Below are 55,654 nucleotides of genomic sequence, written 5' to 3' on the forward strand. Positions count from 1 at the left end.
GGGCATAGCTTCCAATCCTCCTATGAAGATCGGAACAAAACCTGGGGTAGTTCAGGTCGCTTGGGGGTCGGGGCCGGAACGGAAGGTATGTGTCGTCGCCAGCGCTTCCGGGGTCTTGGCCCGTGTCCTGATTGCGCATCCGTTCGAGGGCTCCGGCGTGGATGAGGGCCTGGTTGGATCGGCGTTCGTCGGTGATGGCTTGGGTGCGGTTCTGGGGGCGGGTCTGGGTGCGCCGCGGCATGGCCAGCCCACGGGCGGCCGGGTCGGTGGTGGCGGTCGAGGGCGTGACGGTGACCGGTGCGGTGGGTCGGCACAGGGTGGGGAACAGGATTCGACTACCGGGATAGGTGGTGTAGGTCTGGCCCTGCGGTGAGGTCCACTGCACGGTGCCGTCGGGGAACTGCTGGTCCTGCCAGTCCCAGAATGTTTTGAGCAGGTGGTGTTTTCGGCATAGGCATTTGAGGTTGGACGCCTGGGTCGGGCCGACCGGGTAGGCGATGGTGTGGTCGATGTCGCAGCCATAGGCGGGGTGATCACAGCCCGGGAAGCGGCACGTCATATCCCGACACCGCACAAAGGTGGCCAGCACCGCCGACGGGAGGTAGCGCGGCTCGGGGGGTTTGTTGCCGGGATGCACGATTGGGACGATCTTCGCCGAACCGGCGATCTTGGCCGCCAACACGGGGGCGGGCAGCATCCCGCGACCCATGATGGCGGCCGGTGGGGTATGGGCGATGACCTTGGGTTCGGGTGGGCGGGGGGCCAGCAGTTCTCGCCAGGTCATCTCCTGCCATGGCTTGCGATCGGGATCAACGGGTTCGTCGCCGTCCAACTGCACCGGGGTGTCATCAGTGAGTGAGTCTTCGTGGGCGATGACGTGCACGACGACCGCACTCGGTGTGGCGTTTCTGGCGTCGCAGTCGGGGTTGTCGCATCCACACACCAGCCGGTCAGCTTTGTGCCCCAACGCGCCCAGGGCCGCGGCGCGGCGTTGGTCCAGGGTGCGCGGATCGTTCTCGCACACGGTGCGCGCGATCGCGTCTAACCGTTGGTCGAGCGCTTCGGCGTCGGTGACGATGAGCCGGCCCTCGATGAACGCCACACCTGACCCGTCGTCGGGGTCGTGGATATCGACACCGCAGCCGCGCGCGGAGTATTCGGTGCGCCGCACCGCGGCGGGGTCATACCGGTCGACCCAGTAGTCGATCTGAGTGTCGGTCTTGTGCGCCGAGAGCGATCCCCAGTCTTGGACCTGGGCGGCGATCTCGGTGTCGACTTTGGCCATCGCATCCGGATCACAGATCAGGCGGGTGCGGGCCACGATCGCTGACACCAGCCGGTAGGTGATCGCCCCGGCGGCGAACACCTCACCCACCCGCGGAAGGCGCTGGCGCAGCGCGTCGGCGATCAGCAGTTGATGCGAGGCCACCCCCAGCGACACGTTCTGCGCGGCGGCGATCGACGCCGCGACCGCGCCCCAGTTGTCCAGACACCACTGCTCGCGATGGTCGGACCCGTCGGCGGCCAGCATCCGTTCGAGTTCATCAGCGCAGGCGAACAATCGGCGCGCGCAGGCGGCGTTCTCGACCCGGGCCCACGCCCCGACCGCCGCGACACCCCGGCTGCGGGTGGCTGCCTCGACGAGTTGATCGAACATGCATTCGACACTAACCGCGCCCACGCCCCCGAACCACCAGCACAACCCAACCTGGGGACAAAACCGCCATTGGGGATAACCCCGTCGGGCAGGTAGGGGACAACGTCAGGGCTCAGACCTCGATTCGGGAGCCGACGATGACCGTCCGACTCAGCGGCAGCCCGAAGTGCGCGGCCGCATCGGCGGTGATGTGCGACGTGGCGATGAACAGTCGCTTGCGCCACGCCGGCATCGTCGGCGCATCGCCCATGCACAGGTCGAGCTTCGACAGGAAGTACGAGGCGTTCTCCAGATCGAAGGGACCCTCGGTGTCGTCGGAACTCAGCAGCGCGAGCGCGCGCGGGACGATCGGCCGCTCCATGTATCCGAAACGCGCTGCCACGTGGACGATCCCGTCACTGGCATAGCCGAGGTCGTCGTGAGTCATCCGCTCGGAGTCGGGCAGTCGCGGCACATTCTCGGTCACGACCGACAGAACGATGACGTGCTCGGCCAGCACATGGTTGTGCTCGACAATGGCGCGCATCGCCAACGGCGCGGTCTCGCGGCCCCGATCGAGGAAGATCGCCGTGCCGGGAATGCGAACCAGCGGCGGATCCCGATGCACCAGGTCGTCGACGAACTCCCGTAACGACCCCTCGGCCTTTTCCCTTGCGCGCGTGACGATTCGGCGACCCGTCTGCCATGTCGTCATCACGGTGAACGCCACAACGGCGATGGTCAGCGGAAGCCATGCGCCGTGCACCAGCTTGGTGAGGTTGGCCGCGAAGAACATCAGATCGACCACGAGCAACAGGCCGCCGCCGACCAGTACGCTCCACAGCGGCCATCCCCAGCGGGTCCGCGCGTAGTAGAAGAACAGCGTGGTGGTGATCGTGATCGTTCCGGTCACCGCCATGCCGAACGCGTACGCCAACGCCGCCGAACTGCGGAACGCGAACACGAGGATCAACACCGCGACCATCAGTACGGCGTTGATCCACGGCACATAGATCTGGCCGATGGTCGACGCGGACGTGTGCTCGATACGCAGCCTTGGCAGGTAACCCAGCCGCGCGGCCTGCGACGCCACCGAGAACGCGCCGGTGATCACCGCCTGCGACGCGATCACCGTCGCCGCTGTTGCCAAGAGCACCATGGGAATTCGCGCCCACTCCGGCGTCAGCAGAAAGAACGGCGCGGCCACTGTGGACTCGTCGCCCAACACCAGCGCGCCCTGACCGAAGTAGTTCAGTGTGCATGCGGGCAGCACCAGACCCAGCCAGCCGTAGGTGATCGCGCGTCGGCCGAAATGACCCATGTCGGCGTACAACGCCTCGGCGCCGGTGACCGAGAGCACGATCGCGGCGAGTGCGAAGAACGCGATGTGGAAGTGGCCGGCCATGAACTCCAGCGCGTACGTCGGCGACAACGCCTTGAGAATCTCGGGATTGTCGACGATCCCGTGCACCCCGCAGGCGCCGATCGCCGTGAACCACAGGATCATCACCGGGCCGAAGAAGCGGCCGACCGTCGCGGTGCCCCGGCTCTGCACCGCGAACAGTCCCACGATGATCACGGCGGTGATCGGCACGACGAAGTCTCTGAATTCGGGATCGATCACCGCGATGCCCTCGACGGCCGACAGCACCGAGATCGCAGGCGTGATCATGCTGTCGCCGAAGAACAGCGCGGCGCCGAACAGCCCCGCCGCGGCAAGTACCGCCGAGGTGCGTCGGCTCCGGCTACCGGTCCAGCGCCGCAGCAGCGTGATCAGCGCCATGATGCCGCCCTCGCCGTTGTTGTCGGCGCGCATCACCAACGTGACGTAGGTGAGGGTGACGATGATCATCACCGACCAGAAGATGAGCGACACCACGCCGTAGACGTGGCTGTCGGCGACCGGAACGGGATGCGGGTCGTTCGGGTTGAACACCGTCTGGAGCGTGTAGATCGGGCTGGTGCCGATGTCGCCGAAGACCACACCCAGCGCGGCGATGATCACGCCCAGCCGCAGCGCCTGGGTGCCGGCTGGTCGGTCCACACCTGGGAGAATACGGTGGTGGGCGATATGGCCGACGGTGATCTCGCAGACCTGGACGCGCTGTATGCCGCGAAACTCCAGGACTTCACCGCGCTGCGCGCCAAGCTCGCCGCCGACGCGAAGAAGCGTGGCGACGCCGAAGCCGCCAAGCAGATCGCGGCGGCGCGCAAGCCCACCACCGCAGCTCACGTCGTCAACGTGCTCGTGCTCAACGATCCCGCGGTGAGGGGTCGGCTCACCGGCCTGGGGGAGAGACTGCGTGCCGCCCACGCCGGCATGGACGGCACTGTCATCCGGGAGCTGACCGCCGAGCAGCGTCGCCTCATCGACGAATTGGCGCGCGCCGCATTCGAGACATCCGAGCTCAACGCGACGGCCGCGCTGCGCGACGACGTCACCGCCACCCTGCAGGCATCGATCGCCGATCCCGAGGTCGCCGCGCGCCTCGGCCGCCTGACCAAAGCCGAGCAATGGTCGGGTTTCGGTGAGTTCGGCGACACCGCAATGGTTTTCAAGCCGACCCGCAAGAAAGAGTCCAAAGCCGAGCCGGCTCCACCTGCCGCTAAGAAGGGCGACGACAAGGGCGCCGAAGAACGCCGCAGGCGACAGCAGGCACGCGCCGAACTGGCCGCCGCCGAACGGGCCAAGGCCGAGGCCGACGACGCACTGAACGAACTGCAATCCGACCTGGCGACCGCCCGGCTACGCCGCGATGACGCACGCCGACGGCTGCAGGACGCCGAAAGTGCGCTCACCGCAGCCGAAGACGCCTACCAACAGGCGAAGCAGGCCAGCCGAGACGCCGCAAACGTCGTCAAAGAAGCGAAGAAAGCTACGCGCGGCAGCTGATCTCCATGCTGTCGGCGTCTCGCGCGGGAAAGGTCACGCTGACGTAGCCGTTCGCCGGCTCGCGCACGTACTCGAGATACGGTGCCAGCTCGGCCATCGAGGTGTTGTCCGCAACCACGAGCGTGCCCGGCGACAGTCGCGGTTCAAGAAGTTCGAGCACCGGCACGTAGAGCTCTTTCCAGCCATCGAGCAGTACGAAATCCACTGTCCCGTCCAGCTTCTCGAGCGTGGACAGCGCGTCGCCCTCCAACACCTCGATGAGGTCGTCGAGACCGACCTCGGCGAACGTCTTCTTCGCCACCGCCACCTTCGCGGCGCTGAGCTCGGTGGTGACGACGCGGCCGCTGCCGTTGTCGCGAACCGCAGACGCGAGGTGGATCGCCGAGATTCCGAGCGACATGCCGAACTCGACGACGGTCGTCGGCCGGGCCGCGCGCACCAGCGAATACAGCAGCCGGCCCGCATCCTGGGTGACCGGCAGGTAGTAGTCGCTGAACGCGTCCGCCCGCTCCTGGGGCGTGGCCGACGCCAGCCTCGAGAAGTCGGTGCTGCCGTCGCGCATCGCGGCGAACTGCGCGGCCGACTCGGCGAACATGCGATCGAGGGCGGCGGCGACTTTCGGGTTTGCAAGTGTGGTTGTCACACCCACGAACGTATCCATCCGATCTGAGCGGTTCCTGAGCGGCCGCGTGCCAGGATGAGAACGAGGGCCATGACCGGTATCGACAGGTCGACACAGCGCGTGATCGCGGTGATCGCGCTCATGATCGTTGCCGCCGTGGCGCTGCGCGGCTACATCCCCGGCGGCGGAGAACCGATCTCCGAGCGCGAACGGCCGCCGAGCAATCCGGCGGCGCTGATCGTGGTCATCGTGATGGTGTGTGCCGCGGTGGCGATCATCGGGTTCGCGATCATCGCCCGGCTGCGCGATCGCACGCCGCGGCCCGCGGCGCGGGGAGATCTGCCCCAGGCATCGCGTACCAGGGGGCTGCCCAGCCTGCGGTTCACCCTGATCGTGACGGGCCTGGTCCTCGGCTGGCTGCTGCTGGTGCTGTTGTTGACTCGGCTCGGCGGGCCTCCCGAACCCGCATCTGACGCGCCGACGGCCCAGGAGACCAGTACGCAGGCGCCGGACACCACCGCCAGACCGGCCCCCGCCGACGACGCAGCTGAACCGGACACCAACGTGATCGGGTACCTGATCCCGCCGATGCTGATCCTGATGGTGCTGGTGGTCGTCGGGACGGCGGTCGTGTCGAAGCGGCAACGAAGCAGCGCAGTGCAGTACCTGGGCGACGACGACATCCCCGCCGCCGCCGAGGCTCCGGCGGCGGGTGCTTCCCTCGTCCGCGCGGCGGAAGTCGGGCTTGCCGAGATCGGCGACCGCACCAGAGAACCGCGTGAGGCGATCATTGCCTGCTATGCCGCGATGGAACGCGAGCTGACCCGCGTACCGGGTGCGGTCCCACAGGACTGCGACACCCCCTCCGAGGTGCTGGCCCGTGCCGTGCATAACCGTGCCCTACGGGCCGACAGCGCGACCGAACTCGTCGAGTTGTTCGAGGAGGCGAGGTTCTCCCCGCATGTGATGACCGAAGAGCATCGTGACGCGGCCGTGAGCGTACTGGAGCGTGTGCTCGCCGAACTCCCGGATGGCGCCGCGAGGAGCAGCGCATGAAAAGGATTGTCGCAGCTGGAGTCCTGCTGGTGGCAGGCGCCGAGCTGCTGGCGCTCGCCGGACCCGATCGGGGGTTGATCCTCATCATGTCTGGCATCGCCGTCGCCTGCGCGCTGCTCGGCCTGCGCTGGTATCTGGTACGCGAAACCGCTCTCCATGGCGAGGAGCAGTACATCGATGATGCTGCAGAGTCGTTGCGCCGCTGGCTGTCTCGCACCGAGACGCTGATCGGTCAGTCGGACGCCACCAGAAGGGACTGGGACCGTCACCTGCGGCCGACGTTGGCCCGGCAATTCGAGATGGCCACCGGTCAGAAGCGGTCCAAGAACCGCGCCGCCTACAACGCCACCGGACTGATGTTGTTCGGCGCCGACCTCTGGGTGTGGGTCGATCCGGAGAACGTGGCACGAAGTGGCCTCGACGAACCAGGGCCCGGGCGAACGGCATTGGACGAAATACTGCAACGGCTGGAGCGGGTGTGACCGAACATGCTGGCAGGACCACCACGGCGAACTGCGAGTCGGTTCTCGACGAAATCGGCCGGGTGGTGGTCGGAAAGCGCGGTGCGCTCACCCTGATTCTCACCACCGTGCTGGCAGGCGGTCACGTGCTGATCGAGGATCTGCCCGGGCTCGGCAAGACGTTGATCGCACGGTCGTTCGCCGCCGCCCTGGGCCTGGATTTCAAACGGGTGCAGTTCACCCCGGACCTGTTGCCCGCCGACCTGCTGGGGTCGACGGTGTACGACATGCAGTCGGGCCGTTTCGAGTTCCGGTCCGGACCCATATTCACGAACCTGCTTCTCGCAGACGAAATCAACCGCACCCCGCCCAAAACCCAGGCGGCGCTGCTCGAGGCAATGGCCGAGGGGCAGGTCAGCATCGACGGCGTCACCCATCAGCTGCCCGCCCCGTTCATCGTGCTGGCCACGGACAACCCGATCGAGTACGAAGGCACCTATCCCTTGCCGGAGGCGCAGCTGGACCGGTTCACGATCCGGCTCGAACTGCGCTACCTCTCCGAGCAGGAGGAGGCCTCGATGCTGCGCAGGCGCATCGACCGGGGCGCTGCCGAACCCACCGTGCACCAGATCGTCGATGCCCACGAACTGCTCGCGATGCGGGAGTCGGTGGAAGAGGTCACCGTCCACGACGATGTACTCCGCTACGTGGTGTCCCTGGCCGCCGCGACGCGTCAGCATCCGCAGGTCGCGGTCGGCGCGAGCCCCCGGGCGGAACTGGACCTCGTCCAGCTCGCTCGTGCACGGGCATTGCTGCTCGGCCGCGACTACGTGATCCCCGAGGACGTCAAATCCCTCGCGGTACCGTCGATCGCGCACCGTATCAGCCTGCGTCCGGAGATGTGGGTGCGCCGGGTGCACGGCAGCGACGTGGTGGAGGAGCTGCTGCGGCGGCTTCCGGTGCCACGGACCAACGGATGATCGGCTGTGATCGAGACCCGTTCTACTGAGGCTCAATTACGTTGGCGCCCATCGTCACTCACACTCGCGATCCTCACCTGCGTCGCAGTGCTGCTGGCAGTGGCGGTGATCGCCTCGCTCTGGCAGCTCGTGGCGTTCGCTGCACCGCTGTTGGGGGTGGTGTGCTCGGTCGGCTGGCAGCGCCCTGTTCCCAGGGTCGTGGTGCATGCCGATCCGGGTGTGCACCGCTGCTTCGAATCAGAGACCGCACAGGTGCGGGTCTGGGCGACCGCCGATCCTGAGACCGATTACGACGCGCTTGCCCTCGCGGTCGAGGTCGTACCCGGGATGCGAATTGACGAGGCGGAAAACGGCTCTCGCGAATGCCACACCGTCTCCGCCGCGAGATGGGGCCGGTACCCGATCCTGGGTAGCGTGACGGTGCGTGCGAGAGGCGGGCTGCTGCGGGGCTCAGCCGTCGTGGATGCCGCCGACATCTACGTGTTCCCGATGGCGCCGCCGCAGCCGACATCGATTCCGCGCACCGACCTGCTCGACCGACTGGGTACCCACCTCACCCGGCACATCGGGCCCGGCGTGGAGTACGCGGACGTCCGCCGGTACGTGCCCGGTGATCACCTGCGGACGGTCAACTGGCAGGTGAGCGCACGCCGCGGCAGCCTGCACGTCACGCAGCGACTGACCGACCGCGCCGCCGACGTCGTGGTGCTGGTGGACAACTATCCGCAGCCCGCCGGGCCGGCCACCGAAGCCACCGACCGCACCGTGCGGGGTGCCGTTCAGGTCGTGCAGAGCGCGCTGCGCAGCGGTGACCGAGCCGGGGTCGTCGCGCTCGGGGACCGTCGGCCGCGCTGGCTCGGCGCCGACATCGGTCGGCGGCAGTTCTACCGGGTGCTCGACGCGGTGCTCGCCGTTGACGGTGGTTACGACACGACACCCGGCACGCTGGCGCCGCGCGCGGCGGTTCCGCCGGGGGCGATCGTCGTCGCGTTCTCGACGTTGCTCGACACCGAGTTCGCGTTGGCGCTGATCGACCTTCGCAGGCGCGGCCACACCGTGGTCGCCGTCGACGTCCTCGAAGGTGCACCGTTCGAGAAGGAATGCGACAGCGTCGTCGCCAGGATGTGGTCGCTGCAGCGGTCATTCATGTATCGCGACATGGGCACAGTCGGGGTCGACATCGTCACCTGGCGCGCCGTCGACACGCTCGACACGGTCATGCAGTTGGTACCCGATCACCGGCGTTCGGTGCGGGGACGGCGATGAACCGCGCGTTGTCGACGGCCTTCGGCTTGGTGATGGTCGCCGCAGCCGCGGTGCAAGCCGATGACGCGGCCTTGATTGCGGCGGCATTGTCCACGCTTGGGATATTGGTGGGCAACGTCTTTCGTCCGGCCGCCACCCTGGCGGTACTGCTGGCCGCCACCGCTCTGGTGCTCAACGAATCGCCGGCCATGCTTGCCTCGCTTTCGGGCCTCTGCGCGGCCTGCTACCTGGTGCTCCGGCACACCGCGGCCATCACCGCGCCGACCGTCATTGGTGCCGTGGGGTTTACGGCGGTGGGCCTGGCGGCGGTGACACTGCCGCTGGAGCTTGCGTGGGCTCCGCTGCTGGCGCCTCTGGTGATGGTCGCACTGGTGGCCCTGGTGACGCGACCGTTCTGGGCGCAGCGGCAGTCCTGATCGCGTTATCTTTGTCTGGCACAACCCCTGTGGGTTGGTAAGCGAAATGCTCAGCGGGACGCTTAAATTCGGGAGAAGTCACCATGCCGTCAGATGTCCGCAAGGCCGTCACCGGTGCATCGATCGGTAACGCCGTCGAATGGTTCGACTTCGCGATCTACGGATTTCTGGCGACCTTCATCGCGGCGAACTTCTTCCCGGCCGGCGACGAGACGGCGGCGCTGCTGAAAACGTTTGCGATCTTCGCGGCTGCCTTCTTCATGCGTCCGCTGGGCGGCTTCGTGTTCGGCCCCCTCGGCGATCGGATCGGGCGGCAGCGTGTGCTCGCCGTGGTCATCCTGCTGATGTCGGGCGCGACCGTGGCCATCGGCCTGCTTCCGACGTACGCCTCGATCGGTGTCGCGGCCCCGCTGCTGCTGTTCTTCCTGCGCTGTCTGCAAGGGTTCTCGGCCGGCGGCGAATACGGTGGCGGCGCTGTCTACCTGGCCGAGTTCGCGTCGGAGAAACGCCGGGGCGTGACGATCACGTTCATGGCGTGGTCGGGGGTCCTCGGGTTTCTCCTCGGATCCGTGACCGTGACGCTGCTGCAGGCACTGCTGCCCGCCGACGCGATGAACAGCTACGGCTGGCGGATTCCGTTCCTCATCGCGGGGCCGCTCGGCCTCATCGGCCTGTATATCCGGCTGCGCCTCGACGACACCCCACAGTTCGCTGAACTCAGCAAGACCAACCAGGTCGCCACGTCGCCGCTGCGTGAAGCGGTGACGACGTCGTGGCGGTCCATCCTGCAGGTGATCGGCCTGTTCATCGTGTTCAACGTCGGGTACTACGTGGTGTTCACATTCCTGCAGACCTACCTGATCGTGACGCTGAAGTTCTCCAAGACCGAGGCGTTCACGTCGATGACCCTGGCGACGTTCGTCGCGCTGGTGCTCATCCTTCCGCTCGCGGCGTTGTCCGACCGTATCGGTCGCAAGCCGCTCCTGATCGCCGGGTCGGTGGCCTTTGTGCTCCTGTCCTACCCGTTGTTCCTGCTGCTGAATTCCGGGTCGCTGGCCGCCGCGATCGCCGCCCATTGCCTGCTGGCGGCCATCGAGTCGATCTACGTGTCGACCGCGGTGTCCGCCGGTGTCGAGCTGTTCGCCACGAGCGTGCGCTACAGCGGGTTCTCGATCGGCTACAACATCTGCGTCGCAGGATTCGGCGGCACGACGCCGTATGTCGTCACCTGGCTCACGGTGCAAACCGGTGACAACACGGCACCGCCGATCTACCTGATCGCCGCGGCGGTCATCTCACTCGCAGCGGTTCTGACACTGCGAGAGACGGCCGCGCGGCCGCTTCCGCAGACCAGCGACCGCAGCCTCGCGACAGCGTTAGAGTGAGTATGTGCCGCAACAATCCGATCCTCCATCGCGGCCTCGACTGACTTCTCGAGGTGCCGCGACACGGAGCCGGATCGTCCTTGCGGCCGCCGAACTGATGCACGTTCAGGGCGTCGCGGCGACGACGATAGACGATGTCCTCGCGGCGAGCTCGACAAGCAAATCCCAGTTCTACCAACACTTTGAGGACAAGGGCGAGCTGGTCTACGAGGTCATCACGCAGCGGGCCGACGAAGTGTTGTCGTGGCAGCGGCTGCGTCTGGAGAAGGTGGACTCGTTCCGCGGGCTGTATCAGTGGCGCGACGCCATGGTGCAGCGGTGCGCCTTGCGCAGCGGCTTCTGGGGATGCGAACTCGGTTCTCTGGCTGCGGAATTAGCCGATTCCGACGATAAGGCCAGGGCCTCACTTTCCGAGCACTTCACGGAATGGCAGACGCTACTCAGAGAGGCTCTGGAGCGTATGCGTGACAGCGGCGTCTTGCGTGCGGAGGCGGAGACCGGTTCTCTTGCAACAGGTTTGCTCGCCGCCGTCGAAGGCGGCTACCTACTGTCGCAGACCGGCCGCGACCCGCGACTGATGCAGGCGGCGCTGGACATGGCGATAGGCCATGTGGCGTCGTTCGCGGCCGCCGCCGAAACAGTGCGCTGACGGCGACCGCGAACGTCGAAGGTGAAACCGCGGCTAGCGGTGCCGACCAGGGGTTGCCTCTGGCGCGGGAGGTGCGATCACCGACGGGGAGAAGGGGTTGGGGCCGCCGGGTTCCAGGCGCGGCGCCTTCTCCGTTGGTGAGGCCGGTGCCGTGGTGCTAGTGGTGGTTGTCGTCGTGGTGGTCTCGGGCGCCTGCTCTTCTTCTTGGGCGCACGATGCGGTGAGCACGACCATCGCGGTGACTGCGGCGCCACCGGCGACCGCCGCGATACGCCGGCCGAGAACTGACTTCATGGCTGATGTCCTATCTGTGAGGTAACTGAACTATATCGTCCAAAAAGCGCGCGGGCCTGACGGATGTCAGCTGCCCGTGCGGGGGTGCGTCGCTGTGGGCGCGGGCGGAGCGATCACCGTCGGGGAGAAGGGGTTGGGGCCGCCGGGTTCCAGGCGCGGCGCCTTCTCCGTTGGTGAGGCCGGTGCCGTGGTGCTAGTGGTGGTTGTCGTCGTGGTGGTCTCGGGCGCCTGCTCTTCTTCTTGGGCGCACGATGCGGTGAGCACGACCATCGCGGTGACCGCGGCGCCACCGGCGACCGCCGTCAAGCGCCGACCGAGAACTGACTGCATGGTTAAGTCCTATCTGTATGGTAACTGAACTATATCGTCCAAAAAAACGTGAAGTCAACGTCTCAAGCCTGGTCAGCAGGCATGAGCAGGTCATCCGGTAGACGACAAGGTCCAGTTAGTCCAAAATGTCGCTGGCTGCCTGTCAAGCGACGTCCCCGTTACTGTGGGGACATGAAGCTTCGGGTGTTGCCCTACGTCACGGTCGAGGTTGACGATCGGCTGCGGCGTCGGCTGAGGGCCAAGGGTGAGCGGGTGCGCCTCAACGTGCGCGCTTACCTGCTCAGTGCGGCCGATGACGTCGACGCGGCCAGCGACAAAGTCCGCGGATTGTGCGACCGGGCCGTGGACCGGGTCGATGCCGCGGTCGCAGGGGTCAACGACAGGATTGCGCCGTCAGCGGCACCGCACGATGGGCGGCCCGCTGCCGGACGCCCGCACCTGGTCGCCGTGCGCGAAGCCGGTTAGACGGTGCGGGTACTGCCCGCGCGCCCACCGACGAAGAAGCCTCCGGCGATCACCACCAGGCCGACGATCGCGACCGGAATGGCCCAGGTGCGCCGTTGCGACACCGCCGACGAGCACAGTGCCGCGTAATCCGTGTGCGGAATGACCTCGTTGAGGATCGGCAGATTCACCGGGTTGTTGTTGTCCGCCTCACGGGCGGCCGAGTCGTCGGCGGCGATGGCGTTGCCGCAGCCGATGCTCTGGCCCTCGGGTCCGGCCACCGAGACGGGCATGAGCAGACCGATGACACCGACGAGCAGCACGACCGCCCCTGCCAGCAAAACCAACCGTCGCAGATTCATGCTCGGTTTAATGCCCACTCGACCGGAGGCCAAACCTCGATGAAGTACAGGGCGGCGCGGTCGGCAAATGGGTACAACGCCCCATATGTTGTCCTTGTCGGATGTGCCGGCAGTGGTCCGTAACGTTTTAGAGGAGCTGATCCCCTTTGGTAGGCCATGGGCTGGCGGTGCTGTTCGCCTTCCTCGCAGCGCTGTTCCTCGCCGTCGGCATCGTGGTCCGGCAGCGAGCCACAATGGATGTCCCAGAGGACAAGGGCGTCAGCCCCACCATGGTCCTGACGCTGATCCGCCGTCCGCTGTGGTGGGCCGGGACCGCCGCGGCGGTCGCCGGCTTCGCGTTCCAGGCTGTCGCGCTGGCCTTCGGGTCACTTCTGCTGGTCCAGCCGATCCTCGTCTCGGCGCTGTTGTTCGCGCTCCCGCTGAGCGCGCGGCTGGCCAATCGCCGGGTCACGCGCGGTGAGTGGCTGTGGGCGCTGCTGCTCACCGCCTCCCTGGCAGTGTTCGTGTTGTTGGCCAAGACCAGTGCCGGTGACTACGAGGCCTCGGTACCGCTCACGTTGATCGTCGCCGTGGTGTGCGTCGTGGCGGTGTCGCTTTGTGTGTTCGTCGCGATCCGCAATCCCGGGTGGCGACGGGCGGTCCTGCTCGCGGTGGCGGTGGGTGTGCTCTTCGGCGTCGTCGCGATGCTCACCAAGCTCGTGATGTACATGCTGACCGAGGACGGGGCGCGGACCGTCTTCACCTCGCCGGGGGTCTATCTGCTCGTGGTGGTCGGCGTCATCGCGGTGTTGTTGCAGCAGTCGGCATTTCACGCGGGTTCTTTGCAGATGTCGGTGCCGACGATGCTGGTGCTCGAACCGCTCGTCGCCGTGGTGCTGGGCGCCGTGGTGCTCGGCGAGCACATGGACGTCAACGGCGTCAAAGCCGTCGCGATCACCGTCGCGCTACTCGCGATGCTGGCCGCGACCGTGGCACTCGGACGCGAAGAGGGTGCGCTGGAAGAAGAACTCGAGGCCGCTATCGCGAAGCGGGAGCACTGAGCATCCCCTCGGTTGTAGGCAGCCGGAACGACATCTGCACCGACGTCCCGTCGTCCGTTCCGACGACATCGACGTGATCGCTGACGGAGCTGATGAGCAGTAAGCCCCTGCCGCGGGTCCCGGGGTCGTCGGGCGGCGTCTTCCACGAACCCGAATCGACGACGCTGACGCGGACCTGGCCGTCGCGCACCTCGGCCTCCACGCGCATGCGCCCCGGATCCTGTCCCCGATACGCATGCTCGACGCAGTTGGTGCAGGCTTCGTTGACCACCAGGATGATGTCGTCCGCGAGCGGTGACTCGACATGGTTGGTGCGCAACCATTCCGCCAACCGGTGCCGGACGTCGCTCAACTGCCTCGGCGCCGCGTCGTCGTCGATCAGTAAGGCCGACGGCGGGCATCGGTACACGACGATCGCGACGTCGTCGTCGTAGCCCCGTTCCGGAGCGAGCCGGCGCAGTATCTCGTCGGCCACCGCTTCGACCGGCAGGTCAGCGGTCTCGGACACCACCTCGGCGGCGCGGTCGATCTGGTCGTCGATCGCTTCGTCACGCCGCTCGACAAGGCCGTCGGTGTACAGCAGCAGGGTCGAACCGGCCGCCAACGAGCGCGAGGCCTGCGGGCGGGACTCGTCCCGATGCACCGCGAGCGGCACCGAGTGACCATCGGTGAGCAGTTCCGGGCGCTCCGCACCGCTGTCGAACACCGGCGGTACGTGGCCGGCACTGCTATAGCGCAACGTATGGGAGTCCAGGTCGGCGACAGCGACGAACACCGTGGCGCAGAACGCATCTGGGATCAACTCGGCCACCGAGTCGAGCTGTTCGAGCACCCTGGCGGGTTCAGCGCCGGTGAGCAGCAGGGCGCGCGTCGACGCGCGCAACTGGCCCATGACCGCCGCGGCGGCCAGACCGCGGCCCACACAGTCGCCGACGATGATGCCGATACGGTTTTCGCCGACCGGAAGCACGTCGTAGAAGTCGCCGCCGATCTCCAACGGAGGAACCGCGGGCTCGTACCGCACGGCGCAGCCGACGGGCAGCGTGGTTGCGGGCAGCAGCGAACGCTGGAGGGTCAGCGAGGTTTCACGCGCGATCTCGAACTGTCGCACATGCTGCATGGCCAGACTGATGTGGCCGAACAACGCCATGACGAGCTGACGGTCCTCATCGCTGACCCGGCGCGGAACGCGGTGCTCGAGGCATACGACGACGTCGCGCGCGCCCGAGGTCACCGCCACGAACCCGCGCGTCGTCCCCGCGCTGGGCGCGGCTCCGACCGGCGTGACCGTCAAAGGCAACCAGTCGCGGGCATCGTCGAGGGTGCGCCGCCAATCCTCGTCGAGATCACGCCAATTCGAAACAGCGGGCTCGCCTGCGGTGTGGACGACCGGATCGCCGTCGCCCTGTGGCCACACGACGGCGATCAGGCGTTGCGTGTCGAGCCGAGAGCGGGACTGGGTCAGCGCGGCCGACAACACCTCGTCCACGTCTCGGGCCACGCTGACCGCGGTGGCCAACCGTGCCACCGCTCGTTCTTGCTCCGCCACGGCGCGGGTCGCGGTGATGTCACGGATGGTGCCGACGTAGGCGTGATGATCGTGGCGTTGCTCCCTGACCGCGTTGATGCTGATCGCCACCCATCGAACGGTTCCGTCGCGATGACGGATCGCGGTATCGGTGGCGAAGGAACCTTGTTCTCTGAGTAAGGACAGCCGCTGATTCGTCGCGGTCTCGTCGGTCACCCACGGGTAGGGGTGGTGGTACGGCAGGTCGTCCTGACCGTAACCGGTGATGCCGACGAACGCATCGTTGATCTCGACGATGGCCCCGGTGTGATCGGCGACGAAGAAACCTTCCTGCAGCGAATTCACCACTGCATCGCGGAACTCGTCGCGGTCGGCCAGATCCTCCGCCCGGGCACGCTGCTGTTCGTAACGCCTTGTGCCGTCCAGGAATCCACGGGTAGCCACATCATGTGCCGCCAGTGCCTGCAACAGGAACTGCAGCGGGGCGTCGGGATCGATCGACATGTCCTGCTTGATCTCCACGACGAATCGAGCGTGGTTCTCGATGATTTCGAGCATGCTCATCCGGTCGCTCAACGCGCGCCTACCGAGTTCGTGTCCAACCGCCAGACTGGCCTCGGACCCCGACCGGACGTACTCGGTCAGCGCCGCGGCGTACTGCGCATAGAAGTCCTCGGCAGCCGGATCGTCGCTCATGAGGTACCTCGATGACGGGCCGCCAGCACCAGCGCGTCGTCGGTCTCCCTACCGTAGCGGCCCACGAGTTGTTCGGCGATTGTCGTTGCGTGGGCGGCGAAGTCGATGTCGTCGAGGTGTTGTTCGGCGATGCCGTCGCTCGACATGACCAGCAGGTCGCCGGGGGAGATCGGCACCTGAGCGGTGGTGAGGGTCTGCGGTATCCGGTATCCGACGATGCCCCCCATCAGTAGCGCAGAGGAACGAACCGCGATTCCGCTCGGGTGCTTGGCAACGAGATCGGCCGCGACGTTACCGATACCGATCCAACTCAGCTCGTTGGCATCGAAGTCGATGCTGGCCAATGTCATTGCTACACCGCGGGTGTCGATCAGAGCGAGATGGCAGCGCTGCATCAACACATCCAGCGGGTCGGCGCGGCCCTGGTCCACGACCTCGGCGGCCAACTGCGCGGCCGCAGCCGCCGCCTCGCCGTGGCCCAGACCGTCGATCACCCCGAACAGTGCGGCACCGTCGCCGATGTCGAATGCCACCGGATGATCGCCGCACACCACCTCCCCGGGTCGGGGGCGGCGAACCGCGGCCCATTCGATGGGCCCGAACTTGCCATGCCTAAACATTGTCGGGTATCCACTTCCACATCTCGATGACGGTGCCGCGGCCCAACTCCGACTCGATCTGCAGTCGATCCATCAGCCTGCGCGCACCGGGCAGTCCGAGCCCGAGTCCGCGTCCGGTGGAGTATCCGTCGTCAAGTGCGCGTTCGACGTCGGCTATGCCGGGACCGTCGTCCTCGGCTCTCACCACCAACGCCTGCCTGCCGTCGCGGAGCTGAACTCCGACGCGGACCTCGCCTCGACCGGCGTAACTCGTTATGTTGCGCGCAATTTCGGAGATCGCCGTCGCAATCATCGTGACGTCGGTCAGCGAGAATCCGAGCTGCCTCGCGAGTTCGTGCCCCGCTTGCCGCGCGGTGACGATGTCGTCGGAGTCGTTGATGTCGACCACGAAGTCAGTCGGCATGGACATTTCCGGGGTCGCGTCCGATCGCCGGTTTCCGATCCTCGAGCTTCCGATTCGGCAGATTCCGATTGAGGAGAGCAAGGCCCTCTTCCAGATCCAGCGCGGTGTGCATGTCGTCGAACGTGAGTCCCAACTGGACCATGGCGAACGCCACCTCGGGCTGCAGGCCCACGATCACCGTGTCCGCACCGCGCAGCCGGGTCATATGCGCGATCGTTCGAAGTGACCGGGCTGCAAACGAATCCATGACATCGATCGCGGTCACGTCGACGATGATGCCGTGCGCACGGTATCGGCTGACCCGCTCCATCAGGTCATGGCGAAGCTGTTCGGTGTCGGAGTCCGAGAGCGCGGCCTGCACCGAGGCGATCAGGATCGTGCCCTGCTTGAGGATGGGGACTGCCATGAAGAACCTGCGCCGTGCCTCGCGTTACCCGGGTTGCTCGCCGGTGCGGGTCACCTCGTAGCCGAGCAGCCGTTCGGCCTCCTCGATACCACCCTGCAGGTCGCCGACGGCGTTCATCTTCGACAGGTCGAGACCGATCGTCACGAGGGTCAGCGCGATCTCCGACGACAGACCGGTGATGATCACGCTGGCGCCCATCAGGCCCGACGCGTCGACGGTCTGCACGAGGTGGTTGGCCACCGTGGAGTCGATGGTGGGCACGCCGGTGATGTCGATGACAACGACCTTGGCGCGGTTGGCGCGGATCGCCCGCAGCAGCTGTTCGGTCACCTGGCGGGCGCGCTGGCTGTCGAGCACACCGATGATCGGCAGAATCAGCAGCTGCTCGCGCACCTGCAGCACCGGTGTCGACAGCTCGCGGATCGCTTCCTGCTGCTGGCGAATGATGCGCTCGCGTTCCTGCACGAATCCGACGGCCACGGTGTTGGCGATGCGGTTCGCGGCGGGCTCGTACGCGTCGAGCACGCGGTTGAGCAGTTCGAAGTCGGTTTGGTACTTCTCGAACAGCGAGCGGGCCAGCACGTCGCGCAGCAGCAGCACGATGCCGACGACCTCGTTGGTCTCCACACCGCGCGGGATGATGCGCTCGGACAGATCGCGTGCGTAGTCCTGCAGCGCTTCCACACTGCCCGTCTCGAGCACTTCGACGTAGCTGTCGTACACCGTGGTCGCCTCCGAGAAGATCTCCTCGGGCGACATCGCGGTCAGCAGCTCCGCTTCGGTGATCCTGCGTGCCCACTCCTCGCGCAGCGCGGTGCGGTTCTGTCTGAGGTGCTCCACCAGTTGCGGTAACAGGCCTTCGGTCGAGACGCTCGCGGTGGCCACATCTGTCGGATCGGACATCGAAGAAACCTCCCGGCTTTCCGCTGCTGTTTCGACCCTAGCTTGCGGGTCTGGGGCTGCGGTGTGGAAGCAACGATCTATCGTTCGGCGACAAGAGGTTAAGCTCGGCCCACTGCCGTGACCAGTTGCGGCGCTGACTAAAGGAAAGCTGTGCCCGCCAAGGATCTGATCACCACCTCGGTCAGCTACGACGACGACGTCGCTGTGCTTGCGGTCAGCGGCGAAATAGATCTGGCCACCATCCCGGCGTTCGAGGCGGCCATCGCGGACGCGCTCGCTCAGCGGCCCAAGGCGTTAATCGTCGACCTCTCTGCGGTGGACTTCCTCGCGTCGGCGGGGCTGCAGGCGTTGGTGGCCACTCACGAGAAGATCGGAGGGTCGGCAGGATTCGCGGTTGTCGCCGATGGGCCCGCCACGAGTCGGCCCATCCAGCTAACCGGTTTGGACCAGGTTCTGTCGCTCTCATCGTCGGTCGCCGAAGCGAAGGCTTCGGTTGCTGGCTAATCGCGATCGCCAACGGAGAATTCGTCGGGCGGCCTGCTCGGCGTTCGGCTAAAGTTCCGAATGCCGGTTTGATCTTGGTAGCAGCTGGCATTGGTCGGGACAGTAAGGACTGTGACATGAGGTCAGTTTTGGGTCGCCGCGTGGCGGCCATCGCCGGCGGCGCTGCAGTCACCGCGATGGTTGTGCTCACCGCATCGTGCTCCAGCGAAGAAGAGGCACCGAGCGAGACCACCGAGACCACCACCTCGGAGACGACCACGACGACCACGACGTCGGCCGCGCCGGTCGAGCCGACGGAGAAGGCGCCGCGCCTGGAGCCCGGTGGCCCCAACCCGTTCTCCCCGTCGGTGATCGCACCGCCGGCCCCGTCGGCAACCCACCCCCGAACCGGCTAGCACCGGCTGGGCGGACTTCTCGTAAGTACGCTGGTTGGAGTGAAGGCGCGGCATATCGGCGTGCTGGCGTTGGTTGCCGCCAGCGTGATGGTGCTCGTTTCCGATCTGCGACTGACGTCGTCGCGCCCCGGCACAGAGGGCGGCGATGCCATCGCAGGGCCGTACTCGTACCTGCTGGCCAGCTCCACCGATCTGGGGCCGTCGCACAACGACAACGCCCAGTTGACGCTCGCGCTGCATGATCCGACGCGCCCCGACGGCGTTTTCGATTGGGCGCACAGCCAGGGCCTGGACGTCAGGTGGAAGCCGGGCCAGGCCTGGGCGGTGCTCGAAGGGGCGGCGGAGAAGGTGGCCGACGCGTTCGACGTCGAGGTCCACGACTACCGCGGTAAGCGCGGTCAGGTGTTCTACGCATCGCCGCAACAGCCCGCGATTCCCGATGCGCTGACCTCCGAGGTCGCCGAGCTGGGACGGATCCTGGGCTACCTGCCGCACCACACGTCGCAGACGCGGATGTTTCCGCTCGACGTGCCGGACAAGGGACTGAAGCCCAGCGCACTGTTGAACACCTACAACGCGTCGCGGCTGGCCGCCGACGGCTATACGGGCAAGGGTGCCACGATCGTGTTCTTCGCCTTCGACGGTTTCGACCAGTCCGATCTGGACGCGTTCGCCACCACGTACGGGCTGCCCCAGTTCACCCCGGAAGTCGTCGGTGGCGAACTCGACGACCCGCGCGGCGAGACGACGATGGATCTCGAAGTGGCCCACGCGGTCGCGCCGGATGCGCGCAAGGTCGTGTTCAGCGCCCAGTCGACGATCTCCGGCGACGGCACGTTCGAGAAGATCGGCGAGTTGTTCGCCGAAGCCGATCGCCGGTATCCCGGTGCGATCTGGAGCTTTTCGATCGGATGGGGTTGCGACAAACTCATCACTGCCGCCGATCTCGCACCGGCGCGGGAAGCGCTCGCGGCGGCACAGGCGAACGGCACGACGGCGTTCAACGCGAGCGGCGATCTCGCCGGGCTGGAGTGCAAGGGCGGCGACGACTGGTCGTCTCCGCCCGGCGAGGCTGATATCGGGCTGGACTCACTGGCGTCACTGCCGGAGATGACCGATGTCGGCGGCACGACGCTGTCCACCGACGCCGACGGCAGGTGGCTCGCCGAGCAGGCCTGGTACGACGTCCCGCTATCGGTCGGCAGCGGAGGCGGGGTGTCCAACCTGTTCGAGCGCCCGGAATGGCAACGGGCCGTGATGCCCGACCGCGATCCCGACCGCAGGCTGACGCCCGACGTCGCGGCCGTCGCCGACCCCTTCACCGGCGTGCGCATCATCTTCAAGGGAACCGAACTGGTGGGTGGCGGGACATCGCAGTCCGCGCCGATCTGGGCGGGGCTTGCCGCGGTGATGAACCAGTACCTGCTCGCCAACGGCGGGCAGCTGATCGGTGCGTTCAATCCGCTGCTCTACCGGATCGCCGAGGGTGCACCGCTGCCCGCGTTCCGTGACGTGACACTCGGCGCCAACGCCGTCGCCGAGGCCGGACCGGGTTACGACCTCATCACCGGGCTCGGTACCCCCGATGTCGACAACCTCGTACGCAATCTGCTGATCCTCCAAGAGGCGGCCGAATGACGACTCCCGACGATTCCGTCCCGACTACGGAATGCCGCATCTGCAAGACCGACGTACCGGAGGGCGAGTACTGCGGACTATGCGGATGCCACCTGGAACCGCGGCCCGGCGAGGGCCCGGACTGGTTGCGCGTCAAGAACTTCGGGGCGGCGCCGAACGAGCACCTGCTGCAGCTGTCGTTGGCCAGTTCACTGTTCCCCCAGGTGGCGCAGCGGTCCCGAACGGCGTTCCGGCTGGGTCTGGTCGTGCTGCTGGTGTGCCTTGTCGCATTCACGCTGCTGCGTCTGCCCGCCGCGCTGATCACCGTCGGCACGCTGGGCCTGCCCGTGCTGTACCTCATCTATCTCCGCGAGTCGGATGCCTTCCGCGACTTCCCGGTCAGCACTCTGGTGCTCACCGCGGTGCTCGGCGTGGGATTCGGGGTGGGATGGGTCCTGCTGACGGGCGCGATGGTCGCCCGCTCGTACGAGGTCGGTCTGGGCTCCGCCATCACGGGCATGCCAATGCTCCGCGTAGGTATCGGCATCCCGCTGGGCGGGGTGATCCTGATGCTGTTGCCTGCCGTCATCGTGAGGGTGTTCCGACCGTCCTCACGAGAAGCGTTGGACGGCTTCAGGATCGGAATGCTGGGCGCTTTCGCCTTCATGGCCGCGGCGGCGATGACGCGGTCGGCTCCGCTGTTCGGGACAGGGGCCATCAGCAAGCGCCCGCTGGAGAGCCTGCTCGTCGAGGCGGGCATCAGGGGCATCTCGATACCGTTGATCACCGCGGCCGCTGGTGGATTGATCGGTGCGGCACTGTGGTTCACCCGCCCGGCAAGTAAGAAGGATCAGCACCCCGGCATGGTGCGGCTGGTTCTCGTCGGCCTCGCGGCGGCGATCCTCGCCGTCTATCTCGGGCTGGGCCTGATCGACGTCGCCCGCGTCCCGCAGTTGTTGATGCTGGTGCTCTATCTGGCACTGGCGCTGGTCGCCATGCTGGTGTTGCGTATCGGTTTGCATCTGGCGCTGCTGCACGAGGTGCACGACGAGATCCAGTCCGATGAGCCGCTGCTGTGTACGCACTGCGGACATGTGGTGCCGGACATGGCTTTCTGCCCCGCGTGCGGGGTGGCGACGCGGGCATCGTCACGGGCGTCACGCGAAGACCGGCGCGACGCCCGTCCGGTGCGTGAAGGTCCCGACACACCGTGACCACGGCGACGAATTTCTTTCCCGGATATGCGGTTCCGGCCGGCACCTACGAGGCACCCCAGCCGCATCGCACGTCGCGCACACGCTTGGTGCTCATATGGTTCGCCACCATCGCCGTCGTGGCGGGGGCGCTGGTCGGGCTGTCGGCGATGATCAGCAAGCCCCCCGTGCGCTACATGTGCCCGCCGGAGTGCGGCAGGCCGCCGACGGGTACGCCGGTCACGATCAACCCTCGTTTCACTGCCGCCGACGGCACGTTCTCGGTGTCGCATCCCGCGCCCAGTTCGGCTTACCGCATCACCACCGAGCCGAACAAGGTTATCGCCGAGTTCCTCGGCGGTGATGGCGGCAGCATGCAGTTCTTCAGTGTGCCCGTCGCCGGCCGGTCAGCTGAACAGATCGCCAAAGAACTGGTGGGCAAGAGGTTTCCCGACACCCGGACCGCGTATGAGATTCCCAACGCGATGGTCGGCTACCAGCGCGGGTTCGGCGAGATCGTCGACTGGTGGCCGCAGGGCGCCAATAGCAATTACCAGCGGATGCGGGTGCTGATCATGGTCGCCATCAAGAACGACCTCGCTCTCGTGGCCTCGGCGGTGGGGCCCTACCACGAATTCGGACCCGACTTCGGGTTCGGCAAGCCCTCCGGCGCCAACACCCAAATTGCCTTGGATATGGGCAAATACGTCAACAGCTTCAGCTGGCAGGGCGACCCGCCGCGCTAGTGGGTGGACGCCGTCGTCCGATGGGACGCCACTGTCCCGTGGTGCGGTGTGGCGCCGGAGAACATGAACTGCCACGCCGCCAGCAGTGCGACCGTTGCGAGGACCAGCGTGGTGGCCAGGTGCGCGAACAGCTGCCCGGCGGTCGTGGCGTTCACGACCGAACGCGGGTGCACGGAGCGTCCGGCGAGCGGGCGGTCGAAACGTGTTGCGCTCATTAGTCACCTCCTTTCAAGCGGTCGACCCGTCAATCCTCTGGCAGCACTACGCCGCCTGGTCCAGGCTGTAGCCCCTGGCCTCGGCGACGTCGGACAGCAGGCCGCGCAGCCGATGCCGCGCACGGTGCACCCGTGTCATCACGGTCCCGGCCGGTGCGTCGGTGATCTCGGCGATCTCGTTGATGCGCAGACCGACGACGTCGGCGTAGTACAGCGCGGTGCGCAGCTTCTCGGGCAGCTGACGCATCGCGGTCTGGATGTCGTCGTCGCCGATGAGGTCGAGCACCTCGTCCTCGGCGGACTTCAGGCCGCCCGAGGAGTGGCGGGCCTGGGCCACCAGCTGTCCGTCGGTGAACTCGTCGGTCAGCCACTGGGCTGGGCGTCGCTGTTGCTTCCGGTACGAACTGATATGGCTATTGACCAAGATCCGGTACAGCCAGCCGCCGAGATTCGTGCCGTCGCGGAAGCCGTGGAACCCGGCGAACGCTTTGGCAGCCGTCTCCTGGAGCAGGTCCTCCGCATCGGCGGGATCGCGCGTCAACTTCAGCGCGTGGCGGTAGAAATCGTGAATCAGTGGCAGTGCGTCCCGCTCGAAGCGGGCGGTCAGCAGCGCATCGTTTTCAGGCACGTAGGGGACTTTTCCGTGTCAACGACGCAGTGTCTGCACGGCTGGCACCCATCAGAGGTGGGAAAAACCGACTGCCTGACTACCGGTTAGCCCCCATAGGATCACCAAAGTGACGGGCAGCCATGGCACGCGGTTCTCCCGCGGCGCCGGACGGACCGTCGCGATTGTCGTGGCGCTGGCTCTGGCGGGTGCCATCAGCCTTGCGGCCGACATCGTCGCGTTCGGCGGGCGCTCCGACACATCGCAGGCCGATGCGGCAATCGTCCTCGGTGCGGCGGTCGACGACGATGCACCGTCGCCGGTGTTTTCCGAACGTCTGCGGCACGCGGCCGAGCTCTTCGAATCAGGACAGGTCAAGTGGATCGTCGTGACGGGTGGTGTCGGGCGGGGCGACACGCTCGCCGAATCCGAGGCCGGCCGCGAATGGCTGATCGGGGCCGGGATTCCGGCCGATCGCATCCTCATCGAGACACAGTCCCGAACCACCAAGCAGAATCTGGTCTTCGCCCGGCCGCTGCTCACCGAACATGACATCAATCGCGTGCTGATCGTCAGCGATCCGTTGCATATGCGCCGCGCGATGCGGATGGCCGACGACCTGCGACTTGATGCGCACCCGTCGCCCACGCCAACCAGTCGCTTCCAAACCCTCGGCACGCAGCTGCCGATGCTGTTGCGCGAGATGTACTTCAGCGTGCATTACTACGCGACGCGCCAGTGAGCTATACCGACGCCCGCACCTTGGCCGCCGCCTGCTCCGGCATGGGCTCATAGCGAGCGAAGGATCGCGTGAAGGATCCGGCGCCGTGCGCGAGCGATCGGAGGTCGATCGCGTATCGGGTCAACTCGACCTCGGGTATCTCGGCCTTCACGACGGTGCGGTCCTCGCCGACTTTGTCCGTGCCGACCACGCGCCCGCGCCGGCCCGCCAGGTCGCTCATCACGGCGCCGACGAAATCGTCGGGCACCACGACCGAGACCTCGTCGACCGGCTCGAGCAGGTTAACTTTGGTCGCCGAGGCCGCCTCACGCAGCGCCAGCCCACCTGCCATCTGGAACGCGAAATCGGAGGAGTCGACGCTGTGCGCCTTGCCGTCGAACAGCGTCACCCTGATGTCGACGACCGGATAGCCCGAGCCCGCCCCGTTGAGAAGTCCCTTCTCCATCTGAGCGCGCACACCCTTTTCCACGCTCGGAATGAACTGGCGTGGAACGGAACCGCCGACGACCTTGTCGACGAACTCGAAACCAGACCCTTCCGGCAGCGGCTCGACCTCGATGTCGCATACCGCGAACTGGCCATGGCCGCCGGACTGCTTGACGTGCCGTCCATGTCCTTTGGCCTTGCCGCCCAGCGTTTCTCGAAGCGGCACCCGTAACTCGACGGTGTCGACGGCGACACCGTAGCGGCGTGCCAGCGCGTCGAGCACCACGCCGGAATGCGCCTCGCCCATGGTCCACAGCACGATCTGATGTGTCTCGGGGTTCTGTTCGATGCGCAGGGTCGGATCCTCGGCCGCAAGGCGCTGCAACCCGACCGCAAGCTTGTCCTCGTCGGTCTTGGCGTGTGGTTGAATGGCCATGGGCAACAACGGTTCCGGCATGGTCCATGGTTTGAGCACCATCGGTTCCGCCTTCGCGGACAGCGTGTCGCCCGTCTCGGCGCGCGACAGCCGTCCGATGGCGCAGATGTCACCGGCTACCACCTGCGGTGCGGGCCGCTGTTGCTTGCCGAGTGGGAATGACAGCGTGCCGATGCGTTCGTCCTCGTCATGATCGGCGTGGCCGGCCGTCCAGCGCTGGTCGGCTTGGGTGGGGGAGGAGCCGTTGCCGCCGTAGAACGACGAGAAGTGGCCGGACACATGCACGGTCGCGTCGGGCGAGATGGTCCCGGAGAACACCCGCACCAGGCTGACGCGGCCCAGATACGGATCCGACGTGGTCTTGACGACCTCGGCGAGCAGGGGGCCGGCCGGATCACACGGCAAGCTGTTGCGGGACTTGCCCTGCGGGGTGAACACCTCGGGGAGCTGGTGTTCGGGCGGGGACGGGAACCCGCTGGTGATGACCTCCAGCAGTTCGAGGGTGCCCACGCCGGTGGTGCTGCACACGGGGACGACCGGAAAGAACGACCCGCGCGCGACAGCCTTCTCGAGGTCTTCGATCAGCACCGACTGGTCGATCTCCTCGCCGCCGAGGTAGCGCTCCATCAGGGTCTCGTCTTCGGACTCCTCGATGATTCCCTCGATCAGGTTGCCGCGCATCTCCTCGATCGCGTCGCCGTAGGAGGCGTCGGGTTCATGGGACGTGGTGCGCTTGCCGTCGGCGTATTCGAAGTGGGTCTGGGAGAGCAACCCGATGAGGCCGGTGCAGGGCCCGCCGGCGGTGCCGGCAATTGAACCGGAATCGGCGGGCAGGTACAGCGGCAACACCTTGTCGCCGAAGGCCTGCTGCGCCGCCGTCAGCGTGTTCTCGTAGTTGGCCCGGGCGTGGTCGAGTTTCGTGATGAGAACGGCCCGCGGCATCCCGACCTGGCTGCACTCCAGCCACAGCGACTTGGTCGGCTCGTCGATCTCCTCGTTGGACGCGATGACGAACAGCGCGCAGTCCGCGGCTCGCAGCCCGGCGCGCAGTTCGCCGACGAAGTCGGCGTAGCCGGGTGTGTCGATCAGGTTGACCTTGACGCCGTCGTGCTCCAGTGACGCCAGGGCGAGACCGACCGAGCGCTGCTGCGAGATCTCGGCCTCGTCGCAATCGCAGACGGTGGTCCCGTCGACGACCGATCCCGGTCTGTTGAGCACTCCGGCGGCGACCAGTAACGCCTCGACGAGTGTTGTCTTGCCGCCACCCGATGGGCCCACCAGCACCACGTTGCGGATGGCGGCCGGACTGTCCGCGGTGGGAGCAGCTCCGGCTTGGGAAGTTGTCGTCTTGTCGGCCATGACGTTCCCTCCAGGTTCGTTAAACCAGAATTCTCCGAACCGTCACCGAGCACAAGGGAATGACACAACTCGTGGGGTGTGCAGCGACTTGGTGACGAGGCCGTAGCCGTGTTCACCGTTGCGCAGCGGCATTCACGCCTGCCACGCTGACCACCGCGCGACGGCGATCGTGACGACGGGACCGTCGAGCGCAAGCCTTTGGTACTGAACGTATTTGCGCCGCAGCAGCGCATAGCCGCTGGCCATCTCGTCACCGCTGTGGTGGACCTCGGCGACGCCGTCGGCCCGCACCCACCACAGCTGGGTCCAGTCTTCGTCGTAGTTGTCGACGAGCACGCTCACCCGGGGGTTGGCCTCGATGTTGGTCAGCCGCTGCAACCGTTTGGTGGACTTACGTTTGGCGTCGACAGCGGTGTAGATGACTGGTTGTTCGCGCTCGGTGTTGACCGCGAACACCACGGGCACAACGTGTGGCGCGCCGTCCGGCCCGACGGTGGCGAGCATCGCGACGGGCGATTGCGCGAACAGGGCCGCAGCGTCGATTTCGGCCATGGGATTCAGACTATTCCGAACCCTCGATGCACGCCTGCGTGGTCGGAAGGACCTCGGCGCAGCTGCTCGCGGTCGCCCGTGCGAGGAGCGCATACAGATCGTGCTGCTCCGAATCGCTCAGCGGGGCGAGCACACGTTGTTCGACGACCCAGAGCACCTTCTCGATCTCGGTGAGCGTGCGTGTGCCCGCCGCGGTCAGCATCACGGTGTGCCGCCGGCGGTCTTCGGCCGAGCGCCTGCGCTCGATGAGGCCGTCGGACTCGAGTTCGTTCAGCAGGCCCACCACGTTCGTCGCGTCGATTCCGAGCATGGCGGTCAGGTCGGACTGATTCTGTTCGCCGAGGTCGCGCAGCAGGGTCAGGGCGACGACGTGCCGCGCGCGGAGACCGAAGGCGATCAACTCCACTTCGGCCTCGGTCTGCATCCGCCGCGCCAGGTGCACCAGCAGCGGCGCGGACAGTTCTGGCACGTCATCAGCCTACGGGAATACGCCGATGATCTATTTGGTATAGATAGCTTGTAGTACACTAACTATCAATGAGGAAGGAACTGATGAACCAGTTGCTACACATCGACTCCTCGGTCCAGGGCGACCAGTCCGTCAGCCGTCGTCTCACCGCCCGTGCCGTCCAGCGGTGGCGCGACACCCACCCGGAGGGCTCTGTCGTGTATCGCGATCTGGCGAGTAATCCGATTCCGCACCTCGGGGACGTGACGTCACCGGCGCTGACCGCCGAACTGATCGGCGAGATCAAGCGTGCCGACACGGTTGTGCTCGGACTCCCGCTGTACAACTTCGGCCCGCCGAGCACGGTCAAGGCGTGGGTGGATCACATCGTCGCGCCCGGGCTGTCGATAGACGCCGAAACGGGGGCGGGTCTGCTCGGCGATACCGAGTTCGTCGTGCTCGAAAGTCGGGGCGGCGGCTACGGTCCGGGCACACCTCGAGAGGGTTGGGATCACGCTGAATCTTGGTTGCCCCATGCGGTGTCGATGACGGGCCTGTCGCCTCGCCTCATCGTCGCCGAACTCACGATGGCGGATGTCAATCCAGCGATGGCTGAGCTCAAACCGCTTGCGGCCGCGAGCCTGAACCAGGCGTTCGAGGCGATCGACGCACTGTGGGAAGTCGGTGAGAACGCCGCCTGAGGCCCAGCTGGTGGTCGATAGTTATGGGCGTGAGTTCCGGCACCGCAGAGGACGCCGCGCCGCGCAGCCCAGGCCGCCCGCGCAGCGAGCAGTCGCGGGTCGCGGTGCTGCGGGCCACCTCGGAGTTGCTGCAAGAAGTCGGACTTCGGGCGATGACCACCGAGGAGATCTCCAACCGTAGCGGGGTCAGCAAGGCGACCATCTACAAGTGGTGGTCCAACAAGCACGCGGTGGCCGTCGAGGCGTTCCTGACGGAGATGATGGCCGAGGCGCCCGATCCGGACACGGGGTCCGCCCGCGAGGATTTCCGACGCGTGGTCCGCGGGCTGGGCCACTTCTACGGCGGCGGTAGCGGGAGAGTATTCGCGCAGCTGATCGGCGAGGCGCAGTTCGACCCGCTGGTGAACGCGGAACTACACACCCACCTGGTCGCGCCGCGGCGGGCGCTGATGAGAACGATCTGGGCGCGCGGAGTGGCGCGCGGCGAACTGCGGCCGGACATGGACCCGGACGCGGCGATCGACCAGCTGATCGGGCCCATGCTCTACCGCCTGCTGCTCGCGCACACACCGCTGGACGACGCATCCGCCGACGCCATGGTCGAAGGGGCGATGTGCGGATTCGCCGTCTGACGGCTGTGACGTAGAGCACGACTGATTCCCGGACTGATCCGAGCGAACGAACACCGGCGGTGCGACGGTCGTTGAAACGCCGGGAAACGCGCAAGTGACCGCGGAGCCAGGCACCGCCGCGGTACAGGCCGGCCAGCTCCAATACCCGTTCTTCGGGTATGGAGTTCCGGGCATCGTGTTCCACCACCGCGGGCATCAGCGCTGACAGGTTGCGGTGTCAGCGTGGTCCGCGCGGCTGGGGCGCGACGCTGATGGGTGACCGCGTCACCGGTGTGCGCGTCACCCCGATCTCGGGCGGCCGGGTGCTGCGCGGCCGCGGGTTCTGTGGCCGCACCGTCTGCGCCGGGCGGGGGTCGATGGGCCCGGCCGACGTCTCAGGCGCTGGCGGCGGCGGCACCACGCTACTGGTCGTACGTTCGGTCGACACCGCCGTCGTGGTCGACGGCGCCTCGGTCGGCGTCGTGGTGTCCACCTCCGGGCCGGGACTCCGAACGATCAACAGAACTGCCGAGACCACGAGCGCCGCCGCGGCAGCTCCGACGGCGATCCACACGGCCAATGTCTGCCTGCGGCGGTACCAGGGCTCCGGCGCGGGTTCGAAGTACCAGGTGTCCGCGTCGAAGGCGTCGAACGTCCCCGGGGCACGGTCGTGCAGCGCCGGCTCGTAGTCGTCGGCCGGAGCCGACTCCAGCAGCGTCTCGTCGCCGTCCGAGATCTCGACATCCGAGGGCGCTTCGGGCAGGTCGCCGATCAGGTAATCGAAATCCCCCGAGGCTTCGCGTTCAGCCACACACTGATGCTATCGCTGTTACCTGCGCATATGCGCGGCAACCGAAGTCGTGTGAACACGCACACGGTCTGGCGTGATCACGGTAGGGTCGAGCGCCGCATATGCAATCGTTTCACGCCGCGTCGCACAGCCGTCATGTCCGCGCCACTGCGCCGCTTCCCGGCCATCGGAGGGTTCGGCAATGAAATTCTCACGCCTCACGGCGGCCGCGGCCGCATCGGTCCTGCTGCTCACCGGTCTGATCGGCTGCGCACCTCCGGAGAAGAACAACGCGGAAGAGCAGACAGAATCCGGGGTCAATGCGCGGGAGGCCACGTCGGCCGAGGATTTCGGCGGCATGGACGGTCTGGTCGAGGCTGCCCAGAAGGAGGGTGAGCTGAATGTGATTGCGCTGCCGCCGACTTGGGCCAACTACGCTGCCATCATCAAGGCATTCGAGGACAAGTACGGGATCAAGGTGAACTCCTTACAGCCCGACGCGTCGAGCCAGGAGGAGATCAACGCCGCGAACCAGCAGCGGGGCCGCAGCACCGCGCCCGACGTGTTCGACCTCGGCCAGTCGGTGGCGCTGGCCAATACCGCGATGTTCGCGCCCTACAAGGTGGCGGTATGGGACGACATCCCGATGGCCTATAAGGAGCGCGACGGGGCCTGGGTCAACGACTACGGCGGCTACATGTCGATCGGTTTCGACTCTGCCACAGTGCCGCCGGTCACCTCGGTCAACGATCTGCTCAAGCCCGAATACAACGGCAAGGTCGCACTCAACGGCGATCCGACGCAGGCCGGTGCCGCGTTCTCCGGTGTGCTGATGGTCGCGCTGTCGCAGGGCGGTTCGGCCGACGACATCGCACCGGGTGTGGAGTTCTTCCGCAAGCTCAACGAGGCGGGCAACTTCCTGCCGGTCGACCCGACCCCGGCGACCATCGAGTCCGGCCAGACCCCGGTGGTCATCGACTGGAACTATCTCAACTCCGTCGAGACGAAGAAGCTCCCGTCGTGGCAGGTGCTGGTTCCGCCGGACCACGCGGTCGCGGGCTACTACTACCAGGCGATCAACAAGGACGCCCCGCATCCCGCGGCTGCGCGGCTGTGGCAGGAGTTCCTGTTCAGCGACGAAGGCCAGAACCTTTACGCGGCAGGTGGTGTGCGTCCGGTGCGTGCGGACAACATGATGGCGGACGGCTCCCTGGATCAGGCGGTCGCAGCTTCCATCCCGGTGATCGACGGCCCGGTCACCGTGCCGAGCCCCGAGCAGACCGACAAGGCCACTGCGTATCTCGCCGATAACTGGGCTGAAGCGATCGGCTGACGTGCCGGGCGGAACTCAACTGCGCAACCGACTCACAGAGGCCCTGCCGCTGCTGCCGTTCTTCGCGGTCGTCATGGTGTTCCTGGTGATCCCGACGGTGACGGTGATCGTCAACGCGTTCGTCGTGGACGGCGCGTTCTCCCTCAGCCGCATCGGCGCGCTCTTCTCGTCGACAGCGCTCGGGGCGCTGTGGGCGAGCGTGCTGTTGTCGGCCAGCACGGCGATCATCGGCGCGGTGCTCGGAGCGGTGCTGGCGTGGCTGATCGTGAGCAGCCCGCCCACGTCGATGGTGCGCAGGGCGGTGATCTCGCTGTGCAGCGTGTTGGCTCAGTTCGGTGGTGTGGCACTGGCTTTCGCGTTCCTGGCGACGATCGGCATCAACGGAGTGCTGACCGTGTGGGTGCAGGAGGTCTTCGGCTGGAACCTGTCCGGCTCGGGATGGCTCTACGGCCTGGCGGGACTGACACTCGTGTACACGTACTTCCAGATCCCCCTGATGATGATCGTCTTCCTGCCCGCGCTCGAAGGCCTGCGCGAGCAATGGCGCGAAGCCGCCGTCAGTCTCGGCGCGTCGAAGTGGCAGTACTTCCGTGAGGTGGCCGTACCCCTGTTGACGCCGGCCTTCCTCGGATCGGCATTGTTGTTGTTCGCCAACGCCTTTGCCGCCTACGCGACCGCCGCCGCGTTGGTGAGCCAGGGCAGCCCGATCGTGCCCCTGCTGATTCGGTCCGCCTTGACCAGTGAGGTGGTGCTCGGTCAGTCTGGGTTCGCCTACGCGCTCGCGCTCGAGATGATCGTCGTCGTCGCGGTGGTGATGACGGCCTACAACGTCCTGGTGCGGCGTACGGCGCGGTGGCTGCGATGAAACGTCCAGCCCGCGCCGCGCTCTGGGTGTCGTTCGGCCTGTTCTTCCTGTTCCCCCTCTACGCCATGGCGGATTTCTCCACCCGCCGACTCGTCGACGACGGGCGCACATGGCAGGCATGGACGAACCTCGTCACCGACGACGCGCTGTATCGGGCGATCGTGGTCTCACTGCTGCTTGCCGTGTTCACAGTCATTGCGACGCTGGTGATCCTGGTCCCGACGATGATCTGGGTGCGACTGCGCTCGCCGTGGGCCAAGGGCGTTGTGGAGTTCTTGTGCCTGCTGCCGCTGACGATCCCGGCGTTGGTGATCGTGGTCGGGCTACGCAATGTGTACCTGTGGGTGGCGTACTTCTTGGGTGAATCCCCACTGACGCTGACGTTCGTCTACGTGGTGCTGGTGCTGCCCTTCGCCTACCGCGCGCTCGACGCGGCGCTGTCGTCGATCGACCTGCAGACGCTCACCGAAGCGGCGCGGTCGCTGGGCGCGGGATGGGGGACGACGATCCTGCGAATCGTGGTGCCCAACATCTGGTCCGGGGTCCTTTCCGCCGCCTTCATCTCGATCGCGGTGGTGCTCGGCGAATACACGATCGCGTCGCTGTCCGGATTCGAGACGCTGCAGGTGCAGATCGTCGCGATCGGTAAGACCGACGGTCCGACGTCGGTGGCCGCCTCGCTGGCGGTGTTGTTGTTCGGCTTCGTGCTGCTCCTTGTCCTGTCGCTGGTGACACGCGGGCGCAGACGAGTCCAAGGAGTGACCGCATGAATGCGAAAACGCAAGGTACGGCCGTCGATCTGACCGGCCTGACACGCGTGTACGGCGACGTGAAGGCCCTCGACGGGCTGAGCCTGCACATCGAACCGTCCGAACTCGTTGCGCTGCTTGGTCCGTCGGGCTGCGGTAAGACCACCGCGCTGCGGATCCTCGCGGGCCTCGACGACGCCACGTCGGGCACGGTGTCCGTCGGCGGTCGCGATGTCAGCCGCGTCCCTGCCAACAAGCGCGACATGGGCATGGTGTTCCAGGCGTACAGCCTCTTCCCGCATCTGACCGTGCTCGACAACGTCGCATTCGGGTTGAAGATGCGCGGTAAAGACAAGCGCGAGAGGATATCTCGGGCCGCCGATATGCTCGACCTGGTCGGCTTGGGTGCGCACAAGGCAAAGTACGCGCACGAGTTGTCGGGCGGCCAGCAGCAACGGGTCGCGTTGGCGCGCGCGCTGGCGATCCAGCCGCGGGTGCTGCTGCTCGACGAGCCGCTCTCGGCGCTGGACGCCAAGGTGCGCGCGCAGTTGCGCGACGAGATACGGCGGGTGCAACTCGAGGTCGGCATCACGACGCTGTTCGTCACCCACGATCAGGAGGAGGCGCTCGCCGTCGCCGACCGCGTGGGTGTCATGAATCAGGGCAGGCTCGAACAGCTGGCCGCGCCCGCCGACCTGTACGCCACCCCGGCGACACCGTTCGTCGCGGAGTTCGTGGGGTTGAACAACAAAGTGCCTGTGCAGGTTTCGGGTGGCCGCGCACAGCTGCTCGGCACCGCGGTGCCGACGCTGCCCGGTTCGATCACGTCGGGCCCCGGACTGGCGATGGTGCGCCCGGAGGCCGTCACCGTCACCGCCGGGCCGGCCAGTGGCGCTGCAACGCCCAAGGTCAGCTCGATCGCGTTCCTGGGGCCGATCTCGCGCGTCTACGTCGCGATGCCGGACGGTTCGGTGATCAACGCCCAGATATCGGGCGCGGCGGCCAGGGCGCTGACCCCTGGCGATTCGGTCACGGTCGGGGTCGAGCCGGGCGGTGTGCTGGTGGTCGCCGCGTGAGGGTCAGACGTCCTTGACGGGTTCGATTCCGAGGTCGCGGTAGGTGACCAGCGCGGCGAACGGTACGTCGCGTTTCGCGAAGCGCTTGGCCGCGACGTCGCCGCGATCCACCATCGGGATCACGCCGGCGACGACGGCGCCGACGGCGACGACGCGCTCGAGTGCGATCTCGGTGGAACCGCCGGTGCTGATCACGTCGTCCACGAGCAGCACCCGGGTTCCGGGCTGAAGCCTGGTCCCCTCGATCCACTGCTCGCGACCGCGCGACTTCTGTTCCTTGCGTACGGAGAACCAGGCCTTACCGGTGACCATCGCGACACCGATGGCGATCGAGTCGGCGCCCATGGTGAGCCCGCCGACCGCGTCGAACTCGATCCCGTTCAGCGCGGCCAGGTCGGCGATGGCGCGGCTGACGATCGTCAGGCGTTCCCCGTTGTCGATGGCGTACTTGCCGTCGATGTAGTCATGGCTGAGCTGGCCGCTGGCCAGCTTGAAGGGTTCCTCGCGGTGCTCGTAACCGCGGGTTCGGATCAGCTCGAACGCTGCTGGCCAGGTCTCGGGGCGTGCGCTCGCATCTGCCATACGGCGATCGTATTTCAGTGCCCCCGGGCGCGATGTGTCAGCTCGACGGTCGCCGAACGCAATTGATCGTGCGAGTCGATCGGCTTGGCATAGCCGATCCGCGTGTAGGCGATGCCGCGTTCGGTCGTCAGCCGCAGATCGAGGCCGTAGCGGTCGGCACCGGTGCAGGTCGCCGCGATGGTGTCCGGATATCCGCCGAGCGCCTTGGCCATCGCGGCCAGCGAGTCGGCGTGATCGGCGTTCAGATGAGCGATCGCCCCCGCCGCGTGCGGCTGCACCGGATCCGGCGAGGCCGCGGAGTAGTCCTCGCCGGTGGTCGACTCCATTCGCCCGTAGCCGCCGACCCAGCGCACCCGCTGCACGCGCAGCACCCAGAGCGTGAAGTCGCTGTAGTCGATGTAGTACTTGGCGGCCGCGACCGCAGCCAGATGTGCGTCGCGGGCCCCGGCCAACTCGTCGTCCGTCGGGGCTTCGACCACGCCGGCCAGGGTCACGCGGCCGCTGGCCAGTGGATCGGACTCCGAGCTCGGCGCGACGATCGCGATGCTGGCCCTCGGGTCGCCCGCGAGATTGCGACCGTGCTCGGCAAGGTTCGAAACGCACAAGACCGGTGCGCCGCCGAGCAATCCGTACGTCACGAACGACGCCCACGGATCGCCGGCGGCGGTCAGCGTGGCAAGCGTGCCCGTATTGGTCGACGCCGCGATCGTGCGGGCTTCCTCGGCCGCGGACGGGCGGGTGGAATTCGCCACTTCGGTGAGCGGGGGAGGGACCGAGGGGGCATCGCCCGGGTCGCCGTGATCGCGGTTCGCCACGAACGAACGATACTAGGGCTCAGTCCTTCTGCAGACCCGCGGTGATATCGGCGACGACGGCGTCGATACGGTCCCTGTCCAGCTCGATCGACCTGGACGCGGCGTCGGTGGCCTTTCCAAGAGCCTCGTTGAGCCGCTGCTCGACTGTCGGTGCACCCAACCGCAGCAGACCGTCCGCGATGAAGGTCCCGGTGAGGTGGTGGTGGCCGTTGAGCGTCACCTCGACGGTTTCGGCGTCGTCGGTGGCGGTGAACGTCTCGTTCTTCATCTTGTGCAGCTGCTCGTCCATCAGCGACTGCAGCCGTTGCGCCTGCTGCAGCACAACGGCCACGTCGGGGTGCATGTCGTCGGTCACTCGTCGTCGTCCTGCTCGTCGTCGTGTTCGCGCGGCCTGCCGTCCTGCACTTCGCGGCGGCGGCGGTTACCGACGACACCTTCGGTCCACGGGCGGTCCTCAACGTACAGATCCTCGTCGGGTGCCGTGCGCGGATCGCGACGCTTCTCCTTGCCCTGCTGTGCGCCATGCCCGTGCATGGGTGCCATGCCGCCCATGCCGCCGGCCATGCCACCGCCGGCGGCCGCGGCTGCCGCCGGCGCCGTCGCGACCGGCATGGGTGGGGCGGGTGCGACGGTCTCGGCCGAGACGGCGGGTGAGAGTGGTGCCGATCCGCCGCCGCCGGCTCCACCACCTGAGCCGCCGCCCGATCCACCACCTGCCGCAGGGCGCAGGCTCGGGTCGGTGGGTGCCCTCGGCGTGCCCGTCTGGAGTCCTGAGCCTTCCGATCCGCTTGGGCTGCTTCCGGAAGGGGCTCCGTCCGAGGGTGATTCACCGCCGGATGGCGATCCTCCTCCGGAGCCGCCACCCTGCCTCGCACCTGCTTGCTGCGGTGACGTGCCCATCGACTCGCCCATCTTCTGGGCCATTGCCGCGGGATCGCCGGCGGGCTGATCGCCGCCACCACCAGCACCGTCGCCGCCACCGCCGCCCGCGGGGGCGAGGCGGTCGGCCGGTTTGAACGGCGGGTCCGCCGGCCGCACCGGTGTGAACGTCGCCTCGCTGGCGTACTGCTGGCGTACCTCGTCGGACTGCGCCTGCAGCTCTTCCAACCGCCGGCGGGCCAGATCGATCTGTCTTTGAATGCCGGCGTGCGGCCCGGGCGCGCCTGCGAGCTCTTTTATGCGCGCTTCCAGCGCGACGTATTCGTCGTAAATGGGAACGTGCGCGGTCTTCGCCTTGTCATGTGCGTTGAAGATTTTCGATGCGGCCTCGGCCAGGTCCTGCCACGCCTCCGACAGTTGCGTCAGCCAGTTACCGAACGCAATCATTCGCGCGTAGGCCGCGTCGGCGGCGTCGCCCTCCCAGTCGCCGGGCGGGGGTTTCGGCTTGTTGCCTTTGACCCGGTTGGACGCCGCCGACCAGTACAGCATCGCGCTCTTCAGCGAAGCGCCGGTGTCCGGTGCGCTCAGTTCGATTTGCGTCTGTATGACGTTGCGGTATCCACTGGCGTCGAGGAGCCTCGGAGTACCTGCGGGAGCGGGAATTTCGGGCGCTGGTGTCGGCGGAGAAGGAATGGTGATGGCGCTGATGGCCGCGGCCCGTTCGGGATCGTCGAGCGCGATGCCGTACTCGTCGTCGACCTTCTGGTAGGCCTGCGCGGCGATCTCGAGCATCTCGGCGATCCGTTGATTCTCGACCTTCGCCCACTCCTCGAACTCCTTGAGCGACTGCGCGTTCTGGTTGAGGTTGGCGATCGCGTCGGCCGTGGAGGGCACCGCGTCCGGCGGCGCTACGGGATCCTCGGCGGGGTTGTGCCAGTTCTGGCCCTTCATCTCCGCGGCCTGGCTGGTGAGCGAACCGGGGTTGACCCGCTGGACCGACATTTCTCAGCTCTCCAGCACCATCTGGTAGCGGCTCTCTTCACGCGGGTTGATCAGCCGGATTGGCAGCTGACGATGGCGTGGTGTCTGGATGAAATTGTCGCGCAACACAACTCGTCCGATACCGGGGTGTGGGCCAAGATATGTGGTCGCGTTCGGCCACGCGACCTTGGCCTCCTGTCCGATGTGGCCGTTGACGGACGCCGCGAACTCCGCGAACTGCGGGAGCAGGGTGATGACCGCTCCTGCGGCAGCCGATCGCACGACGAACTGCGTGAACAATCGAGCGTCGCCCACGTTGATGCTCACGTCGATGTCGTCGAACGGCATGTATACCGGATAGCGGTCGGCGGTCTCGCCGACGAGCACCCCGGCAGAACCGACGGGCAGTTCGTAGTGGCGGTCGCTGACGGGGCTGATGCCGAGCAACGCGGCCCGCTGTCCGCCGAACAGGCACGAAAACCCGCGCGGGGTAGTCGGATTCGCCAGCGTCGTCAACAACACGGTGGCGGTGGGAGCCGCCCCCGGCCGAATGCGGACCCGCGTGATCGTGTGGTCGGCGCGCGCCGACCACCAGACGTCGGGACCGCCGGGTGCGGTGTACGCGGCGGTGAAGGTGCTGCGTCCCTTGATCGCCGACCAGGTCTCGCGCTCGAAGCTGATCTCGGTCGCGCGGTCGAAGGCGTCGAAGCTGCGGCTGGGCTGGGCATCGATACCGTTGCTGGCCAACTGATCTGCAATCCGCGTGGTCGACGCCACCAGATACCGCGCCAGCCCCGAGACGCCGGAGTCGCGCCGCTGTGCGGATTTTCGGGTGTGCTCAGGATCGGCCCTCAGCACGATCCAGGTGCGTCGATTGGCCGGGGCCGGGTAGGGTCCGACGACCTGCTCGTACAGCGCCACCAGGCTCGACGGCGCGGTCTTTCCCACTCGATAGCCCGCCGACACCACGTCGGCTTCGAGATCGGGACAGTGCGCCGCGAGCAGCCGCTCGACAAGCCGGGTGTCGACGACATCGTCGGTGAAGGCCTCGCCGTTGACGATCACCGTCGGAGTGAACGGCCGCGGGACGAGTTCCATTGCCGCGATCAGGTAGCCGTCCTGCCAGCGGACCGCGACATGATCTCCGGGCATGACGGTCGCCCCGACGGCCGGTTCGGACGGCCTCTCGGGAACTCTGCGGTGGCGCCGCCGCCACGCGAACACCGCCGCGATCCAGCCGGTGAGCCGTCGGCCACGAATGGTCAAAACCGCTGCGAGAGCGATGATCACCGCCAGGGTGATCCCGACCCAGAGCAGGTCGAGCTGGATGAACAAGAGGATGACGGCCGGTATCAGCACCGCCGCCCAGATGGCGTGGCCGGTTGTCAGGCGCAGCCCGAACAAGGACCTGAAGCCGCTCATCGGCGCCTCAGCGCGCGCCGGGCAAGGGCGCCGAGTCCGAGCGCCAGGGCCAGACCGAAGCCGATGACGACGACTGCGGTGATCGGTCCCCGGTCCGGCGGCGGAATGTTCACCGGTGGCGGGACTTCCTTGACCTGATAGGGCACCTGCTGCGGTCCTGCGGGCACGTCCCACGTCAACGCGGCGACCGGATCGATGACGCCGGCACCGACGTAGTTGTCGACGCCTCCGCCCGGATGTCGTGCGGTTGCGGTGATCCGGTTCATGATCTGAGCGGGCGTCAGAACGGGGAAGCGTTGTTTGAGCAGCGCGGCCAGCCCGGACACGTAGGCGGCGGCGAACGAGGTGCCGCTGATCGGAATCGGACCGTCTTGACCAGTCAGCGCGTTGACCGGCCGTCCGTCGTAGCCGAGCGCGACGAGATTCTCCGCGGGGGCCGCGGCACCCACCCACGGTCCGGACATCGAAAAGGTGCTCGGTTGACCGTTGGGGGCGACGCCGCCGACGGTCAGCACCAGCGGCGAGTACCACGCTGGGCTGACGATCGTCTGCACCTGCTTCCAGCCGCGCGGGTCCGCGGGTATCGACGGATCGGGTGGTGGGTTCTGGCTGCAGTCCTGGCCGGTGTTGCCCGCCGCGACGATGATGACCGCGCCCTTGACGTTGACCGCGTAGTTGATCGCGGCGCCCAGCCCCGCCTCGTCGATCAGCCTCGTCACCTTGTAGCAGGCGGCCTCGCTGATGTTGATGACCTGTGCGCCGAGGTTGGCCGCGTGCACGACCGCACGGGCCAGGCTGCGCAGCGAACCGGCCGTCTGCGTCGAGTTCGGGTCATTGGGGTCGGTACGCGCGCCAACGGTTTGGAAGGCTTCCGAGGTCTGCCGCAGCGACAGGATGCGGGCGTCGGGCGCGACCCCGATGAAGCCGTCCGTCGGCGCCGGCCTGCCTGCGATGATCGATGCCGTCAGCGTGCCGTGGGAATCGCAGTCCGACATCCCGTCACCGGCCTGGTCGACGAAGTCGCCGCCGGGTTCTGCGGGGACGCGCGGTGAGCCGTTGACCCCGGTGTCGATGACCGCGACGGTGATGCCCGCACCCGTGGCGAACTTCTGTGCCTCAGCTAGGCGCAGGTAATCGTTCGCCCACGGCTTGTCGGCGAAATTCGCGTTGGGAAACGCCGTCGGGGCGGAGCAGACGCGGCGTTGTTCCATGGGCTGGTCGGGCCCCGTCGCGTCGGGTGGCATCGCCGCCGGATCGATCTTGGGGGGCTCGATAGCCGCTGCCGGAGGAGCGCTGATCAGTGCCAGCAACAGCACCGTCAGCAGCACACCAATACGGTGCACTCGTTACGCACCTCCCCCGATTCTCGACCAGGTGGCATTATGCCGGTGCACCCACAGCAAACCCTCTACGGGCCCCAGGGCAGCACAAACCATCTCGCCGAGCGAACTGCCTGATTGCACGCAGCCAATCTTAAAGGGCGGCGAAGGGGGTCAGGTCCGCAATCTTGGCTCAGCGCACGTGAGGGGCCTCACCTCAGATCAGGCGTCCTAGGCGTCTAAGTCCTGCTGCACCAATCCCGCGACGGTGGCGAGCACGTCCGCGTCGTCACAGTCGACGGTCACCTCAGCGCCGTTGCCTGCGCCCAACGTCATGATCATCAGCGCAGATCCTGCGTCGACGGGCTCGCCGCCGTCCATCGAGAGCGTGACGGGCACTCCGGCCTTGACCACTTCCTCGGCGATGATCGCTGCGGGGCGGGCGTGTAGACCGATGGCCGATCCGACGATGACGGTCTTGCTGGGCATGGTTCTCCTTCAATGGTGGGTGGAATCAGACGGCCGCGAGCGCGGGCGCCTCTTCGGTTTGCGTGTTGGGCTTGATGAACTGCTTGGCGGCGACGACGGCGAGTGCGCCCGCCACGGTGCCCGCGGCGAGGGCGACGAGGAACCAGAGCAGGTTCCCGATCGCGAAGAAGACGAAGATTCCGCCGTGCGGAGCCTTCAGTGTGACGTCGAACGCCATGATCAACGCACCGGTGATGGCGCCGCCGAACATCATCGACGGGATCACCCTCAGTGGATCGGCCGCGGCGAACGGGATCGCGCCTTCAGAGATGAAGGAGGCGCCGAGAAGCCAAGCGGCCCGACCGTTTTCCCGCTCCGGTTCGGTGAAAAGCGTGGGCCGGACCGCCGAGGCCAGCGCCATCGCGAGCGGAGGAACCATACCCGCGGCCATCACCGCGGCCATGATGCGCAACGAGGCGGGGTCGGCGACGTTGAGCCCCGCGGTGGCGAACGCGTAGGCCGCCTTGTTGACCGGGCCGCCGAGGTCGAAGCACATCATCAGGCCGAGGATGACGCCGAGGATGATGACGGAGCTTCCGGTCATGCCGCCGAGCCAGTTGGTCAGGCCCGACGTGATGGCGGCCAACGGGCGGCCGAGCAGCAGGAACATCAGCAGGCCGACGACCAGTGAGGCGAACAGCGGGATGATCACGACCGGCATCAGACCCCGCAGCCATCGCGGTGCGGCGATCCGGCTGATCCACAGTGCGGTGAAGCCGGCGATGAGGCCGCCGACGATACCGCCGATGAAGCCGCCGCCGACGAACACGGCGACCGCGCCCGCGGTGAAGCCGGGGGCGATGCCCGGCCGGTCGGCGATCGCGAACGAGATGTAGCCGGCCAGCGCGGGCACCAGGAACATGAAGGCCAGCCCGCCGAGGGTGAACAGCACCGCGCCGAGGTATTGGAGCAGGCCACCGGAGGGCAGGTTGGTCAAGGTGTTCTCGGTGGCGATATGGCTGCCCAGCGAGTTCATGCCGAACGACAGTGGTTCGGCCCCGTCCGGTGTGTTCGCGATGTCGTATCCGGCGAGCAGGAATCCGAGTGCGATCAGCAGGCCGCCCGCGGCGACGAACGGGATCATGTAGCTCACGCCGGTGAGCAGGATCTGCCGCGTGCGGGTGCCCCAGCCGACGTTGCCGGCCCGGGCTGCGCCGCTCGGCGCCGACGGGCCGGCGCCTCCCTCGACGCGGGCGGCGTTCGGATCGTCGGCGGCGGCAAGGGCTTCGGCGACCATCTTGTCTGGTTCGTTGATCGCCCGCTTCACCCCGGAGGCGACGACGGGCTTACCGGCGAAGCGCTGCTTGTCCTTGACGCCGACATCGGTGGCGAAGATGACGGCGTCGGCCGCCGCGATCGTCTCCGCGTCCAGCGGGGTGCTGCCGGAGGAGCCCTGCGTCTCGACGTGCAGCGTGGCGCCGGCCTTCTTGGCCGCCGCGACCAGCGAGTCGGCGGCCATGTAGGTATGCGCGATACCGGTGGGGCAGGCGGTCACCGCGAGCAGCGTCCTGGCTTGCGTGGGAGCGGATTCTTTTGCAGGAGATGGCTTTTCGGGGTTCAGCACACCGTCGACGAGCGTGACCACCTCGTCGGGGGTGGATGCTTGCCGCAACGACTCCACGAAGTCCTTGCGCACCAGTGCGCGGGCGAGGCTGGACAGCAGCTTCATGTGCTCGGCACCGCCGGACTCCGGGGCGGCGATCAGGAACGCCAGGTCGGCGGGTCCGTCCGGCGCGCCGAAATCGACGGGCGGGTTCAGCCGCGCGAAACCGATCGAAGCGGTGTCGACGTGCGGTGAGCGGCAGTGCGGGATCGCGATACCACCGGGCAGGCCGGTGGCCGACTGCTCCTCACGCGCCATCGCCGCGGCGAAGAGGCCGTCGGCGTCCGTGGAGCGCCCGGAATCGGCGAGGCGCTGGACGAGCCTGCGTATCACCGACTGCTTGTCTTCTCCTGCGTCGGCATCGAGCAGGACCAGGTCGGTGTTGATGATCGAGACGTCGGTCATGGCATTACCTTCGGTTCGTTGGCGGGGGCTACTGGTGTCACGTGGACGGCATCGAGGTCGAGATCGGCGGGCCGTGGCTGAGCCGAGCCGGGTAGAGCGGCCGCGGCGCTGCCGTAGGCGACGGCCATCCGCAGGCGCTCCGGCGGTGTCGCGCCACCGACTTCGGCGCGGACGTATCCGGCGAGGGCGGCATCACCGGCGCCGACGGTGCTGCGCGGGGTGATCGGCGGCGGGGTGGCGAACCAGCCGCCGTTGTCGTCGACGAGGACGGCGCCCGCGGCGCCGAGGGTGGCGAGCACCGCGCCGACGCCCCGATCGATCAACCGTCGGGCTGCGGATATCACCGGTTCCGGATCGCACTGGGCGACAGCGGCTTCCAGTGCCATAGGCGAGAGGCCCAGCACACTGGCGAGTTCCTCGGCGTTGGGTTTGATGAGGTTGGGAGCGGCCACGTCGAACGACTGGACGAGGGCCGTCAGCGGAGCCTCGGAGGTGTCGACGGCGACCCGGCAGCCGAAGGTGGCGAGGCGCGCCACGACGTCGGCATACCAATCGTCGGGGACACCGGGCGGCAGTGAACCCGACAACACCACCCACGATGCGGATTCCGCCGCGGCGACCACAGACTGGGTGAGGATGCCGACGGTGGCCGCGTCCAGCGCAGCACCCGGTTCGTTGAGTTTGGTTGTCGTTCCGTCGAGTTCGGTGATCGTGAGGTTGGTCCGCACCGGCATCTCCGTCGGTACACAACGAAACGGCACCGCGGCGTTGTGCAGAGCGGTGATCAACGGATCCGCCGCGGGCGCGGGAAGAAGCGCGACCGCCTCGACACTGGCCGCCGTCAACGCACGCGCGACGTTGACGCCCTTGCCGCCCGCTTCGGTGGTGACCGAGGTGACCCGGTGCACACTGCCGCGCGTCAGCGGTGTGGTGAGGGTGACGGTGCGGTCGATGCTCGGGTTGGGCGTGACGGTGACGATCATGCGACCACCACCTCGACGCCGTGGTCGGTGAGCTGTGCGCGATCAGCGCCGGTGATCTCAGCGTCGGTGATCAGGGTGTCGACACTGGACAGCGGCGCGAAACTGACGAAGTCTTCGCGGCCGATCTTGGAGGAGTCCGCCACCGCCACTACATAATTCGCTGCGGTCACCATCGCGCGCTTCACCGCGGCCTCGTCGCTGTCCGGCGTGGACAGACCGTGCCGGACGCTGATGCCGTTGGTCCCGATGAACGCCATGTCCACGCGGAGCGTGTCCAGTACTCGCAGCGTCTGTTCGCCGACCGCGGCCTGCGTGACACCGCGCACCCTGCCGCCGAGCAGTTGCAGCGAGACCGAGGGCATGGCGGCCAGGCGCGCGGCGACGGGTATCGAGTTGGTCACCACGACCAGTTCGCGATCGGTGGGCAGGTGGGCGGCGATGCGCGCAGTGGTGGTGCCCGCGTCCAGCAGGACGGTGGAGCCGTCTTGGGGGAGGAGTTCGGCGGCGGCGGCCGCGATGGCGTCCTTGTGTTCGGCTCGGGTGGCCTCTCGTTCGCCCACGCCGGCCTCGACGAGATGCAGAGCGCGCACCGGAACCGCGCCGCCGTGCACGCGCCGCAGGACCCCGGCCCTCTCGAGTGCGGCGAGGTCACGCCGCACCGTCTCGGTGGTGACGTCGTGGGCCTGCGCCAGTTCGGCGACCGAGGCGCGGCCGTTGGCAATCACCAGCGAGGCGATCGCTTGCTGACGCTCTTCGGCGTACATGGCGCTCCGTATGTGTGGGTATCCGTGCTTCTGAATGTTGATTTAATTGGTTTTACTACTGTTTGTGTTGACTTGTCAACCATTTCTTGTAATCTGGTTCACATGACCGCTTCATCCACGAACACGTCACTGTTGCCCGGCACGGCCCTTCGTGGCGTCCCGGTGGTGCCCGGCGTGGCCTACGCACCGGTGATCCGGCCGGGTCGGCTGCCCACGTCCATCGACGACGCGGGCGATGTGGCCGAACCGGACCGTCCCGCGGAGGCCGCCCGTTTCGCCGCCGCCGCATCGGCGGTCGCGACCCGGCTGCGTGACCGCGCGGCCCATGCGACCGGCGCCGCCTCGGAGGTGCTGGCCGCCACCGCGACCCTGGCGCAGGACCGAGCATGGCTGGCCGCCGCCGAGAAGCGCATCGCCACCGGCGCGCCCGCGGTACGCGCGGTGATCGGCGCGGTGGACCAGTTCGCCGAGATGTTCACCAAACTCGGCGGGCTCATGGCCGAACGGGTGACAGACCTGCGCGACATCCGCGACCGCGTGATCGCAGAACTGAACGGATTGCCCGAACCGGGCGTGCCGATGCCCGCGGCGCCGTCGATCCTCTGCGCCGACGACCTCGCCCCGGCCGACACCGCAGGTCTGGACCCGACGCTCGTCGTCGCGCTGGCCACGACCCTGGGTGGGCCCACCAGCCACACGGCGATCATCGCGCGCCAGCTCGGTATCCCGTGCGTCGTCGCCGTCGAGGGCCTGGACGCCGTCGAGGCCGGAACGATGGTGCTCGTCGACGGCACCGCGGGGACCGTCATCGTCACGCCGGACTCAGCGTCCGCGGACCAGGCGGTCGAGGCGGCGCGGCAAGACGCCGAACGCGCCGCGGGCTGGTCCGGACCCGGTGCCACCTCCGACGGTCACGCGGTCGCGGTCCTTGCCAACGTGCAGGACGGCGCCGCCGCGCGGGCCGCCAGGGACACCGCGGCGGAGGGCATCGGGTTGTTCCGCACCGAACTGTGCTTCCTCAATCGGGAAACCGAGCCGACCGTCGATGAGCAGACCGACATCTACGCCGAGGTGCTCGACGCATTCGCCGGGCACAAGGTGGTGGTCAGGACACTGGACGCGGGTTCGGACAAGCCGCTGAAGTTCGCCGAACATCCCAACGAGGCCAACCCCGCGCTCGGTGTGCGCGGCATCCGCGTCGCGGGCATCAACCCGGCGCTGCTGGACCGTCAACTCGAGGCCATTGCCGCCGCTGCCAAGCGCACCGGCAACCCGCCGTGGGTGATGGCACCGATGATCGCGACGGCACAGGAGGCCGAACACTTTGCCGCGCAGGTCCGTTCGCACGGGTTGACACCGGGCGTGATGATCGAGGTGCCGGCTGCCGCACTGCTGGCCGACCGCATTCTCGAACACGTGGACTTCCTGTCGATCGGCACCAACGATCTGGCGCAGTACACGATGGCCGCCGACCGTATGTCGGCCGAACTCGCTGCGCTCACCGACCCGTGGCAGCCCGCGGTGCTGACCCTGGTGGCCATGGCGGCGAGGGCGGGCGCCTCGGTGGGCAAGCCTGTCGGTGTGTGCGGGGAAGCCGCCGCGGATCCCCTGCTCGCCTGCGTGCTCGCGGGCTTGGGTGTGACGTCGTTGTCGGCCGCCGCCGCGGCCGTACAGGGTGTGGGCGCCAAACTCGCTCAGGTGTCACTGCAGCAGTGCCGCGACGCGGCCGACGCCGTGCTCGCGGCGAGCACCGCGGCGCAAGCGCGGGCAGCGGCGCTGAGCGCTCTGGAATAACACGGAATAATCCGGACTACGGTCCGGTTAGTCGTGGCATGCCTGCTATCACCGCTGACACCCTGACACTGCCGCGGATCGCCGCGGCCGAACCGTCCGACACCGAACGTCCCGTCCGGTCGGTCACCACCGGTCCACGCGGCTACGAAGGTGAGGGTTTCCCTGTCGTGCGGGCGTTCGCCGGCGTCAACAGCGCCGACCTCGATCCATTCGTCCACATGGACCAGATGGGCGAGGTGGAGTACGAGCCGGGCGAGCCCAGAGGCACCGATTGGCATCCGCACCGCGGGTTCGAGACCGTCACCTACATGCTGGACGGTCGCTTCGCCCACCAGGATTCGCATGGCGGCGGCGGATTGATCACCGACGGTGCCACGCAGTGGATGACCGCGGGGTCGGGAATCCTGCACATCGAGACGCCGCCGGCCGAACTGGTCGAGAGCGGCGGCCTGTTCCACGGCATCCAGCTATGGGTGAATCTGCCGCGCGAGGACAAGTTCGCCACGCCCAGGTATCAGGCCATCGAGGGGACCCAGGCCAAACTGCTGTCCTCCGATGACGGTGGGGCCCTGGTCCGCCTCATCGCGGGCGATATCGCTGAACATCAGGGCCCCGGCGCCACGCACACTCCGATCACCATGGCGCACAGCACGATCCAGCCGGGAGCCAGGTTGAACCTCCCGTGGAACCGCGACTTCAACGCGCTCGTCTATGTGCTCTCGGGACGCGGCGCGGTCGGACCGGTCGGTCATCCCATTCACCAGGGCCAGTTGGCCGTGCTCGGGCCGGGCGACCGGATCACCGTTAGCGCCGACGCGGGCCAAGATGCGCACCGCCCCGCACTCGAGGTTCTGCTGCTCGGCGGCAAGCCGATCCGGGAGCCGGTGTTCCAGTACGGACCGTTCGTGATGAACACCAAGACGGAACTCATCGAGGCGCTCGAGGATTACAACAACGGCAAGTTCGGCGCCATCCCGCCGGACGCACTCATGCCGCACCGGGTTTGACGCCGAGATCGTCGTGGTCGCTGGAATCGCTTCTCGGATAGAGGAGCTCCAGCTCCCCGATGTGCGCGGCGGCGGTCACCAACGGCAGCGCCGCCGCAACCGCCAATTCGTCGTCGGAGGCGTCGGCGCGCAGCGCGATCACCAAGTCGTCGCTGATCGGGTCCAGCGCCGTCCCGGCTGAACCGCCGGTGACGTGACGGCACACCGCTTTGGTGTGACTCTCGAGCACTGCGCGGGTACGCGGGTACACACCGTGCGGTGGTGGGACGACGTCGGCGATCAATTCGGCGGCAGCGCGCAACCGGACCGCGCGGTTGGCCCGCCGTACGATCGGAGCCCGGACGTCGGCGGCCCCGCCGCTCTCCGAAAGATACTGTCGCACAGCGTCGTCCACGGTGCGTGAAGCCTCGAGGGCGTCGTGACTGAGCGCGATCACCTTGTCGGTGGCCTCCTCGGACGCACCGCGGGTGACCCGCAGTACCGCCGCCGTGAGAAACGACGCGCCGACGGCGAAGGACGCGTCGATGACCTTCGACACCCGGGTGCGCACGCCGCGCGGCCACAGCAGGACCGAAACGACGATGCCCACTCCGGCGCCGATGATGACGTCCTGGATGCGGATCAGCCCGACGCTCCACCCCGTCGGCCTGATCAGGTTGAAGATGATCAGCACCATCATGGTGAACGCCGCCTGACCGGCGATGAACGACGCGACCTCGGGCACGAAAGCCGAACCGAACGCCACCACCGGCAGCAGGACCCACATGACGATCGGGTCGACCCCGACCAGTTCGATGACGACCACACCCAGGAGGAAGCCGAGCGTGGTCCCCGCGACCGCACGCACGACGCGCGTGCCGGTCGACAGCGCACTGCTGCGCAGCACCGACATGGCGCCCAACACGACCCAGAAGCCGTTCTGCAGTGGGAACACCTGGGTGACGGCGACAGCAAGGGCCAGGCCGAGACCGGTACGCAGACTGCTGCGCAGCACCACCGCCCTGGTGGCGACCAGTCCCTTGGTGATCGCCGCCACCGCCGCCGTCTCCGGCATCACCCAGTCGGCGGTTCCCGTCGGCGGCAGGCGTCGGCCGAGGACCCGCGCCCAGACCGGACGCGCGTCGGCCTCGGCGGCGTTGCGGATGATTCGGCCGGTCACACCGACGGTGGCCGAGAAGGTGCGTCGCCCCAACAGCTTTCGCCCGACATCCACGGCGGCCGCGTCGTCGGGCACTCCGAGTATCTCGAGGATGTCCTCGCGATAGCGGCCCTGCGCGATCGATCGCAGTTCGGCCAGTGCGGAGTTGAGATCCGTGCCTCGGGCCGCGCGAGCCGAGGGTTCGGGAACACTGAGTACGGCAGCGCAATCCCGCAGCACGCGGACCAACGGTGGCTTGAGGTCACCGAGTTGGCGGCCGGTGTCGTCGGTGATGCGGTCCGCCAGGAAGCCGAGGTCGTCGACGACCCGCACCAGCGCCCGGCTGCCCGCGGTGAGCCCGACCGGCCGGAAGTCGGCGCCCAGGAAGCTCTCCCACAGCGAATTCATCGCTCGGGTCGCGTCTTTGGCGCTTCCGCTGCCCTCCAAGGTGTCGGCCAGCCGGGTGCACACCAGTGCCGAATGACGGCGCAACTCGTCGTGATGGCGCGGCGGGAGGAGGAACAGGGCGGCGGGCACGCACACCGCCAGCGCGACGACCCAACCGAGCAGACGATCGCCGATCGGGCCGACCGGTGTGCAGGCGGGCAGTACGAACGTCAGAAGGGTGGCCCGCTGGCCGGCGGCGACGATCTCGCTGAGCACACCGGAAAACGTCACCACCACACCGAGGACGAACATCACTGCGACACTGATCCACGGATGGTCGGCCACCAGCGTCCCGAGGGTGATCAGGACGAAGCCGTTGAGGCCGAGCCCGAAGTAGGCGAGTGCCCGGGCCGGACGGTTTCCGGGGAAGTCCACCATGATGAGCAGTGCCACCGAGCCGAAGATGCTGAACAGCGCTGTCTGCGAATCGCCGACCGCGAACCCGACCGCCGCCGCAACCGGCAACACGAGCGCCGCGCGCACGGCACGCCGCAGCGCGTCGAACTCGGGATCGCGCTGCCGAAGCCGGTCGACCGCGCGACGCCACAGGTTCGTCATGTCAGTGGGCAAGCGTCTTGATGCCGACGACGAGCAGCCCGAGGCCGACGAGACCGGCGACCGATATCGCCTGCTGCCACCCCGGCAACCGGGTGCGTCGCATCGCGAGAAACGCGATGACACCCAGCTCGCCCACCAGCGTCCACATTCCGATCCACATCGCGGTGTCGGTGTCGAGGATGTCGAACACCGCGAGCAGCAAGACGATCACCGGGGGAACGGCGGCCCAAAGAATCTGACCTGACGCCTGAAGTAGCTGGATCCAGTGCCGCCCGCGAGGTGCCTTACCGAACACCGCCATCTGCGCCACGAAGTGCGACAGCAGGCTGGCGGCCCACAGACCGCCGGTGGCCACCGCGACGTCGAGAATCCTTGCCAAGGCGCTGGTTTCCTCGTCGCTGTACCGCGCCAGAATCGCCAGCGTCGCCAGGCACGACATCGCCCCGTACAGACGCTCCCGCAGCATCGCTAGGACATGCTGGACGTGCTCGACCTCGACCGGCTCGGTGGCGGGTGCTGCGTCAGTCACTATCGGGCACCGATGCGAACCCGTCGTTGTCGAGCTTGCCGCGAATCTGTCCGGCGATCCACGCCAATGCATCCGGGTCGGGGGGCAGGGCGGACTGTTCGTAACCGACGAGCACATACACCGACCATGCGGCGAAGACCTCCGCTTGCCGTTTGATCTGCAGGATCTCTAACGCCGAGGAGTACATGATCTCGAATCGCTGCCGGTCGACCATGGCCTGCACCTCGCGCACGTGCGGATCCAGGGAACTCCACACCCGAATCGCCGCCTCCGCGCCGTGGGGCAGGCCCAGTGCGACCTCGATCAGGGTGTCGATGCGACGGCGCGGGTCCGTCTCGCCGCGCACCGCCTGAATGACCAGCACGGTCCGCTCCTGCACCCAGTGCGCGACCAGTTCCTTGGTGTAGGTCGGCCAATTGGTGAAGTAGTGGTAGAAGGAACCGGTCGTGACACCGAGACGGTGACAGACCTCTGCAAGCTTGAGCCCCCCATAGCCGAGATCGGACAGCACATCGAGACCGGTCTCGAAGTAGGCCTTCCGAGAAACGACGCTGGCCATGGGACGGCACCCTAGTGCTCGGACAATCGAATCTCTACGTCGACCTTCGGTGTTGCGACTCCCATTTCTTTGCTGAAATGACGATCTTGGGAGCCCCGCAGGTAATACCGCGCAGTCCCACCAGTGGGCTGTGGCACAATTTGACTGTGCCGCAACACACCGCGAGTAGGGGTCCGGGTCGCCCGCCTGCAGCGAAGGCCGCCGAAACGCGGGAGCGCATCATAGGAGCCGCGCGCGAGGTCTTCAGCGAACTTGGGTACGACGCCGCCACGTTTCAGGCGATCGCCATCCGCGCGGGTTTGACCCGTCCGGCGATCAACCACTACTTCGCGAGTAAGCGGGTGCTGTGGGCCCAGGTTGTCGAGCAAACAGATGCGCTCGTAGTTAGCGCGGGCCAGGCGCGCGCGAAGTCCGAAACGAACCTGCTGAATCGGTTGTCCGCGTTCTTCACCGCGGCGATCCAGGCCGATTCCGAAGACCGTTCGGCGGCAGCCTTTCTCGTGACCTCGGTGCTGGAGTCGCAGCGGCATCCGGAACTGAGCGGCGACGAGCACGATTCGTTGCGCAATTCACGCGAGTTCATCGCGTGGGCGGTCGACGACGCAATCAAGACAGGTGAGCTCACTACCGACACGGACGTCAGCGACCTCGTCGAGATGCTGGTCGCGATGATGTGGGGTATCGGGTTCTACGCGGGTTTTGTCGGCGGTCACGACGAGCTCTCCGGGGTCGTGAAGAAGTTCGAGCTGCTGCTCGCCAACAAGCTCTGGCAACTGAGCGACTGAGTGTTGCATCTCCCACAGTTCGTATAGCTCGGCTAACTGTTTGTCTGTATCTGGCTAGCATGGCGCCATGGGCTCATTGCGCACGCACGACGACACCTGGGATATCGCGACCAGCGTCGGGTCGACGGCAGTCATGGTGGCGGCGGCCCGAGCCGGTGAGACCGCCAAGGCCGATCCTCTGATCCGCGATCCCTATGCCGAGATGCTGGTCGCCGGCGTCGGCCCGGGCGTATGGGACATCGTGCGCAGCGAGGAGTTCGCCGCAAAGGTCGCCGAGGCCGATGCCGAGGTCGGCGCGATCTTCGAGCACATGGGCAACTACCAGGCCGTGCGCACCCACTTCTTCGATGCGTTCTTCGCTTCCGCCACCGGAGGTGGCGATTCCACAGACGCCGCGACCGCAGGCATCCGCCAGGTCGTGATCCTGGCGTCGGGCCTGGACTCGCGGGCCTACCGGCTGGACTGGCCGGCCGACACCGTCGTCTACGAGATCGACCAGCCCAAGGTCCTCGAGTACAAGGCCGCGAGAATGGCTGAGCACGGCGTGCTGCCGTCGGCCAAGCGCAATGCGGTGGCCATCGACCTTCGGCTGGATTGGCCGAATGCCTTGCGCGAAGCCGGGTTCGATGCCGATGCTCCGACCGCATGGCTGGCCGAGGGCCTGTTGATGTACCTGCCTGCGCAAGCCCAGGACCGGTTGTTCGAGCAGATCACCGCGCTCAGTGCCCCTGACAGCCGCGTGGCCGCAGAGACCGTCGGCCACCGATCCGACGACCGGCGGGCCGAGTTCCGGGAGAAGTTCGATCGCATCGCCGCGCAGTTCGGGATGCAGGACGCGCCCGACGTCGCCGAGCTGATGTACAACGACCCCGACCGCGCTGACGTGGCCGAGTGGCTCAGCGCGCATGGATGGCAGGCGTCTTCTGTGACCTCTGCCGACGAGATGCGCCGGCTCGACCGGTGGGTGTTGCCGCCCGAGCAATCCGATGAAGACGCCTTCTCGTCGTTCGTCACCGGCGAGAAGTCGGGCTGACGGCCCGAACGGAGGACGGGAGGGGCAGAAAGTTGCCCCTTCAGCGCTGCCCAACCGGTTGGTTAGTATCGGGTGTTCCCAGGGTCAGGAAGGACACCCACCATGACCACCGAATTCGCCGCCGCTGAGGCCAAGGCCACCCCAGACATCCCCGGCACCGTCCGCAAGCTGCGGGAGACGTTCGCGTCCGGCCGGACCCGCAGCGTCGAGTGGCGCAAGCAGCAGCTGCTGGCGCTGGAGAAAATGATGAACGACAACGAGGGCGCCATCATGGAGGCCCTCGACAAAGACCTGGGCCGAGGCCCGTTCGAAGCCTGGCTGGCCGATATCGCCAGCACGGCGGGCGAGGCCAAGGATGCGGCGAAGAACGTCAAGAAGTGGATGCGCCGCAAGTACCGGCTGCTGGAGATGTCGCAGCTGCCCGGCCGCGGCTGGGTTGAATACGAGCCGTACGGCACCGTCCTGGTCATCGGCGCGTGGAACTTCCCGTTCGTCCTGACGCTCGGCCCCGCCGTCGGCGCCATCGCAGCGGGCAATACCGTGCTCATGAAACCGTCCGAGGTGTGCCCGGCGTCGTCGGCCCTGATGGCCGAGCTGGTGCCGCGGTATCTCGACAATGACGCGATCGCCGTCATCGAGGGCGACGCCGGCTGCAGCCAGGAACTCATCGCGCAGGGCTTCGACCACATCTGCTTCACCGGCGGCACCGAGATCGGCCGCAAGGTCTATGAGGCCGCCGCACCCCATCTGACACCGGTCACCCTCGAGCTCGGGGGAAAGAGCCCGGTGATCGTGGCCGCTGATGCGGACATCGAGGTCGCCGCCAAGCGCATCGCCTGGACCAAGCTGATCAACTCAGGTCAGATCTGCATCGCGCCGGACTACGTGCTCGCCGACGCCAAGATCCGCGACGAGCTCGTCGACAAGATCAAGGACGCCGTCGCGACATTCGAGGCGGACAACCCCGGCGGTAAGCGCATCGTGAATGAGCGCCACTTCGCCCGGCTCACCGCATCGCTGGCGGCCACCAAGGGCACTGTCGTCGCGGGCGGGGGTTCGGACGCGTCGACGATCAAGATCCAGCCCACCGTTGTGGTCGACCCCGACCCCGCCGAATCACTGATGACCGACGAGATCTTCGGCCCGATCCTGCCGATCATGACCGTGCAATCCCTCGACGACGCAATCAGTTTCGTGAATTCCCGGCCTAAGCCGCTGGCCGCTTACCTGTTCACGAAGACCAAGAGCATTCGCGAACGGGTGATCAAAGAGGTCGCGGCCGGCGGCATGGTGGTCAACCACCTGCTGTTCCATTTCGCCACCAACAAGCTCCCGTTCGGTGGTGTCGGCCCGTCGGGTATGGGCGCCTATCACGGCAAGTTCGGCTTCGAGCAGTTCAGCCACAAGAAGACCGTGATGACCAAGCCGACCCGACCCGATGTCGGCGCGTTCATCTACCCCCCGTATACAGAGAAGGCTTTGAAGCTCGCGAAACGGTTGTTCTGAGAAAGGAACCCCATGCCAGGAGTGCAGGATCGTGTCATCGTCGTCACCGGTGCCGGAGGCGGGCTCGGGCGAGAATATGCGTTGACCCTTGCCAGGGAGGGCGCCAGCGTCGTCGTCAACGATCTCGGCGGTTCGCGTGACGGCACCGGCGCCGGCCACAACATGGCCGACGAGGTCGTCAAGGAGATCAAGGACGCGGGCGGGCGCGCCGTGGCGAACTACGACTCGGTGGCCGAACAAGAGGGCGCCGAGAACATCATCAAGACCGCGATCGACGAGTTCGGCAAGGTCGACGGTGTGGTGAGCAACGCGGGCATCCTGCGCGACGGCACGTTCCACAAGATGGAGTTCGCGAACTGGGACGCCGTGCTCAAGGTGCACCTCTACGGCGGCTACAACGTGATCCGCGCGGCATGGCCGCACTTCCGCGAGAACAACTTTGGCCGCGTCGTCGTGGCCACCTCGACCAGCGGGCTCTTCGGCAACTTCGGTCAGGCCAACTACGGTGCGGCCAAGCTCGGCCTCGTCGGGCTGATCAACACGCTGGCCCAGGAGGGCGCGAAGTACAACATCAAGACGAACGCCGTGGCGCCCATCGCGGCCACCCGGATGACCCAGGACATCCTGCCGCCCGAGGTCTTCGAGAAGCTCACCCCCGAGTACGTCGCCCCGGTGGTCGCGTACCTGTGCACAGAGGAACTGCCCGAGACCGCATCGGTGTTCATCGTCGGCGGCGGCAAAGTGCAACGGGCAGCGCTGTTCCAGAACGAGGGCGTGACGTTCTCCGAGGTGCCTTCGGTCGAAGACGTGGCCGGTAAGTGGAGCGAGATCACCGATCTGTCGGCGGCGCAGCGCGCCACGTTCTCACTCGGCTAGAAAGTGAAGGCGCTTGTCGCGCAAAATCTTTCCGGTCCATCGGGGTTGGCCTACGTAGACGTAGACGAGGTTGTCCCCAGTGACGAGGTCGTGGTCGTCGACGTCGGTGCTGCCGGCGTGAGCTTCCCCGACCTGCTACTGCTGCGCGGCGAGTACCAGCTGCGGCTGGAGCCTCCGTTCATTCCCGGGATGGAGGCGGCGGGGGTAGTGGTGTCCGCGCCGTACGAATCGGAGTTCAAGCCCGGCCAGCGGGTGACCGCGCTGACGATGTTGGGTGCCTGGGCGCAACGCGTCGCCGTGCCGCCCGCCAACCTGCGGCCGACCCCCGACGATCTCGATGATGCTGAAGCCGTTGCGCTCCTGGGCAATTACCAGACGATGTACTTCGCGCTCGCCAAACGCGGAGCCCTGCGGGCCGGCGAAACAGTGCTGGTCCTCGGATCGGCCGGTGGTGTGGGCACGGCCGCCGTCCAGGTGGCGAAGGCGCTGGGCGCCAAGGTGATTGCGATGGTGCACCGGCCACACGGCACCGAGTTCGTGAAGTCACTGGGCGCCGACGTGGTGCTGCCGCTGACCGATGGGTGGTTGCAGACGGTCAAGGACCATACCGACGGCCGCGGTGTCGACCTGGTGGTCGATCCGGTCGGCGGTGAGGTGTTCGACGACGCGATCCGCGCGCTGGCCACCGAGGGCAGGCTCCTGGTACTCGGATTCGCCTCGGGCGGTGGGATTCCCATGGTCAAGGTGAACCGGCTGCTGTTGCGCAACGTCTCGGTCATCGGCGTGGGATACGGCGAGTACGTCAACCGCACCCCGGGCGCGCAGTCGCTCTTCGAGTTCGGCGTGGCCGAGCTGGTCCGGGCCGGTCTGCGACCTCCGCCGCCGGTGCGATTCCCGTTGGCCAACGGCGCCGAGGCACTGCAGAGCCTGGCCGACGGCGGTGTGCTCGGCAAGGTCGTGCTGGAACCGTGATGCCGAAGGCGTTGGCGTTCGACACGTTCGGCACCGTCGTCGACTGGCGTTCGAGCATCATCGCCGAGCTCGAGACATTCGGCGAAAGCCATGGCGTACAGGCAGATTGGGCTGCCATGGCCGACGGTTGGCGCAAAGGCTATTTGCCCGCGATGGATCGGGTGCGCCGCGGCGAGCTGCCGTGGACCAAGATCGACGTCCTGCACCGGATGATCCTCGACGAGCTACTGCGTGAGGCGGGCATCACCTCGGTCAGCGATGCCGACGTCGACCATCTCAACCGCGCGTGGCACCGGCTGGACCCGTGGCCCGACAGCGTCGCGGGCCTCACTCGGCTGAAGGAACGCTTCGTCATCACGACGCTGTCGAACGGCAACATGTCGCTGCTGACCAACATGGCCAAGCGCGCGGGGC

At 67.1% G+C, this 55,654-nt stretch carries 60 protein-coding genes (1 of these 60 cut by a window edge); 30 read left to right on the forward strand and 30 right to left on the reverse strand.

Annotated features, from left to right (window positions below):
• Both M1248_RS15610 and M1248_RS15615 read right to left on the reverse strand, forming a co-directional pair.
• Positions 1-1,657: HNH endonuclease signature motif containing protein (locus M1248_RS15610; protein WP_317148976.1), on the reverse strand; the 1,657-nt coding region annotated here is incomplete at its 3' end.
• Between the two features lie 112 nt (positions 1,658-1,769).
• A complete protein-coding gene (locus M1248_RS15615) occupies positions 1,770-3,680 on the reverse strand; it encodes a potassium transporter Kup (protein ID WP_317148977.1) in 1,911 nt (636 codons plus the stop codon).
• A 27-nt stretch (positions 3,681-3,707) separates the two neighbouring features.
• Here M1248_RS15615 and M1248_RS15620 point away from each other — a divergent pair, with 27 nt between their 5' ends.
• Positions 3,708-4,529 (forward strand): hypothetical protein, encoded by an 822-nt coding sequence (locus tag M1248_RS15620; RefSeq protein ID WP_317149099.1) that lies wholly within the window; start codon positions 3,708-3,710, stop codon positions 4,527-4,529.
• On the opposite strand, the gene M1248_RS15625 is transcribed toward M1248_RS15620, so the two are convergent.
• Positions 4,513-5,172 carry an O-methyltransferase gene (locus M1248_RS15625; protein WP_317148978.1) on the reverse strand — a complete coding sequence of 220 codons (660 nt, stop codon included), beginning with the start codon at positions 5,170-5,172 and terminating at the stop codon, positions 4,513-4,515. The two genes, M1248_RS15620 and M1248_RS15625, sit on opposite strands and share 17 nt — an antisense overlap.
• A gap of 69 nt (positions 5,173-5,241) precedes the next feature.
• Between M1248_RS15625 and M1248_RS15630 the strand changes: the two genes are divergently transcribed.
• The 7 genes from M1248_RS15630 (at position 5,242) to M1248_RS15660 (ending at position 11,364) form a co-directional block, all read left to right on the forward strand.
• A complete protein-coding gene (locus M1248_RS15630; protein ID WP_317148979.1) occupies positions 5,242-6,207 on the forward strand; it encodes a DUF4129 domain-containing protein in 966 nt (321 codons plus the stop codon).
• The gene (locus tag M1248_RS15635; protein ID WP_317148980.1) at positions 6,204-6,689 is read left to right on the forward strand and encodes a hypothetical protein; all 486 of its coding nucleotides are present in this window, start codon (positions 6,204-6,206) and stop codon (positions 6,687-6,689) included. Before M1248_RS15630 ends, M1248_RS15635 begins: the two co-directional genes overlap by 4 nt.
• Complete coding sequence (locus M1248_RS15640; RefSeq protein ID WP_163733190.1) at positions 6,686-7,648, forward strand: AAA family ATPase; 963 nt, start codon at positions 6,686-6,688, stop codon at positions 7,646-7,648. Before M1248_RS15635 ends, M1248_RS15640 begins: the two co-directional genes overlap by 4 nt.
• 6 nt (positions 7,649-7,654) lie before the next feature.
• Positions 7,655-8,914 (forward strand): DUF58 domain-containing protein, encoded by a 1,260-nt coding sequence (locus M1248_RS15645; protein WP_163733193.1) that lies wholly within the window; start codon positions 7,655-7,657, stop codon positions 8,912-8,914.
• Positions 8,911-9,330 carry a hypothetical protein gene (locus M1248_RS15650; RefSeq protein WP_163733196.1) on the forward strand — a complete coding sequence of 140 codons (420 nt, stop codon included), beginning with the start codon at positions 8,911-8,913 and terminating at the stop codon, positions 9,328-9,330. The genes M1248_RS15645 and M1248_RS15650 overlap by 4 nt, the downstream gene beginning before the upstream one ends.
• A gap of 83 nt (positions 9,331-9,413) precedes the next feature.
• Positions 9,414-10,715 carry an MFS transporter gene (locus M1248_RS15655; protein ID WP_163733199.1) on the forward strand — a complete coding sequence of 434 codons (1,302 nt, stop codon included), beginning with the start codon at positions 9,414-9,416 and terminating at the stop codon, positions 10,713-10,715.
• 4 nt (positions 10,716-10,719) lie between these two features.
• Positions 10,720-11,364: a TetR/AcrR family transcriptional regulator gene (locus tag M1248_RS15660; protein WP_163733204.1), complete on the forward strand. Its 645-nt coding sequence runs from the start codon at positions 10,720-10,722 to the stop codon at positions 11,362-11,364.
• Between the two features lie 33 nt (positions 11,365-11,397).
• Here the strand turns inward: M1248_RS15660 and M1248_RS15665 are convergent, their stop codons facing one another.
• Positions 11,398-11,658 carry a hypothetical protein gene (locus M1248_RS15665; RefSeq protein ID WP_317148981.1) on the reverse strand — a complete coding sequence of 87 codons (261 nt, stop codon included), beginning with the start codon at positions 11,656-11,658 and terminating at the stop codon, positions 11,398-11,400.
• A 66-nt stretch (positions 11,659-11,724) separates the two neighbouring features.
• Positions 11,725-11,988, reverse strand: coding sequence for a hypothetical protein (locus M1248_RS15670; protein WP_163733213.1), 264 nt, complete (start codon positions 11,986-11,988; stop codon positions 11,725-11,727).
• A gap of 171 nt (positions 11,989-12,159) precedes the next feature.
• Between M1248_RS15670 and M1248_RS15675 the strand changes: the two genes are divergently transcribed.
• Positions 12,160-12,453, forward strand: coding sequence for a hypothetical protein (locus M1248_RS15675; protein WP_317148982.1), 294 nt, complete (start codon positions 12,160-12,162; stop codon positions 12,451-12,453).
• On the opposite strand, the gene M1248_RS15680 is transcribed toward M1248_RS15675, so the two are convergent.
• Positions 12,450-12,794 carry an aminopeptidase gene (locus tag M1248_RS15680; RefSeq protein ID WP_163733219.1) on the reverse strand — a complete coding sequence of 115 codons (345 nt, stop codon included), beginning with the start codon at positions 12,792-12,794 and terminating at the stop codon, positions 12,450-12,452. The two genes, M1248_RS15675 and M1248_RS15680, sit on opposite strands and share 4 nt — an antisense overlap.
• A gap of 146 nt (positions 12,795-12,940) precedes the next feature.
• Here M1248_RS15680 and M1248_RS15685 point away from each other — a divergent pair, with 146 nt between their 5' ends.
• The gene (locus M1248_RS15685) at positions 12,941-13,834 is read left to right on the forward strand and encodes a DMT family transporter (RefSeq protein ID WP_174262136.1); all 894 of its coding nucleotides are present in this window, start codon (positions 12,941-12,943) and stop codon (positions 13,832-13,834) included.
• Here M1248_RS15685 and M1248_RS15690 read toward each other — a convergent pair.
• The 5 genes from M1248_RS15690 to M1248_RS15710 are packed head-to-tail and all read right to left on the reverse strand — an operon-like array spanning position 13,812 to position 18,390.
• Positions 13,812-16,058, reverse strand: a complete 2,247-nt coding sequence (locus M1248_RS15690) for a SpoIIE family protein phosphatase (protein ID WP_317148983.1) — start codon at positions 16,056-16,058, stop codon at positions 13,812-13,814. The two genes, M1248_RS15685 and M1248_RS15690, sit on opposite strands and share 23 nt — an antisense overlap.
• On the reverse strand, positions 16,055-16,678 hold the full coding sequence (locus M1248_RS15695) for a SpoIIE family protein phosphatase (RefSeq protein WP_317148984.1): 624 nt from the start codon (positions 16,676-16,678) through the stop codon (positions 16,055-16,057). The genes M1248_RS15690 and M1248_RS15695 overlap by 4 nt, the downstream gene beginning before the upstream one ends.
• Complete coding sequence (locus tag M1248_RS15700; protein ID WP_163733228.1) at positions 16,671-17,081, reverse strand: anti-sigma regulatory factor; 411 nt, start codon at positions 17,079-17,081, stop codon at positions 16,671-16,673. Before M1248_RS15700 ends, M1248_RS15695 begins: the two co-directional genes overlap by 8 nt.
• Entirely contained in the window at positions 17,071-17,487 is a 417-nt protein-coding gene (locus M1248_RS15705; protein WP_163733231.1) for an STAS domain-containing protein, read from the reverse strand. The genes M1248_RS15700 and M1248_RS15705 overlap by 11 nt, the downstream gene beginning before the upstream one ends.
• A gap of 24 nt (positions 17,488-17,511) precedes the next feature.
• Positions 17,512-18,390 (reverse strand): STAS domain-containing protein, encoded by an 879-nt coding sequence (locus tag M1248_RS15710; RefSeq protein WP_163733234.1) that lies wholly within the window; start codon positions 18,388-18,390, stop codon positions 17,512-17,514.
• 150 nt (positions 18,391-18,540) lie between these two features.
• On the opposite strand from M1248_RS15710, the gene M1248_RS15715 reads away from it, so the two are divergent.
• The 5 genes from M1248_RS15715 (at position 18,541) to M1248_RS15735 (ending at position 22,845) form a co-directional block, all read left to right on the forward strand.
• Complete coding sequence (locus M1248_RS15715) at positions 18,541-18,894, forward strand: STAS domain-containing protein (protein WP_163733237.1); 354 nt, start codon at positions 18,541-18,543, stop codon at positions 18,892-18,894.
• Between the two features lie 116 nt (positions 18,895-19,010).
• Positions 19,011-19,289, forward strand: coding sequence for a hypothetical protein (locus M1248_RS15720; protein ID WP_163688939.1), 279 nt, complete (start codon positions 19,011-19,013; stop codon positions 19,287-19,289).
• A gap of 39 nt (positions 19,290-19,328) precedes the next feature.
• The gene (locus tag M1248_RS15725; RefSeq protein WP_317148985.1) at positions 19,329-20,927 is read left to right on the forward strand and encodes a S53 family peptidase; all 1,599 of its coding nucleotides are present in this window, start codon (positions 19,329-19,331) and stop codon (positions 20,925-20,927) included.
• Positions 20,924-22,120 (forward strand): zinc ribbon domain-containing protein, encoded by a 1,197-nt coding sequence (locus M1248_RS15730; RefSeq protein WP_163733242.1) that lies wholly within the window; start codon positions 20,924-20,926, stop codon positions 22,118-22,120. The genes M1248_RS15725 and M1248_RS15730 overlap by 4 nt, the downstream gene beginning before the upstream one ends.
• Positions 22,117-22,845 (forward strand): hypothetical protein, encoded by a 729-nt coding sequence (locus M1248_RS15735; protein ID WP_163733245.1) that lies wholly within the window; start codon positions 22,117-22,119, stop codon positions 22,843-22,845. The genes M1248_RS15730 and M1248_RS15735 overlap by 4 nt, the downstream gene beginning before the upstream one ends.
• On the opposite strand, the gene M1248_RS15740 is transcribed toward M1248_RS15735, so the two are convergent.
• The gene (locus M1248_RS15740; RefSeq protein ID WP_317148986.1) at positions 22,842-23,060 is read right to left on the reverse strand and encodes a hypothetical protein; all 219 of its coding nucleotides are present in this window, start codon (positions 23,058-23,060) and stop codon (positions 22,842-22,844) included. The genes M1248_RS15735 and M1248_RS15740 overlap by 4 nt on opposite strands.
• A gap of 46 nt (positions 23,061-23,106) precedes the next feature.
• Complete coding sequence (locus M1248_RS15745; protein WP_163733251.1) at positions 23,107-23,688, reverse strand: sigma-70 family RNA polymerase sigma factor; 582 nt, start codon at positions 23,686-23,688, stop codon at positions 23,107-23,109.
• 109 nt (positions 23,689-23,797) lie between these two features.
• Between M1248_RS15745 and M1248_RS15750 the strand changes: the two genes are divergently transcribed.
• Positions 23,798-24,409, forward strand: a complete 612-nt coding sequence (locus M1248_RS15750; RefSeq protein WP_163733254.1) for a YdcF family protein — start codon at positions 23,798-23,800, stop codon at positions 24,407-24,409.
• Between the two features lies 1 nt (position 24,410).
• Here M1248_RS15750 and M1248_RS15755 read toward each other — a convergent pair whose 3' ends face one another.
• From M1248_RS15755 to M1248_RS15765, 3 genes are all read right to left on the reverse strand, one after another.
• Positions 24,411-26,630 (reverse strand): elongation factor G-like protein EF-G2, encoded by a 2,220-nt coding sequence (locus M1248_RS15755; RefSeq protein WP_317148987.1) that lies wholly within the window; start codon positions 26,628-26,630, stop codon positions 24,411-24,413.
• Between the two features lie 132 nt (positions 26,631-26,762).
• Positions 26,763-27,182, reverse strand: a complete 420-nt coding sequence (locus M1248_RS15760; protein WP_317148988.1) for a TIGR03668 family PPOX class F420-dependent oxidoreductase — start codon at positions 27,180-27,182, stop codon at positions 26,763-26,765.
• Between the two features lie 10 nt (positions 27,183-27,192).
• Positions 27,193-27,651, reverse strand: coding sequence for a MarR family winged helix-turn-helix transcriptional regulator (locus M1248_RS15765; protein WP_197905548.1), 459 nt, complete (start codon positions 27,649-27,651; stop codon positions 27,193-27,195).
• A gap of 68 nt (positions 27,652-27,719) precedes the next feature.
• Between M1248_RS15765 and M1248_RS15770 the strand changes: the two genes are divergently transcribed.
• Both M1248_RS15770 and M1248_RS15775 read left to right on the forward strand, forming a co-directional pair.
• Entirely contained in the window at positions 27,720-28,331 is a 612-nt protein-coding gene (locus M1248_RS15770) for an FMN-dependent NADH-azoreductase (RefSeq protein WP_232076271.1), read from the forward strand.
• Positions 28,332-28,360: 29 nt separating this feature from the next.
• Entirely contained in the window at positions 28,361-28,963 is a 603-nt protein-coding gene (locus M1248_RS15775; RefSeq protein ID WP_317148989.1) for a TetR/AcrR family transcriptional regulator, read from the forward strand.
• 217 nt (positions 28,964-29,180) lie between these two features.
• Here the strand turns inward: M1248_RS15775 and M1248_RS15780 are convergent, their stop codons facing one another.
• Complete coding sequence (locus M1248_RS15780) at positions 29,181-29,753, reverse strand: hypothetical protein (RefSeq protein ID WP_163733266.1); 573 nt, start codon at positions 29,751-29,753, stop codon at positions 29,181-29,183.
• A gap of 181 nt (positions 29,754-29,934) precedes the next feature.
• On the opposite strand from M1248_RS15780, the gene M1248_RS15785 reads away from it, so the two are divergent.
• The 4 genes from M1248_RS15785 (at position 29,935) to M1248_RS15800 (ending at position 33,755) form a co-directional block, all read left to right on the forward strand.
• On the forward strand, positions 29,935-31,065 hold the full coding sequence (locus M1248_RS15785; RefSeq protein ID WP_317148990.1) for an ABC transporter substrate-binding protein: 1,131 nt from the start codon (positions 29,935-29,937) through the stop codon (positions 31,063-31,065).
• A gap of 73 nt (positions 31,066-31,138) precedes the next feature.
• Positions 31,139-31,930, forward strand: a complete 792-nt coding sequence (locus tag M1248_RS15790; protein WP_317149100.1) for an ABC transporter permease — start codon at positions 31,139-31,141, stop codon at positions 31,928-31,930.
• Positions 31,927-32,700 (forward strand): ABC transporter permease, encoded by a 774-nt coding sequence (locus M1248_RS15795; RefSeq protein WP_317148991.1) that lies wholly within the window; start codon positions 31,927-31,929, stop codon positions 32,698-32,700. The genes M1248_RS15790 and M1248_RS15795 overlap by 4 nt, the downstream gene beginning before the upstream one ends.
• Positions 32,697-33,755 carry an ABC transporter ATP-binding protein gene (locus M1248_RS15800; protein ID WP_317148992.1) on the forward strand — a complete coding sequence of 353 codons (1,059 nt, stop codon included), beginning with the start codon at positions 32,697-32,699 and terminating at the stop codon, positions 33,753-33,755. The genes M1248_RS15795 and M1248_RS15800 overlap by 4 nt, the downstream gene beginning before the upstream one ends.
• A gap of 3 nt (positions 33,756-33,758) precedes the next feature.
• On the opposite strand, the gene M1248_RS15805 is transcribed toward M1248_RS15800, so the two are convergent.
• The 10 genes from M1248_RS15805 to M1248_RS15850 form a co-directional block, all read right to left on the reverse strand.
• Positions 33,759-34,337 (reverse strand): orotate phosphoribosyltransferase, encoded by a 579-nt coding sequence (locus M1248_RS15805; RefSeq protein ID WP_163733279.1) that lies wholly within the window; start codon positions 34,335-34,337, stop codon positions 33,759-33,761.
• Positions 34,338-34,351: 14 nt separating this feature from the next.
• A complete protein-coding gene (locus M1248_RS15810; protein WP_163733282.1) occupies positions 34,352-35,152 on the reverse strand; it encodes a HugZ family protein in 801 nt (266 codons plus the stop codon).
• 19 nt (positions 35,153-35,171) lie between these two features.
• On the reverse strand, positions 35,172-35,507 hold the full coding sequence (locus M1248_RS15815) for a YbaB/EbfC family nucleoid-associated protein (protein ID WP_317148993.1): 336 nt from the start codon (positions 35,505-35,507) through the stop codon (positions 35,172-35,174).
• The gene (locus M1248_RS15820; RefSeq protein ID WP_317148994.1) at positions 35,504-37,033 is read right to left on the reverse strand and encodes a PPE domain-containing protein; all 1,530 of its coding nucleotides are present in this window, start codon (positions 37,031-37,033) and stop codon (positions 35,504-35,506) included. Before M1248_RS15820 ends, M1248_RS15815 begins: the two co-directional genes overlap by 4 nt.
• A 3-nt stretch (positions 37,034-37,036) precedes the next feature.
• The gene (gene eccE / locus M1248_RS15825; RefSeq protein ID WP_317148995.1) at positions 37,037-38,434 is read right to left on the reverse strand and encodes a type VII secretion protein EccE; all 1,398 of its coding nucleotides are present in this window, start codon (positions 38,432-38,434) and stop codon (positions 37,037-37,039) included.
• A complete protein-coding gene (mycP, locus tag M1248_RS15830) occupies positions 38,431-39,777 on the reverse strand; it encodes a type VII secretion-associated serine protease mycosin (RefSeq protein WP_163733296.1) in 1,347 nt (448 codons plus the stop codon). The genes eccE and mycP overlap by 4 nt, the downstream gene beginning before the upstream one ends.
• Positions 39,778-39,984: 207 nt before the next feature.
• Complete coding sequence (locus M1248_RS15835) at positions 39,985-40,242, reverse strand: HPr family phosphocarrier protein (protein WP_083128296.1); 258 nt, start codon at positions 40,240-40,242, stop codon at positions 39,985-39,987.
• A gap of 25 nt (positions 40,243-40,267) precedes the next feature.
• The gene (locus M1248_RS15840) at positions 40,268-42,289 is read right to left on the reverse strand and encodes a fructose-specific PTS transporter subunit EIIC (RefSeq protein WP_317148996.1); all 2,022 of its coding nucleotides are present in this window, start codon (positions 42,287-42,289) and stop codon (positions 40,268-40,270) included.
• A complete protein-coding gene (locus M1248_RS15845) occupies positions 42,286-43,272 on the reverse strand; it encodes a 1-phosphofructokinase family hexose kinase (RefSeq protein ID WP_317148997.1) in 987 nt (328 codons plus the stop codon). Before M1248_RS15845 ends, M1248_RS15840 begins: the two co-directional genes overlap by 4 nt.
• Complete coding sequence (locus tag M1248_RS15850) at positions 43,269-44,036, reverse strand: DeoR/GlpR family DNA-binding transcription regulator (protein WP_317148998.1); 768 nt, start codon at positions 44,034-44,036, stop codon at positions 43,269-43,271. Before M1248_RS15850 ends, M1248_RS15845 begins: the two co-directional genes overlap by 4 nt.
• Positions 44,037-44,138: 102 nt before the next feature.
• Here M1248_RS15850 and ptsP point away from each other — a divergent pair, with 102 nt between their 5' ends.
• Complete coding sequence (gene ptsP, locus M1248_RS15855) at positions 44,139-45,830, forward strand: phosphoenolpyruvate--protein phosphotransferase (protein WP_317148999.1); 1,692 nt, start codon at positions 44,139-44,141, stop codon at positions 45,828-45,830.
• 38 nt (positions 45,831-45,868) lie between these two features.
• Positions 45,869-46,837 (forward strand): pirin family protein, encoded by a 969-nt coding sequence (locus M1248_RS15860; RefSeq protein WP_317149000.1) that lies wholly within the window; start codon positions 45,869-45,871, stop codon positions 46,835-46,837.
• Here the strand turns inward: M1248_RS15860 and M1248_RS15865 are convergent.
• From M1248_RS15865 to M1248_RS15875, 3 genes are read right to left on the reverse strand one after another with little or no spacing between them, the layout of a single operon-like run.
• A complete protein-coding gene (locus tag M1248_RS15865) occupies positions 46,818-48,980 on the reverse strand; it encodes an FUSC family protein (protein ID WP_317149001.1) in 2,163 nt (720 codons plus the stop codon). The two genes, M1248_RS15860 and M1248_RS15865, sit on opposite strands and share 20 nt — an antisense overlap.
• Position 48,981: 1 nt before the next feature.
• Positions 48,982-49,509: a hypothetical protein gene (locus tag M1248_RS15870; protein WP_317149002.1), complete on the reverse strand. Its 528-nt coding sequence runs from the start codon at positions 49,507-49,509 to the stop codon at positions 48,982-48,984.
• Positions 49,502-50,068: a TetR/AcrR family transcriptional regulator gene (locus M1248_RS15875; RefSeq protein WP_317149003.1), complete on the reverse strand. Its 567-nt coding sequence runs from the start codon at positions 50,066-50,068 to the stop codon at positions 49,502-49,504. Before M1248_RS15875 ends, M1248_RS15870 begins: the two co-directional genes overlap by 8 nt.
• Positions 50,069-50,214: 146 nt before the next feature.
• On the opposite strand from M1248_RS15875, the gene M1248_RS15880 reads away from it, so the two are divergent.
• From M1248_RS15880 to M1248_RS15905, 6 genes are all read left to right on the forward strand, one after another.
• Complete coding sequence (locus tag M1248_RS15880) at positions 50,215-50,853, forward strand: TetR/AcrR family transcriptional regulator (RefSeq protein WP_174262137.1); 639 nt, start codon at positions 50,215-50,217, stop codon at positions 50,851-50,853.
• 67 nt (positions 50,854-50,920) lie between these two features.
• Entirely contained in the window at positions 50,921-51,886 is a 966-nt protein-coding gene (locus tag M1248_RS15885; RefSeq protein ID WP_317149004.1) for a class I SAM-dependent methyltransferase, read from the forward strand.
• Between the two features lie 102 nt (positions 51,887-51,988).
• Entirely contained in the window at positions 51,989-53,392 is a 1,404-nt protein-coding gene (locus M1248_RS15890; RefSeq protein WP_317149005.1) for an aldehyde dehydrogenase family protein, read from the forward strand.
• A gap of 12 nt (positions 53,393-53,404) precedes the next feature.
• Positions 53,405-54,268, forward strand: coding sequence for an SDR family oxidoreductase (locus M1248_RS15895; RefSeq protein ID WP_163733330.1), 864 nt, complete (start codon positions 53,405-53,407; stop codon positions 54,266-54,268).
• Positions 54,269-54,271: 3 nt separating this feature from the next.
• A complete protein-coding gene (locus M1248_RS15900) occupies positions 54,272-55,240 on the forward strand; it encodes an NADPH:quinone oxidoreductase family protein (RefSeq protein ID WP_317149006.1) in 969 nt (322 codons plus the stop codon).
• Positions 55,240-55,654: the 5' portion of a haloacid dehalogenase type II gene (locus M1248_RS15905; RefSeq protein WP_317149007.1), read on the forward strand. Its footprint extends 287 nt past the window's final position; 415 of the gene's 702 nt are visible here — the first part of the coding sequence; its start codon is at positions 55,240-55,242; the stop codon falls past the right edge of the window. Before M1248_RS15900 ends, M1248_RS15905 begins: the two co-directional genes overlap by 1 nt.

This window comes from Mycobacterium sp. 29Ha (assembly GCF_032883055.1).
GTDB lineage: Bacteria > Actinomycetota > Actinomycetes > Mycobacteriales > Mycobacteriaceae > Mycobacterium > Mycobacterium gallinarum.

What these genes read in the sequence shown, in the direction of transcription:
- M1248_RS15700 (WP_163733228.1), bottom strand. Translation starts at nt 17,081, where the DNA reads ATGCCGACTGACTTCGTGGTCGACATCAACGACTCCGACGACATCGTC.
- ptsP (WP_317148999.1), top strand. Translation starts at nt 44,139, where the DNA reads ATGACCGCTTCATCCACGAACACGTCACTGTTGCCCGGCACGGCCCTT.
- M1248_RS15620 (WP_317149099.1), top strand. Translation starts at nt 3,708, where the DNA reads ATGGCCGACGGTGATCTCGCAGACCTGGACGCGCTGTATGCCGCGAAA.
- M1248_RS15790 (WP_317149100.1), top strand. Translation starts at nt 31,139, where the DNA reads ATGGTGTTCCTGGTGATCCCGACGGTGACGGTGATCGTCAACGCGTTC.
- M1248_RS15665 (WP_317148981.1), bottom strand. Translation starts at nt 11,658, where the DNA reads ATGAAGTCAGTTCTCGGCCGGCGTATCGCGGCGGTCGCCGGTGGCGCC.
- M1248_RS15705 (WP_163733231.1), bottom strand. Translation starts at nt 17,487, where the DNA reads ATGGCAGTCCCCATCCTCAAGCAGGGCACGATCCTGATCGCCTCGGTG.
- M1248_RS15860 (WP_317149000.1), top strand. Translation starts at nt 45,869, where the DNA reads ATGCCTGCTATCACCGCTGACACCCTGACACTGCCGCGGATCGCCGCG.
- M1248_RS15820 (WP_317148994.1), bottom strand. Translation starts at nt 37,033, where the DNA reads ATGTCGGTCCAGCGGGTCAACCCCGGTTCGCTCACCAGCCAGGCCGCG.
- M1248_RS15710 (WP_163733234.1), bottom strand. Translation starts at nt 18,390, where the DNA reads ATGTCCGATCCGACAGATGTGGCCACCGCGAGCGTCTCGACCGAAGGC.
- M1248_RS15890 (WP_317149005.1), top strand. Translation starts at nt 51,989, where the DNA reads ATGACCACCGAATTCGCCGCCGCTGAGGCCAAGGCCACCCCAGACATC.
- M1248_RS15785 (WP_317148990.1), top strand. Translation starts at nt 29,935, where the DNA reads ATGAAATTCTCACGCCTCACGGCGGCCGCGGCCGCATCGGTCCTGCTG.
- M1248_RS15835 (WP_083128296.1), bottom strand. Translation starts at nt 40,242, where the DNA reads ATGCCCAGCAAGACCGTCATCGTCGGATCGGCCATCGGTCTACACGCC.
- M1248_RS15760 (WP_317148988.1), bottom strand. Translation starts at nt 27,182, where the DNA reads ATGGCCGAAATCGACGCTGCGGCCCTGTTCGCGCAATCGCCCGTCGCG.
- M1248_RS15770 (WP_232076271.1), top strand. Translation starts at nt 27,720, where the DNA reads ATGAGGAAGGAACTGATGAACCAGTTGCTACACATCGACTCCTCGGTC.
- M1248_RS15800 (WP_317148992.1), top strand. Translation starts at nt 32,697, where the DNA reads ATGAATGCGAAAACGCAAGGTACGGCCGTCGATCTGACCGGCCTGACA.
- M1248_RS15885 (WP_317149004.1), top strand. Translation starts at nt 50,921, where the DNA reads ATGGGCTCATTGCGCACGCACGACGACACCTGGGATATCGCGACCAGC.
- M1248_RS15795 (WP_317148991.1), top strand. Translation starts at nt 31,927, where the DNA reads ATGAAACGTCCAGCCCGCGCCGCGCTCTGGGTGTCGTTCGGCCTGTTC.
- M1248_RS15630 (WP_317148979.1), top strand. Translation starts at nt 5,242, where the DNA reads ATGACCGGTATCGACAGGTCGACACAGCGCGTGATCGCGGTGATCGCG.
- M1248_RS15850 (WP_317148998.1), bottom strand. Translation starts at nt 44,036, where the DNA reads ATGTACGCCGAAGAGCGTCAGCAAGCGATCGCCTCGCTGGTGATTGCC.
- M1248_RS15875 (WP_317149003.1), bottom strand. Translation starts at nt 50,068, where the DNA reads ATGGCCAGCGTCGTTTCTCGGAAGGCCTACTTCGAGACCGGTCTCGAT.
- M1248_RS15635 (WP_317148980.1), top strand. Translation starts at nt 6,204, where the DNA reads ATGAAAAGGATTGTCGCAGCTGGAGTCCTGCTGGTGGCAGGCGCCGAG.
- M1248_RS15730 (WP_163733242.1), top strand. Translation starts at nt 20,924, where the DNA reads ATGACGACTCCCGACGATTCCGTCCCGACTACGGAATGCCGCATCTGC.
- M1248_RS15720 (WP_163688939.1), top strand. Translation starts at nt 19,011, where the DNA reads ATGAGGTCAGTTTTGGGTCGCCGCGTGGCGGCCATCGCCGGCGGCGCT.
- M1248_RS15655 (WP_163733199.1), top strand. Translation starts at nt 9,414, where the DNA reads ATGCCGTCAGATGTCCGCAAGGCCGTCACCGGTGCATCGATCGGTAAC.
- M1248_RS15680 (WP_163733219.1), bottom strand. Translation starts at nt 12,794, where the DNA reads ATGAATCTGCGACGGTTGGTTTTGCTGGCAGGGGCGGTCGTGCTGCTC.
- M1248_RS15670 (WP_163733213.1), bottom strand. Translation starts at nt 11,988, where the DNA reads ATGCAGTCAGTTCTCGGTCGGCGCTTGACGGCGGTCGCCGGTGGCGCC.
- M1248_RS15755 (WP_317148987.1), bottom strand. Translation starts at nt 26,630, where the DNA reads ATGGCCGACAAGACGACAACTTCCCAAGCCGGAGCTGCTCCCACCGCG.
- M1248_RS15840 (WP_317148996.1), bottom strand. Translation starts at nt 42,289, where the DNA reads ATGACCGACGTCTCGATCATCAACACCGACCTGGTCCTGCTCGATGCC.
- M1248_RS15650 (WP_163733196.1), top strand. Translation starts at nt 8,911, where the DNA reads ATGAACCGCGCGTTGTCGACGGCCTTCGGCTTGGTGATGGTCGCCGCA.
- M1248_RS15675 (WP_317148982.1), top strand. Translation starts at nt 12,160, where the DNA reads ATGAAGCTTCGGGTGTTGCCCTACGTCACGGTCGAGGTTGACGATCGG.
- M1248_RS15805 (WP_163733279.1), bottom strand. Translation starts at nt 34,337, where the DNA reads ATGGCAGATGCGAGCGCACGCCCCGAGACCTGGCCAGCAGCGTTCGAG.
- M1248_RS15895 (WP_163733330.1), top strand. Translation starts at nt 53,405, where the DNA reads ATGCCAGGAGTGCAGGATCGTGTCATCGTCGTCACCGGTGCCGGAGGC.
- M1248_RS15865 (WP_317149001.1), bottom strand. Translation starts at nt 48,980, where the DNA reads ATGACGAACCTGTGGCGTCGCGCGGTCGACCGGCTTCGGCAGCGCGAT.
- eccE (WP_317148995.1), bottom strand. Translation starts at nt 38,434, where the DNA reads ATGAGCGGCTTCAGGTCCTTGTTCGGGCTGCGCCTGACAACCGGCCAC.
- M1248_RS15845 (WP_317148997.1), bottom strand. Translation starts at nt 43,272, where the DNA reads ATGATCGTCACCGTCACGCCCAACCCGAGCATCGACCGCACCGTCACC.
- M1248_RS15740 (WP_317148986.1), bottom strand. Translation starts at nt 23,060, where the DNA reads ATGAGCGCAACACGTTTCGACCGCCCGCTCGCCGGACGCTCCGTGCAC.
- M1248_RS15695 (WP_317148984.1), bottom strand. Translation starts at nt 16,678, where the DNA reads ATGTTTAGGCATGGCAAGTTCGGGCCCATCGAATGGGCCGCGGTTCGC.
- M1248_RS15690 (WP_317148983.1), bottom strand. Translation starts at nt 16,058, where the DNA reads ATGAGCGACGATCCGGCTGCCGAGGACTTCTATGCGCAGTACGCCGCG.